The 56,916-nt window shown below is 65.3% G+C and carries 51 protein-coding genes (2 of these 51 running past the window's edge); 28 read left to right on the top strand and 23 right to left on the bottom strand.

Annotation, left to right across the window (positions count from 1 at the left end; genetic code table 11):
• Positions 1-262, bottom strand: partial view of an NAD(P)/FAD-dependent oxidoreductase gene (locus LX81_RS05690; RefSeq protein WP_111536318.1) — the beginning only. The gene continues 1,055 nt to the left of window position 1, outside the view; 262 of the gene's 1,317 nt are visible here — the first part of the coding sequence; its start codon is at positions 260-262; the stop codon falls past the left edge of the window.
• 243 nt (positions 263-505) lie between these two features.
• On the opposite strand from LX81_RS05690, the gene LX81_RS05685 reads away from it, so the two are divergent.
• The 3 genes from LX81_RS05685 (at position 506) to LX81_RS05675 (ending at position 2,318) form a co-directional block, all read left to right on the top strand.
• Entirely contained in the window at positions 506-910 is a 405-nt protein-coding gene (locus LX81_RS05685) for a DUF2852 domain-containing protein (RefSeq protein ID WP_111536317.1), read from the top strand.
• Between the two features lie 63 nt (positions 911-973).
• Positions 974-1,414, top strand: coding sequence for an RDD family protein (locus LX81_RS05680; protein ID WP_111536316.1), 441 nt, complete (start codon positions 974-976; stop codon positions 1,412-1,414).
• A gap of 73 nt (positions 1,415-1,487) precedes the next feature.
• Positions 1,488-2,318, top strand: a complete 831-nt coding sequence (locus LX81_RS05675; RefSeq protein ID WP_111536315.1) for an arginyltransferase — start codon at positions 1,488-1,490, stop codon at positions 2,316-2,318.
• 9 nt (positions 2,319-2,327) lie between these two features.
• Here the strand turns inward: LX81_RS05675 and LX81_RS05670 are convergent, their stop codons facing one another.
• The 3 genes from LX81_RS05670 to LX81_RS05660 all read right to left on the bottom strand — a co-directional run bounded on the left by LX81_RS05670 (position 2,328) and on the right by LX81_RS05660 (position 6,976).
• Positions 2,328-4,682, bottom strand: coding sequence for a TRAP transporter large permease subunit (locus LX81_RS05670; RefSeq protein ID WP_111536314.1), 2,355 nt, complete (start codon positions 4,680-4,682; stop codon positions 2,328-2,330).
• An 11-nt stretch (positions 4,683-4,693) separates the two neighbouring features.
• Positions 4,694-5,569 carry a TRAP transporter small permease subunit gene (locus LX81_RS05665; protein ID WP_111536313.1) on the bottom strand — a complete coding sequence of 292 codons (876 nt, stop codon included), beginning with the start codon at positions 5,567-5,569 and terminating at the stop codon, positions 4,694-4,696.
• A gap of 321 nt (positions 5,570-5,890) precedes the next feature.
• Positions 5,891-6,976 carry a TRAP transporter substrate-binding protein gene (locus tag LX81_RS05660; RefSeq protein WP_111536312.1) on the bottom strand — a complete coding sequence of 362 codons (1,086 nt, stop codon included), beginning with the start codon at positions 6,974-6,976 and terminating at the stop codon, positions 5,891-5,893.
• A 475-nt stretch (positions 6,977-7,451) separates the two neighbouring features.
• Between LX81_RS05660 and LX81_RS05655 the strand changes: the two genes are divergently transcribed.
• A complete protein-coding gene (locus LX81_RS05655) occupies positions 7,452-9,209 on the top strand; it encodes an acetolactate synthase 3 large subunit (protein ID WP_111536392.1) in 1,758 nt (585 codons plus the stop codon).
• A gap of 11 nt (positions 9,210-9,220) precedes the next feature.
• On the opposite strand, the gene LX81_RS05650 is transcribed toward LX81_RS05655, so the two are convergent.
• Positions 9,221-9,571, bottom strand: coding sequence for a dihydroneopterin aldolase (locus LX81_RS05650; RefSeq protein WP_111536311.1), 351 nt, complete (start codon positions 9,569-9,571; stop codon positions 9,221-9,223).
• Positions 9,572-9,793: 222 nt separating this feature from the next.
• Between LX81_RS05650 and ilvN the strand changes: the two genes are divergently transcribed.
• Positions 9,794-10,357, top strand: a complete 564-nt coding sequence (gene ilvN, locus LX81_RS05645; protein ID WP_111536310.1) for an acetolactate synthase small subunit — start codon at positions 9,794-9,796, stop codon at positions 10,355-10,357.
• Positions 10,358-11,111: 754 nt separating this feature from the next.
• Here ilvN and tsf read toward each other — a convergent pair.
• Together tsf and rpsB are read right to left on the bottom strand one after the other, a co-directional pair.
• A complete protein-coding gene (tsf, locus tag LX81_RS05640; RefSeq protein WP_111536309.1) occupies positions 11,112-11,987 on the bottom strand; it encodes a translation elongation factor Ts in 876 nt (291 codons plus the stop codon).
• A gap of 82 nt (positions 11,988-12,069) precedes the next feature.
• Positions 12,070-12,921, bottom strand: a complete 852-nt coding sequence (rpsB, locus tag LX81_RS05635; protein WP_111536308.1) for a 30S ribosomal protein S2 — start codon at positions 12,919-12,921, stop codon at positions 12,070-12,072.
• Positions 12,922-13,143: 222 nt separating this feature from the next.
• Here rpsB and LX81_RS05630 point away from each other — a divergent pair, with 222 nt between their 5' ends.
• The 3 genes from LX81_RS05630 (at position 13,144) to LX81_RS05620 (ending at position 15,734) form a co-directional block, all read left to right on the top strand.
• The gene (locus tag LX81_RS05630) at positions 13,144-14,043 is read left to right on the top strand and encodes a PfkB family carbohydrate kinase (protein ID WP_111536307.1); all 900 of its coding nucleotides are present in this window, start codon (positions 13,144-13,146) and stop codon (positions 14,041-14,043) included.
• Positions 14,043-14,963: a pseudouridine-5'-phosphate glycosidase gene (locus tag LX81_RS05625; protein WP_111536391.1), complete on the top strand. Its 921-nt coding sequence runs from the start codon at positions 14,043-14,045 to the stop codon at positions 14,961-14,963. Before LX81_RS05630 ends, LX81_RS05625 begins: the two co-directional genes overlap by 1 nt.
• Positions 14,964-15,032: 69 nt before the next feature.
• The gene (locus LX81_RS05620) at positions 15,033-15,734 is read left to right on the top strand and encodes a DUF502 domain-containing protein (RefSeq protein ID WP_111536306.1); all 702 of its coding nucleotides are present in this window, start codon (positions 15,033-15,035) and stop codon (positions 15,732-15,734) included.
• A gap of 1 nt (position 15,735) precedes the next feature.
• Here LX81_RS05620 and LX81_RS05615 read toward each other — a convergent pair whose 3' ends face one another.
• Both LX81_RS05615 and LX81_RS05610 read right to left on the bottom strand, forming a co-directional pair.
• A complete protein-coding gene (locus LX81_RS05615) occupies positions 15,736-16,767 on the bottom strand; it encodes a patatin-like phospholipase family protein (RefSeq protein ID WP_111536305.1) in 1,032 nt (343 codons plus the stop codon).
• A gap of 10 nt (positions 16,768-16,777) precedes the next feature.
• The gene (locus tag LX81_RS05610) at positions 16,778-17,551 is read right to left on the bottom strand and encodes a 3-hydroxybutyrate dehydrogenase (protein ID WP_111536304.1); all 774 of its coding nucleotides are present in this window, start codon (positions 17,549-17,551) and stop codon (positions 16,778-16,780) included.
• 340 nt (positions 17,552-17,891) lie between these two features.
• Here LX81_RS05610 and LX81_RS05605 point away from each other — a divergent pair, with 340 nt between their 5' ends.
• From LX81_RS05605 to LX81_RS05595, 3 genes are all read left to right on the top strand, one after another.
• A complete protein-coding gene (locus LX81_RS05605; protein ID WP_111536303.1) occupies positions 17,892-19,718 on the top strand; it encodes an extracellular solute-binding protein in 1,827 nt (608 codons plus the stop codon).
• Positions 19,719-19,790: 72 nt separating this feature from the next.
• Complete coding sequence (locus tag LX81_RS05600) at positions 19,791-20,138, top strand: CsbD family protein (RefSeq protein ID WP_111536302.1); 348 nt, start codon at positions 19,791-19,793, stop codon at positions 20,136-20,138.
• Between the two features lie 22 nt (positions 20,139-20,160).
• The gene (locus LX81_RS05595) at positions 20,161-20,799 is read left to right on the top strand and encodes a DsbA family oxidoreductase (RefSeq protein ID WP_111536301.1); all 639 of its coding nucleotides are present in this window, start codon (positions 20,161-20,163) and stop codon (positions 20,797-20,799) included.
• A gap of 6 nt (positions 20,800-20,805) precedes the next feature.
• On the opposite strand, the gene mfd is transcribed toward LX81_RS05595, so the two are convergent.
• Both mfd and LX81_RS05585 read right to left on the bottom strand, forming a co-directional pair.
• On the bottom strand, positions 20,806-24,282 hold the full coding sequence (gene mfd, locus LX81_RS05590; protein WP_111536300.1) for a transcription-repair coupling factor: 3,477 nt from the start codon (positions 24,280-24,282) through the stop codon (positions 20,806-20,808).
• Between the two features lie 53 nt (positions 24,283-24,335).
• Complete coding sequence (locus LX81_RS05585; RefSeq protein WP_111536299.1) at positions 24,336-24,860, bottom strand: component of SufBCD complex; 525 nt, start codon at positions 24,858-24,860, stop codon at positions 24,336-24,338.
• 104 nt (positions 24,861-24,964) lie between these two features.
• Between LX81_RS05585 and hemB the strand changes: the two genes are divergently transcribed.
• The 4 genes from hemB to trpE all read left to right on the top strand — a co-directional run bounded on the left by hemB (position 24,965) and on the right by trpE (position 30,066).
• On the top strand, positions 24,965-25,957 hold the full coding sequence (gene hemB / locus LX81_RS05580; protein WP_111536298.1) for a porphobilinogen synthase: 993 nt from the start codon (positions 24,965-24,967) through the stop codon (positions 25,955-25,957).
• A gap of 111 nt (positions 25,958-26,068) precedes the next feature.
• On the top strand, positions 26,069-26,626 hold the full coding sequence (locus LX81_RS05575) for a lipid-binding SYLF domain-containing protein (protein ID WP_111536297.1): 558 nt from the start codon (positions 26,069-26,071) through the stop codon (positions 26,624-26,626).
• A 66-nt stretch (positions 26,627-26,692) separates the two neighbouring features.
• Positions 26,693-28,555 (top strand): peptidylprolyl isomerase, encoded by a 1,863-nt coding sequence (locus LX81_RS05570; protein WP_111536296.1) that lies wholly within the window; start codon positions 26,693-26,695, stop codon positions 28,553-28,555.
• Positions 28,555-30,066, top strand: coding sequence for an anthranilate synthase component I (gene trpE / locus LX81_RS05565; RefSeq protein WP_111536295.1), 1,512 nt, complete (start codon positions 28,555-28,557; stop codon positions 30,064-30,066). Before LX81_RS05570 ends, trpE begins: the two co-directional genes overlap by 1 nt.
• A gap of 67 nt (positions 30,067-30,133) precedes the next feature.
• Here trpE and LX81_RS05560 read toward each other — a convergent pair whose 3' ends face one another.
• Positions 30,134-31,006 carry an NAD(P)-dependent oxidoreductase gene (locus LX81_RS05560; RefSeq protein ID WP_111536294.1) on the bottom strand — a complete coding sequence of 291 codons (873 nt, stop codon included), beginning with the start codon at positions 31,004-31,006 and terminating at the stop codon, positions 30,134-30,136.
• Between the two features lie 94 nt (positions 31,007-31,100).
• On the opposite strand from LX81_RS05560, the gene LX81_RS05555 reads away from it, so the two are divergent.
• Together LX81_RS05555 and LX81_RS05550 are read left to right on the top strand one after the other, a co-directional pair.
• Complete coding sequence (locus LX81_RS05555; RefSeq protein WP_111536293.1) at positions 31,101-33,566, top strand: penicillin acylase family protein; 2,466 nt, start codon at positions 31,101-31,103, stop codon at positions 33,564-33,566.
• A 455-nt stretch (positions 33,567-34,021) separates the two neighbouring features.
• The gene (locus LX81_RS05550) at positions 34,022-34,753 is read left to right on the top strand and encodes an invasion associated locus B family protein (protein WP_111536292.1); all 732 of its coding nucleotides are present in this window, start codon (positions 34,022-34,024) and stop codon (positions 34,751-34,753) included.
• 3 nt (positions 34,754-34,756) lie between these two features.
• Here LX81_RS05550 and LX81_RS05545 read toward each other — a convergent pair whose 3' ends face one another.
• The 4 genes from LX81_RS05545 to LX81_RS05530 are packed head-to-tail and all read right to left on the bottom strand — an operon-like array spanning position 34,757 to position 38,969.
• Positions 34,757-35,965 (bottom strand): beta-ketoacyl-[acyl-carrier-protein] synthase family protein, encoded by a 1,209-nt coding sequence (locus LX81_RS05545; protein WP_111536291.1) that lies wholly within the window; start codon positions 35,963-35,965, stop codon positions 34,757-34,759.
• Positions 35,962-36,228 (bottom strand): acyl carrier protein, encoded by a 267-nt coding sequence (locus LX81_RS05540; protein ID WP_111536290.1) that lies wholly within the window; start codon positions 36,226-36,228, stop codon positions 35,962-35,964. The genes LX81_RS05545 and LX81_RS05540 overlap by 4 nt, the downstream gene beginning before the upstream one ends.
• Positions 36,229-36,257: 29 nt before the next feature.
• Positions 36,258-37,349: a UDP-3-O-(3-hydroxymyristoyl)glucosamine N-acyltransferase gene (gene lpxD, locus LX81_RS05535; protein ID WP_111536289.1), complete on the bottom strand. Its 1,092-nt coding sequence runs from the start codon at positions 37,347-37,349 to the stop codon at positions 36,258-36,260.
• Positions 37,350-37,376: 27 nt separating this feature from the next.
• A complete protein-coding gene (locus tag LX81_RS05530; RefSeq protein WP_111536288.1) occupies positions 37,377-38,969 on the bottom strand; it encodes a L,D-transpeptidase family protein in 1,593 nt (530 codons plus the stop codon).
• A gap of 306 nt (positions 38,970-39,275) precedes the next feature.
• On the opposite strand from LX81_RS05530, the gene mepK reads away from it, so the two are divergent.
• Positions 39,276-39,845 (top strand): peptidoglycan L,D-endopeptidase MepK, encoded by a 570-nt coding sequence (gene mepK, locus LX81_RS05525; protein WP_111536287.1) that lies wholly within the window; start codon positions 39,276-39,278, stop codon positions 39,843-39,845.
• A gap of 66 nt (positions 39,846-39,911) precedes the next feature.
• Here the strand turns inward: mepK and LX81_RS05520 are convergent, their stop codons facing one another.
• Positions 39,912-40,571: a haloacid dehalogenase type II gene (locus LX81_RS05520; RefSeq protein ID WP_146259390.1), complete on the bottom strand. Its 660-nt coding sequence runs from the start codon at positions 40,569-40,571 to the stop codon at positions 39,912-39,914.
• Positions 40,572-40,579: 8 nt separating this feature from the next.
• Positions 40,580-41,533 (bottom strand): lipoyl synthase, encoded by a 954-nt coding sequence (lipA, locus tag LX81_RS05515; RefSeq protein ID WP_111536285.1) that lies wholly within the window; start codon positions 41,531-41,533, stop codon positions 40,580-40,582.
• Between the two features lie 243 nt (positions 41,534-41,776).
• On the opposite strand from lipA, the gene LX81_RS05510 reads away from it, so the two are divergent.
• Positions 41,777-43,279 (top strand): catalase, encoded by a 1,503-nt coding sequence (locus LX81_RS05510; protein WP_111536284.1) that lies wholly within the window; start codon positions 41,777-41,779, stop codon positions 43,277-43,279.
• Between the two features lie 72 nt (positions 43,280-43,351).
• On the opposite strand, the gene LX81_RS05505 is transcribed toward LX81_RS05510, so the two are convergent.
• Complete coding sequence (locus tag LX81_RS05505) at positions 43,352-44,413, bottom strand: DUF6456 domain-containing protein (protein ID WP_111536283.1); 1,062 nt, start codon at positions 44,411-44,413, stop codon at positions 43,352-43,354.
• Positions 44,414-44,654: 241 nt separating this feature from the next.
• Here LX81_RS05505 and LX81_RS05500 point away from each other — a divergent pair, with 241 nt between their 5' ends.
• Positions 44,655-45,026, top strand: a complete 372-nt coding sequence (locus tag LX81_RS05500; RefSeq protein ID WP_111536282.1) for a DUF6477 family protein — start codon at positions 44,655-44,657, stop codon at positions 45,024-45,026.
• On the opposite strand, the gene LX81_RS05495 is transcribed toward LX81_RS05500, so the two are convergent.
• Positions 44,981-46,528, bottom strand: a complete 1,548-nt coding sequence (locus LX81_RS05495; protein WP_111536281.1) for a trimethylamine methyltransferase family protein — start codon at positions 46,526-46,528, stop codon at positions 44,981-44,983. The genes LX81_RS05500 and LX81_RS05495 overlap by 46 nt on opposite strands.
• A gap of 144 nt (positions 46,529-46,672) precedes the next feature.
• Here LX81_RS05495 and guaA point away from each other — a divergent pair, with 144 nt between their 5' ends.
• The 8 genes from guaA to LX81_RS05455 all read left to right on the top strand — a co-directional run bounded on the left by guaA (position 46,673) and on the right by LX81_RS05455 (position 54,311).
• The gene (guaA, locus tag LX81_RS05490) at positions 46,673-48,262 is read left to right on the top strand and encodes a glutamine-hydrolyzing GMP synthase (RefSeq protein ID WP_111536280.1); all 1,590 of its coding nucleotides are present in this window, start codon (positions 46,673-46,675) and stop codon (positions 48,260-48,262) included.
• A gap of 40 nt (positions 48,263-48,302) precedes the next feature.
• The gene (locus tag LX81_RS05485; protein WP_111536279.1) at positions 48,303-48,575 is read left to right on the top strand and encodes a putative quinol monooxygenase; all 273 of its coding nucleotides are present in this window, start codon (positions 48,303-48,305) and stop codon (positions 48,573-48,575) included.
• Positions 48,572-49,456 (top strand): DMT family transporter, encoded by an 885-nt coding sequence (locus tag LX81_RS05480; protein WP_111536278.1) that lies wholly within the window; start codon positions 48,572-48,574, stop codon positions 49,454-49,456. Before LX81_RS05485 ends, LX81_RS05480 begins: the two co-directional genes overlap by 4 nt.
• A 115-nt stretch (positions 49,457-49,571) precedes the next feature.
• Entirely contained in the window at positions 49,572-50,738 is a 1,167-nt protein-coding gene (locus LX81_RS05475; protein ID WP_234822500.1) for an OmpP1/FadL family transporter, read from the top strand.
• A gap of 67 nt (positions 50,739-50,805) precedes the next feature.
• Positions 50,806-51,666: an ATPase gene (locus LX81_RS05470; protein ID WP_111536277.1), complete on the top strand. Its 861-nt coding sequence runs from the start codon at positions 50,806-50,808 to the stop codon at positions 51,664-51,666.
• Positions 51,667-51,768: 102 nt separating this feature from the next.
• Positions 51,769-52,686, top strand: a complete 918-nt coding sequence (locus tag LX81_RS05465; protein ID WP_111536276.1) for a homoserine O-succinyltransferase — start codon at positions 51,769-51,771, stop codon at positions 52,684-52,686.
• A complete protein-coding gene (locus tag LX81_RS05460; protein ID WP_111536275.1) occupies positions 52,661-53,641 on the top strand; it encodes an alpha/beta fold hydrolase in 981 nt (326 codons plus the stop codon). The genes LX81_RS05465 and LX81_RS05460 overlap by 26 nt, the downstream gene beginning before the upstream one ends.
• A gap of 52 nt (positions 53,642-53,693) precedes the next feature.
• Positions 53,694-54,311, top strand: coding sequence for a TetR/AcrR family transcriptional regulator (locus LX81_RS05455; protein WP_111536389.1), 618 nt, complete (start codon positions 53,694-53,696; stop codon positions 54,309-54,311).
• Between the two features lie 163 nt (positions 54,312-54,474).
• On the opposite strand, the gene LX81_RS05450 is transcribed toward LX81_RS05455, so the two are convergent.
• The 3 genes in view from LX81_RS05450 to LX81_RS05440 are tightly spaced (at most 3 nt apart) and all read right to left on the bottom strand, a layout consistent with a single transcriptional unit that may run on beyond the window.
• Complete coding sequence (locus tag LX81_RS05450; protein WP_111536274.1) at positions 54,475-55,545, bottom strand: ABC transporter ATP-binding protein; 1,071 nt, start codon at positions 55,543-55,545, stop codon at positions 54,475-54,477.
• Positions 55,542-56,339, bottom strand: a complete 798-nt coding sequence (locus LX81_RS05445) for an ABC transporter permease (protein ID WP_111536273.1) — start codon at positions 56,337-56,339, stop codon at positions 55,542-55,544. Before LX81_RS05445 ends, LX81_RS05450 begins: the two co-directional genes overlap by 4 nt.
• Positions 56,340-56,342: 3 nt before the next feature.
• On the bottom strand, positions 56,343-56,916 hold the 3' portion of the coding sequence (locus LX81_RS05440) for an ABC transporter permease (RefSeq protein WP_111536272.1). 299 nt of this gene lie beyond the right edge of the window; only the last 574 of its 873 coding nucleotides appear in the window; the start codon falls outside the window, past its right edge; its stop codon occupies positions 56,343-56,345.

Here is a 56,916-nt window from a genome sequence, read left to right as displayed (position 1 = left end):
CGATCCGTTCGAGCGAGCCGTTGAAGAAGCGGTAGTTCCAGCGCGCCGCGTGACCGCCATACCCGACCTCATCGGCATTCGCGTCGAGCGCACCGGCCGCGACCTCGTGGAGGAGCGGCTTCCAGACGTGGGTCCGGTTCTTTTCGATCAGGATGATGTCGTGGGTATCGCGCGAATAGCGCGCGCCGAGCTTGCGCACGAGACCGAGGCCCGCGGCCCCGCCCCCGACGACGACAATCTGGGTCTTGCGCCGCTTCGCCATGCCGTTCTCCGATCAGACCGCCCAGCGCCCTCAAGGATCGGCGCACCGTTCCATCCTCGCGCCTGATGCGTGCAAGACAAGACAAAAGGTGGCGGTCGAGGCGCGCGGAATGTCGCTGCAAACCGTCGACCGAATTAGGACCTGAAATGTGAAGGATATTCACATGGGGGTCTTGCAGGACGGGCCCTGCATTCGCATCTAGAAGATGTGAAAGGCATTCACATCATCATTGGAGAAACGCCCGTGACAAGCTTCGCCGATATTCCCGCTTCTCGACCCGGTCCCATCGCACGGACCGAGGCCTGGCTCGACGCTCGCGGCAAACCCGCCTGGCTCGCGCTGATGGTCGTGGGCTTTATCCTGTTCTGGCCGGTGGGGCTGGCCGTCCTCGGCTACATGCTCTGGACGCGCAAGCTCACGGGCGACGGTCCGGCCCTTGGCCGCGGAAGTTTCATGTCCCGCCGATCGACCGGCAATGCCGCGTTCGACGCCTATCGCGCCGACACGCTGCATCGGCTCGAGGAAGAGCAGCAGGCATTCGAAAGCTTCCTCAAGCGCCTGCGCGAAGCCAAGGACAAGGCGGAATTCGACCAATTCATGGCCGACCGTGACCGGTCCGGCGGTTCCGAAATGCGTTCGAATACCTAAGTAACAAAAATCCCGAGCTTGCCCCGTCGACGGGGCAGGCATGCTTTTCGATTCGGAGACGTCATGTACGCAACCGGCCTTCCCGATCCCGCGATCCACGGCACGCTTTACGACGACGTGCCGACCAAAAGGTTCCTGGCCTGGATCGTCGACGTGATCGTCATCGCGCTCATCTCGCTGGCGCTGACGCCGCTCACGGCTTTCACCGCCATCTTGTACTTCCCGCTCTTCTACGTCTGCGTGGGGTTCGCCTATCGAACCGCGACGCTGGCGCGCGGCTCGGCGACCTGGGGCATGCGCCTTTGCTCGATCGAGCTTCGCGATCTCGACGGCGAGCGATTCGATCTCTGGAGCGCGTTCCTGCACACTGCGGGCTATACCGCCTCCGTCGCGATGTTTCCGCTGCAGCTCGTCTCCGGCGTCCTGATGGTCGCCACGCCGCGTGGACAGGGGCTCACCGATCACGTCATGGGATCGGCGGCGATCAACCGCACCGCGTCGTAACCATCCGTGCAGGCGAGGGCTTGGCGCAAACGGGGCAGCGCGCTAGGCTTCGCCGCAAAACTGCCGGATTTCCATGAGACACACGCTCCCAATTGCGCCGCAATTCTATGTCACGGCCCCGCAGCCCTGTCCGTATCTCGACGGTCGGGTCGAGCGGAAGCTGTTCACGGCATTGCAAGGCGACGAGGCACAGATCCTCAACGACACGCTCTCGAAGCAGGGCTTCCGGCGGAGCCAGAACGTGCTCTACCGGCCGAGTTGCGCCGAATGTTCCGCCTGCCTCTCCGCACGGATTCGCGTTGCGGATTTCCAGCCGACGAAGACGCAGCGCCGGATCCAGAAGCGGAACGCCCATCTGATCCGCAGCGCCAACGCGCCGTGGGCGACGGAGGAGCAGTTCGCGCTCTTCCGCACGTATCTCGACAGCCGTCACGCCGATGGCGGCATGGCCGACATGGATATCTTCGAATTCGCGGCGATGATCGAGGAAACCCCGATCCGCAGTCGCGTCGTGGAATATGCCCGCCCGGATTCCGACGGCGGGCCGGCCGCGCTTGCTGCCGTCTGCCTCACCGATCTTCTCGATGACGGGCTCAGCATGGTTTATTCCTTCTACGAACCCACGCTTCGTGCCGACAGCCTCGGGACCTATGCGATCCTCGACCACGTGGAGATCGCTCGGGAGGCGGGACTGCCCTATGTCTATCTCGGCTACTGGGTGCCCGGTTCTGCCAAGATGGGATACAAGGCCAATTTCGATGCGCTCGAGATTTTCCGCGACCGCCGCTGGGAGCCCTTGGGGGACCCCTCGGCCTACGAAGAGGCGACGCGTCCGACCTCGACCGACCCGATCGCCGAGCAGGTGGCGCGGATCACCCTGCCCGACGGCCGCGCGCGGCGATAGGCCGCCGCCTCAGTTCGGGAACAGATCGGGCACGATCGTCACGACACCGGGGAACAGCCACAGCAGCCCCAGCCCCACCGCCTGGATCGCAACGAAGGGCACCACGCCGCGATAGATGTGCCGCGTGGTGATCTCGGCCGGGGCGACGCCACGCAGGTAGAAGAGCGCGAAGCCGAAGGGCGGGGTCAGGAACGAGGTCTGCAGGTTCACCGCGATCATGATCGTCACCCATTTCGGATCCAGCGTCCCGCCGTAGATGACCGGACCCACGATCGGGATGACGATGTAGATGATCTCCAGGAAATCGAGAACGAAGCCGAGCACGAAGAGGACGAGCATGACGATGAGAAAGACGGTCAGCTCGTCGTCGAAGGATTGCAGGAAGCTCTGGATGTAGTGCTCGCCGCCGAAGGAGATCACGACGAGGTTGAGGAGTTGCGAGCCGATGAGGATCGTGAAGACCATCGAGGTGACCTTCGCCGTCTCCCGCACGATGGGCGTGAGCACCCCGCCCGCGTAGAGAACCCAGCAGGCATAGAGCAGGCCGAAGATCGCGTAGAGATAGGCGAGCTGTGCCACGCCATAGGCGATCACCTGCTCCGCATTGGTCTCGCCCACGCCCACGCGGAGGTCGAAATTGATCCCGACGAGCAGCATCAGACCGATGGCGAGCGTCGTGCCGAGGATCACGCGCCCCGACCGCCCCTCGTCGCGAAGCCTGCGCCAGGCGGCGAGGAGTATCGCGCCACCCGCGCCGAGCGCCGCGGCGGGCGTCGGATTGGTGATCCCCCCGAGGATCGATCCCAGCACCGCGACGATGAGGACGAGGGGCGGGAAGACGACCCGCACGAGGTCGTTCCGTGCGAGCATCCCGGCCGCATCCCTGAGCCCGTAGCAGACCAGCAGGATCGACGGGAGAAGGATCAGGAAGGTCACGCCGGGGCTGGTCGTGGGCGAGACGAGGAGGATGTCCGCCACGAGCGCGAGCACGCAACCGAGCGCGCCCGCGGCAAGACCGCGATGCCGGTCGGTCGGAGCGACCCCGCGGGCAGCCGACAGGATCAAACCGGCGAGCAGGACGGCGACGCCGATCCCCAGCCCGATCGGCGCCCGGCTGGCGATGCGATCTGCCACCGCCTCCGCGCGGGCCGCGTCGTCGAGGCGTACGCTCTGCGCGCCGCCGCCCGTTCCCGTGATCGCGGCCTGCTCCGCCACGGCACGGTCCCAGGCGGCCTGGCCGTGCAGATCGATCATCGCCGCCTGGCACTGCTCGGAGACATTGGTGCGGAGCGATGCGCCGGAGGGTGCGTCGGTAAATCCGCTTACCGCGATCGATTGCGATCCGGCGACGCCTACGGCGTTGAGCGCGACGAGCCCCAAGACGAGCGCGAGCGGAACGCCGAGAAACCAGGTGAGTGCCTCGCCCCGCGTGACGGGCTCGGCCGCGATCTGTCCGCCGGCGACCGGCGGGGCCTTATGCGGCTTCAGCATCGCGTAGAAGAACGCATAGGCGGCATAGAGGAGCGCCAGAAGGATGCCCGGCAGGAGCGCCGCCTGAAAGAGCGTGCCGACCGACACGACGGCCGCCTGGCCGAGGAAGGTCAGTGCGTCGGGGCAACCTAGCCCCTGTGCCCTGGCCTCCTGCGCGGTGGAGTAGAGATCGCCCGCGAGCGTGCCCAGAAGCACGATGACGATGGAGGGCGGAATGATCTGCCCCAGCGTGCCCGACGCCGCGATGACGCCCGTGGCGAGCTCCGGAGAGTATTTCGCCCGCATCATCGTCGGCAGCGACAGGAGCCCCATCGTCACCACGGTTGCGCCGACGATCCCGGTCGAGGCGGCGAGGAAGGCGCCCACGACGACGACGGACACGGCAAGCCCCCCGGGCAGCGGGCCGAAGATCCGCGCCATCGTCGTAAGAAGGTCGTCGGCGATCCGCGACCGCTCCAACGTGATCCCCATCAGGACGAACATCAGGACGGCGAGGAGGGTCTCGATCGACTGCCCGGCGAGTACGCGCTCGTTGATGCGATTGACGATGAAGCTGACATTGCGGTCGAAGGCGAGTTCCCAGCCGCCGGGGAAGATCGGCTCCGCAAGGATCGGCAGGTCGGGATAGCGGAAGCGCGAGATCGTCTGAGCCGGGACTCCATCCGCGACGAGGGCCCGATAGGCGTCGCTGGCGGGATCGACCGCCTCGCGGACCAGCAGCCCACCCGCATCGAGCGTCGCGATGATCGCGAAGCTGAGGAGCGCCGCGCCGCCGATCGCGAAGGCCACGGGGAAACCCGACAGGATCGCGCCGAAAAGGCAGAGGAAAACGATGATGAGGCCGATCTCGACCCCGTCCAATCCGAAGAACATGTCTGTTACTCCTACCGGGCTTCCGCCGGAGCTGCCGCGTCCCGGTCGAGATATCGTCCCTCCGATCCCTCTCCCTCGAGCCATTCGAGGAGCGCGCGGTAGAAGACCGCGACCGCCTGCAGGAACAGCATCGCGGCCAGGACGAGGAGCAGAACCTTGAAGAGGAAGTAGGCGTTGAAGCCGTTGGGCGAGAACCCGACCGTCTCGACGTTCCAGCGCAGCACGCTGGCCTTGCGCTCGAGCATCTCGAGAGTGTCGGTGGCCGAGACCTTCGGCGTCACCAGATGGCGCCACATGAAGAACCAGCCGTAAAACCAGATCACGACCGCCACCGGCATCATGAAGAGAACCGCGCCCACCATGTCGACGATCCGCTTCGCGCGAAACGAGGCCGGGGCGTAGAGAAGGTCAACGCGCACATGCCCGCCCTGGACGAAAGTCCAGGCGCAGCAGAGCGCGACGATGGCGGCATTGTAGAGCTTCAGCTCTTCCGACCACCAGCTCACGTCGAAGCGGACGAGCGTGCCGAACCCGAATCCCAGCTCCGACGCCGCGAAGACACGCTGCGCGAAGACGATGACGATCTGCTGCAGGATCATCAGAAGACCGGCCCAGGCGATGACGCGTCCCACGGTATTGGCGAAGCCCTCGAGCCCGCGCACCGCGCCCCAGAGGATCGGGCGATGCCAGAAACCCACACCGGTGAGGAGGATCAGGGCCGTGAAGACGACGAAGAAGAAGTCCTGGGAGGCGCCGTAATGGATGAACCGCATGAGTGCGACGGGATCGGACCAATCGAGCCAGGAGGCAGGATGCCAGAGCGCGCGGGCCGCATCGACGAACGCGCCCGAAATCCCGGCCGCAATCCAGATGATCCCGTCGAGCATCGCCGATCCCCCATCGCCCGCCCCCCCGGCCCGGCCGTATCTCGGCTCCGGGACGTGGAAGACGGCGCGGTCATATCGCCGGAAGCCAGAGGCTTCCAGATCAATTCGCCCCTGATCGCGCCATCAGCCGAGAGAGGGCTCCCGGCGCACGGCGACGGCTCCGCAAGCCTCTCCCGCGGGCGGTGCCGGCTTCTCCCCAAGCCAACCGGAGCCTCCCACGGATCAAGTCCCGGTCAGAAGCCCTTCCCGCTCGCCACGCTGCGGAACCGTCATCGGCACCGACGTCGTCCGATCCTCCTGAACCGGACCGACGGTGTTCGCTTACATCTGCAGGATACGATCCCGCTGTCTTGAATAGGCCTGCTCCGACATCTCGATCCACTGCGCGGAGGACGCCATCGAGGTCTGGTAGCTGTCGAAGATCTTCTTGTAGAGCGGATCGCCCATGTACTCCTGGTACACTTCCTGCGAGGCCGCGCCGAGGGCATCCCAGACCGGATCGGGGAAGGTCAGCGTCCGAACGCCAGCCTGCTGCAGACGCCCGAGCGCCGCGGCGTTGTTCGCGACGAAAAGCGCGAGCGTCCAGCTGTTGGCGGCGGCGGAGACCTGCTCGATCACCTGCTGATGCGCGGGCGACAGCTCCTCGAATACCGTCCGGTTGGTGGCAAGGCTGATCCCCGGACCGGGCTCTCCCGCGCTCGCGGTGTAATAGAACTTCGTGATTTCCTGGAAGCCCGCGGCCTCGTCGGCCCAGGGCCCGATCCAGTCGACCGCGTCGAGCGCACCGGAGCTCAGCGCTTGGTAGACTTCGGCGCCGGGAATGTTCTGCACCGAGGCGCCGAGCTTGGCGAAGACCTCGCCGCTCTGTCCCGGGGCCCGCATCCGGAGACCCTGGAAATCCTCCGGACCGTTGATCTCCTTCTGGAACCAGCCGCCCGCCTGCGCGCCGGTATTGCCCGCGAGGAAGGACTTGAGCCCGAAGATCTGGCCGAGCTCGTCGTGGAGACCCTGCCCCCCGCGATGGTAATACCAGTTATGGAGTTCCTGAGACGTCATGCCGAACGGGAGCGAGGTGAAGAACTGGTAGGCCGGATGCTGCCCGGTGAAGTAGTAGTCCGCCGCATGGTACATGTCGGCCTGTCCGGCCGTCACCGCGTCGAACACCTCGAATGCGCCGACAAGCTCGCCCGCGGCCTTCAGATCGACCGTCAACGCGCCGTCGGTGAGGGCCGTGATCTTGTCCGCACAGTACTGCGCGCTGTCGTGGACACCCGCGAGGCCCCGCCCCCAGGTCGTCACGAGCGTGAGCGTCCGGTTCCCTTGCGCATAGGCCGGTGCGGCAAGCCCGGAAGCGGCCGCGGCCGACCCGCCCAGAGCGGAATTCCTTAGAAACGTCCTGCGATCCATCTATCGCTCCCTTCCCGCCTGTGTATTCGGCGGCATACATCGAATCAAGTTGTTCGCAAGGTGCCCGAAATTTGGGAATCAGACAAGAAATCGGTCTGCGAGGCGGTCATTCGGCGCAAACGCAGCCTGAGCCCAGGCCGTGAGGCATCGTCGATATAGGGTAGCAGCCGAGAAAGCGGACGCAGGCTACGTTCAAATTATTTCAAGATACCCGCAATCTAAGTAATTAAATTTCTTCTATGATCCCCTCCGTGACATCTTTTGTGCCTTTTGATGGTTGACCATGTGCGACACGCTGACTAATGGTCCTCGGGAAGGAGATCGACGATGCCCCATATTCTCGTAGGACCTATCTGAGGGCGCTGGGATCGTTCATACGATCCGGGATCGATTTTCCCACGCGCCCCCGCCTCAAAACGGGGGCTTTTTCATGCGCCATCGACGGACGACGGCGCGGATGACGGAGACGGATGAGATGACAAAGCCGATGACGGGCGCGAAGATGGTGGTTCAGGCGCTGAAGGATCAGGGCGTGGACGTCGTATTCGGCTATCCGGGCGGCGCGGTCCTCCCGATCTACGACGAAATCTTCCAGCAGGAAGACATCCGGCACATCCTGGTGCGCCACGAGCAGGCCGCCGTCCACGCCGCGGAAGGGTATGCACGGTCGTCCGGCAAGGTCGGCGTCGCGCTGGTCACGTCCGGCCCGGGTGCGACGAATGCGGTCACGGGGCTGACCGACGCTTTAATGGATTCGATCCCGATCGTCGTCCTTTCCGGGCAGGTTCCGACCTTCCTCATCGGCAACGACGCGTTCCAGGAAGCCGATACCGTCGGCATCACCCGGCCCTGCACCAAGCACAACTGGCTCGTGAAGGAGCCCGATCGGCTATCGGGTACGATTCACGAGGCGTTCCACGTCGCGCGGTCGGGTCGTCCCGGCCCCGTTCTCGTCGACATCCCGAAGGACGTCCAGTTCGCGACCGGAAAGTACATCGGTCGGGAGCCCGCGAAGCGCAACAGCCGCTACACCCCTCAGGTCAAGGGCGATCCCGAGATGATCGCGGAACTCGCCGGCGCGATCGCCACGGCGAAACGGCCGGTCATCTATTCGGGCGGCGGCGTGATCAATTCGGGGCCGGCCGCCTCGCAATTGCTGCGCGAGCTGGTGGCGGAGACGAACTTTCCGGTCACGTCCACGCTGATGGGTCTCGGCGCCTATCCGGCCTCCGGGGCGAACTGGCTCGGTATGCTGGGGATGCACGGCCTCTACGAGGCCAATCTCGCGATGCATGGCTGCGACCTGCTCATCAATATCGGTGCGCGGTTCGATGACCGCATCACCGGCAGGACGCAGGATTTCTCCCCCCATTCGCGGAAAGCGCATATCGATATCGATGCCTCCTCGATCAACAAGGTGATCCATGTCGACATCCCGATCCTCGGGGATGTCGCCCATGTGCTCGAGGATCTGTTGCGGGTCTGGAAATCGCAGGGCCGGCGGACAGATGCCGCGGCGCTTAAGAAATGGTGGGCGCAGATCGAGGAATGGCGTGCCGTCGACTGCCTTAAGTTCGACCCGTCGTCGAAGACGATCAAGCCGCAACACGCGCTGTCGCGGCTGGAGGCGCTGACGAAGGACCACGACCGCTACATCACGACCGAAGTGGGCCAGCACCAGATGTGGGCCGCACAATATCTCGGTTTCGAGGCCCCCAACCGATGGATGACCTCTGGCGGCCTCGGAACGATGGGCTATGGCCATCCCGCCTCGATCGGCGTGCAGATCGCGCATCCGGACGCGCTCGTCATCAATGTCGCGGGCGAGGCCTCGTGGCTCATGAACATGCAGGAGATGGGAACGGCGGTGCAGTACAGGCTGCCCGTCAAGCAGTTCATCCTCAACAACGAGCGTCTCGGCATGGTGCGCCAGTGGCAGGAGCTCCTGCACGGCGAGCGCTATTCGCATTCCTGGTCGGAGGCGCTGCCCGACTTCGTGAAGCTCGCGGAGGCGTTCGGGGCGAAGGGGATCCAATGCACCGATCCCGACGATCTCGATGACGCGATCCGCGAGATGATCGAGCATCCCGGCCCCGTCCTCTTCGATTGTCTGGTGGAGAAGCACGAGAATTGCTTCCCAATGATTCCGTCCGGAGAACCGCACAACAAGATGCTGCTCGCCAATGCGCGGACGCAGGGCCAGATCACCGCGCCGGGCGCGGTCCTGGTGTGACCGGCTCGGGTCTAGAGATCGTCGCGGGTCATCAGGATGGTGATCCCGACGGCTTCGGCGTCGTGGAAGATATCGGGCTTCGCGACGCTGACCTCGACGGAATCCACGCGCGTATCTTCGAGAACGCGCCGGCCGGCGATCTCGGCGAGCGTCTCGATGAGGTCTATATGCTCGCCGGACGATGCGATCTCTCGAAGATGTTCGACCGCGGGGGCGTAGGAATAGTACGCCCCGGAACGGCGGATCGCGGAGCTGACCCGTATGAGCAGGGAAACCTGCACCGGCTGACGCCATTCGCGTTCGAACGGTTCGACACCGATCGACATGGCCAAGCGCAGGTTCTTCACGAAGATCTCGTCCATCACCGTCCCCCCGTGTCGCGGCCTCCTAGCAGGCAGGCTGATCCGTCACAATGGCACAGGCCGCGCTGACCTCCGACCCCGGCGACGTACGTTCGCGCCTGGGTTTGATCGACCGCGATCGCCGCGATCCGGTTCGTCGTTCGGGATCTCGCCATCGTGCCCCGGGAATGGAAACGCACGTCACCCGCGACGACGGGATGAACGCTTGAAAGGAATACGGAAATGAATGCCTTGAAGATCAAGAGGGGAACGTCCCGCCATTCGGCCTATGACCTGCGCGACCCAAATTCGCAGGTGATCGAGCGTCATACGCTCGCCGTCATCGTCGACAACGAAGCCGGCGTCCTCGCGCGGGTGATCGGGCTCTTTTCCGGCCGCGGATACAACATTGAAAGTCTCACGGTGGCGGAGATCGATCATACCGGCCATACCAGCCGCATTACCATCGTCACGAGCGGCACGGCCGCGGTGATCGAGCAGATCAAAGCACAGCTTGGGCGCATCGTTCCGGTTCACGAGGTCCACGACCTCACCGTGGAAGGTGCATCGGTCGAGAGAGAACTCGCACTCTTCAAGGTGCGCGGAGAGGGAGAAAAGCGGGTGGAAGCTTTGCGCCTTGCCGACATCTTCCGAGCGAACGTGGTCGACTCGACGCTTGCGAGCTTCACTTTCGAGATCACCGGCACGCCGGAGAAGATCGATGCCTTTGCCGAACTCATGCGGCCGCTCGGCCTCGTCGAGGTAGCCCGCACCGGTGTCGCCGCCCTCGCCCGTGGATCGGAGTAAGAACGACGAGCCCTCCGTCCGGAGTGACCAATCGCGCGGCGCTCTTTGAGAGCTGCGCGGCGTTGTCCTAGAGGCAGTTCGTAGCTCCGGTTCCGAAACCAACTGCGCGGCGATCCTGGACGGCCAGAACCTTGATTTGCCAGGCGAGCGGCTCCGAAGTCTACGCTACCTACACACCCGACAAAATTGCGCCGAGCTAGGAACACTCGGATCGACAGGCAGGCGGCATTTGCAGATTGCGCACGTCAAAAGCGAATCGATCACATCGATTTGCGCACGAGATTACTCATGGAGATAGTACTACACGCCAAGGGATACGTCCGTGAGCGCTAGGACGATTTATTCACGCCGAACTCAAGATCCGACGGACGCTGTGCTTTTCGCTTTCAGACCGTGTGAAACCGGTCGGTGGATGCCGCGGGCTACAATCGAACGCTTCTCCGCGGCGGTGATGGCTGGCATAAGAAAGTTGTTCCGTGAGCAACGGCTTGGTCCGTTGGAACTCTCGGCCCGCTGCAACATTCTGCAGGCCGGAGTCGAGGCCCGGGTCACCGGAGGTCGTAGTGTCGGCGAATTACGCCGACCGGCGGCCACGTCATAGAGGGTACGCGCGTTCCACATCCCCATCTGGTCTAAGCGGCCCCAAAGAAAAGCGGTGCGATCGCAAGATCGCACCGCTTCTTCATTTCGACAACAGTAGTCCGAAGATGAGAAGGGCGTCGGTTTCCCGATGCCCTCGACCATCGTCCCGCTTTTAGCCGCGTGCGGCCTTCGCGACCTCGGCCGCGAAATCTTCCTTCTCGACCGTGATCCCCTCACCGACTTCCATCCGTACGAAGCCGGTGATCTCGATCCCCGCGCGGGCGGCGGCATCGGCGACGGTCACATCGGGATCGATGACATAGGCCTGGTTCACGAGCGTGATCTCGCTCAGGAACTTTCGCATCCGGCCTTCGATCATCTTCTCGATGACCTGCTCCGGCTTGCCGCTCTCCCGCGCAATGTCCATCTGGATCTGCTTTTCCTTCTCGACGATCGCGGGGTCGAGTTCCGCCTCGTTGAGCGCGGCGGGCTTGGCCGCGGCAATATGCATCGCGATCTGCCGCGCCGTCGCCGCATCGTCGCCCGTGAAGGCGACAAGCACGCCGATCTTACCCATTCCGTCGGTCACGGCGTTGTGGGTATAGGCGGTCACAGAGGCACCCTCGAGACGCTCCATACGGCGCAGGGTCATGTTCTCGCCGATCTTTGCGATCGCGTCGGTGATCCTCTCCTTGACGTGCTTGCCGCCCATGTCGGTCTCGTTAAGCTCGGCCACGTTCTGCGCCGAAAGCGCCACCGTCGCGACATCGCCCACAAGACCCTGGAATTCGGCGTTCTTGGCGACGAAGTCGGTCTCGGAATTGATCTCTACGGCAACACCGGTGCTACCGTCGACCTTGACGGCCACAAGGCCTTCGGCGGCGGTCCGGTCGGCCTTCTTCGCGGCCTTTGCCAGGCCCTTGGTGCGCAGCCAGTCGACCGCGGCCTCCATGTCGCCGTTCGATTCGGTCAGCGCCTTCTTGGCGTCCATCATCCCAGCGCCGGTGGATTCGCGCAATTGTTTCACTTCTGCAGCGGTGATCGCCATCTCGGGGCTCTCCTCATCTCGTCATGTCGCAGGGGCCGGCGGTGCGATGCACCACCGGCCGGGAACGGGCAACGCCGGGGCGTTACTCCTTGTTCTCGAGCTCGTAGGGCGCGTCCTTGGCGACGGCGTCGTTCGCGACCGCCTCGTCGGAGACTTCGACCGTCTCCTCCGCATTGGCGGGGGTCTCGACGATCTCTTCCTCGTGAAGCTCTTCCATCGCACCCATGTCGACACCCGCGGCGCCGAGCTGCGCGGACATCCCGTCGAGGGCCGCACGGCTCACCAGATCGCAGTAAAGCGCGATCGCACGGGCCGCGTCGTCGTTGCCGGGAATGATGTAGTCGACGCCGTCGGGCGAGCAATTGGTGTCGACGACGGCCACGACCGGGATCCCGAGCTTCTTCGCCTCGGCGATCGCCAGATCCTCCTTGTTCACGTCGATGACGAAGAGGAGGTCGGGCACGCCGCCCATGTCGCGGATGCCGCCGAGCGACGCGTTGAGCTTCGCCTGGTCCCGCTCCATCGACAGACGCTCGCGCTTGGTCAGGCCCTCGGCGCCTTCGGCCATGCGCTCGTCGATCTCCTTGAGGCGGTTGATCGACTGCGACACGGTCTTCCAGTTGGTCAGCGTGCCGCCGAGCCAGCGGTGGTTCATGTAGTATTGCGCGCAGCGCTCCGCGGCATCGGCGATGGGCTTTTGCGCCTGGCGCTTGGTGCCCACGAAGAGGATGCGGCCGTTCTTCGCCACGGTGTCGCGGATGACCTGCAGCGCCTGATCGAGAAGCGGCACCGTCTGCGTCAGGTCGACGATGTGGATGCCGTTGCGGTCGCCGTAGATGTACTCGCCCATGCGGGGATTCCACCGCTGGGTCTGGTGACCGAAGTGAACGCCCGCTTCGAGCAGCTGACGCAGAGAGAACTCGGGAAGAGCCATGATGCCGTCCTTGTTTCCGGTTTCAATCCTCGGCGAAGCGTCTCGATCCGGTATCTCTCCGGACCAACCGGCGGACCTGACGGGGATGTCTCCCCCGTAGGCCCTCGCCTCACCTGTGAAGTGCGGCTGCCGTTACAGGGAGTGCGGCCAAAAGGCAAGCCCTGCCGGGCGGAAGTGCCACATGCCCTTGTCTCGGTTCGACACGCCGGTCAGGAAGGCGGCATGAGATCCGATCCCATCCTTTGCATCGGCAGCGTCCTTTGGGACGTGATCGGCCGGTCCGCCTCCGCGATGCGGTTGGGCAATGACGTTCCGGGCCGGATCGCGCAGGTTCCGGGCGGCGTGGCGATGAACATCGCCATGGCTTTGGCGCGTCTCGGGCTTCAGCCGCGGCTCCTCACGTCCATCGGGCGGGACGCGGAAGGCGATCTGCTTGTCGCGGCAGCCGAGCGGCTCGGGATCGACACCTCGCTGGCCTACCGCTCGGACGATCTGCCGACCGACCGCTACATGGCGATCGAGGGGGCGAACGGCCTCATCGCCGCGATCGCCGACGCCCATTCGCTCGAAGTGGCCGGCGAGCGCATCCTCGAGCCGCTTTCGGATGGCCGCCTCTCCCGGCCCGATGCGCCCTATCGTGGAACGGTCGCGCTCGACGGCAACCTGTCCGAGCCGCTCCTCGCGCAGATCGCGACGGGGGCGCTCCTTGCAGAGGCCGATCTCCGCGTCGCGCCCGCCTCGCCCGGAAAGGCGCTTCGGCTCAAACCTTTCCTCGGTCATGCGAAGGCCGTGATCTACGTCAATCTGGAGGAGGCCACTCTGCTTCTCGGCCTGCCGCAGGATGACAGCATGACGGCGGCGGATGCCGCGCGGATGCTCGTCGCCCACGGCGCCGCGCGGGCCGTGGTCACGGATGGGGGCCGGGAAGCCGCGGTAGCGGATGCATCGGACGTTCTTACCGCTATGCCGCCGCGCGTGCTGATCGCCCGCGTGACCGGTGCCGGCGACACCTTCATGGCCGCCCATATCGCGGCCGAAACCCGCAACGACGCTCCGCGACAAGCGCTCGAATATGCCCTCGCGACAGCCGCAGCCTACGTATCCGGAGATGTTGGATCATGATCACAAACCTCGCCTTCTCGCCCGAGATCGACGCAGCCCGCGCTGAAAGCCGGTCCATCGTCGCGCTCGAATCGACGATCATCACGCACGGGATGCCCTGGCCGCGGAACCTCGAAGTGGCCCACGCCGTCCAGAACGAGGTTCGGGCGGGGGGTGCGGTGCCTGCAACGATCGCGGTGATCGAGGGCACCCTTCATATCGGCCTGTCGGACAAGGCGCTCGAGCACCTCGCCCGGTCGGAGGGGATCGCAAAGCTCTCCCGCGCGGATCTCGCCGCGGCAATGGCCACGGGTGGAAACGGCGCGACCACGGTTGCCGCCACGATGATCGCCGCGCGCGTCGCGGGAATCGAGGTTTTCGCGACAGGCGGGATCGGCGGCGTCCATCTCGGAGCGGAAGAGAGCTTCGACATCTCCGCCGATCTGCGCGAACTCGCGGAGACGTCCGTCACCGTCGTGGCCTCGGGCGCCAAGGCCATCCTCGACCTCGCCAAGACCTGGGAGACGCTCGAGACGCTCGGGGTTCCAGTCATCTGCATGGGACAGGACAGATTGCCCGCCTTCTGGTCGCGCGACTCACCCTACCCCGCGCCGCTGCGCATGGACGATCCCGGCGAGATCGCGCGCGCCCACGTGATGCGTGGCGCGCTCGGGTTGCCGGGGGGACAACTCGTGGCCAATCCGATCCCCGAAGCGAACCAGATCGCGATGAAGGATCTTTCGCAAGTCATCGAGACCGCTCGAGAGGAGGCCCGTCGCGACGGGATCGTTGGCAAGGCCGTGACACCCTACATGCTCGCGCGCATCTTCGATCTGACGAACGGCCGTTCGCTCGAAGCGAACATTGCCCTCGTGATGAACAATGCACGCCTCGGCGCCTCCATTGCCCAAGAGATCGACGCAATCCGCCTCGCGGGCTGATCGCCGCACGGCACGGCGTTGTCGCTGCGGCCACGGTGGCTTAAATGGAGGGAGTTTCGAGGACCCCTCATGAGTACGCGAAAGCCCGACCTTCCGACACCGCGCCGAACGCTCGCGGGAACATTGCAGGCGAGTTTCCTCACGGGTCTCGTCGTCATTGCGCCGATCGGCCTCACGGTCTGGCTGATCTGGGCAATCATCGGCTGGGTCGATGGCTTCGTGCTGCCCTTCGTGCCGAACCGCTTCAAGCCGGAGCAGTATATCGGCATCAACCTGCGCGGCGTCGGTGTCATCTTCTTCTTCTTCTTCACGATCCTCGTGGGCTGGTTCGCGAAGGGCTTCATCGGTCGCTCCTTCCTGCGGTGGGGAGAGAGCCTCGTCGACAGGACGCCGGTCGTCCGGTCAGTCTACAACGGCCTCAAGCAGATCGCGGAGACGGTCTTCGCGCAGAAGGAAAGCTCGTTCGACAAGGCCGTGCTCGTCGAATATCCGCGCAAGGGACTCTGGGCGATCGCGTTCATCGCCACGGATGCGCGCGGCGAGATCGCAGACGGTATTCCGCGCGATGGCGCGAAGGCGGCGGTCTTTTTGCCGACGACGCCGAACCCCACCTCGGGTTTCCTCCTCTTCGTGCCGCACGAAGACCTGATCACGCTCGAGATGAGCGTCGAGGACGCGGCGAAACTCGTGATCTCCGCCGGACTGGTCTATCCCAATCCGCGCGATCCGACGCGGCCCGCTCTCGACGCCTCTCCGCAGGCCGCGGAATAGTTCAGCCGAACATTTCCTCGACGTCGATGCTGCTGCGCGTGCCGATATCGTCGAGATGAGCCTCCAGGAAGCCCTCCGCCGCGGCGCGTCCCGCGAGCTTGAGGCGCGAGATGAGGAGGGCCGACGGCACGACCTTCGTGGCGACGGACAGGTCGTTCATCAGCTTGTCATCGGCGATCATGTGGATCCGCAGCTTCTTCATCGCCCCCTCCGCCACGGCCCCCTGTTCGATCAGGCGTTCGACGAAATTGATGGCGCGGAGTTCGCGCAAGAGCGTGGAATTGAAGCTTATCTCGTTGATCCTGTTCAGGATCTCCTGCGGAGTGTAGGGAAGCGTATCACGCGTCAGCGGATTGATGTTGATGACGACGATATCGTTCGGAAGCTCCGGGTCGAACAGCGGGAAGAGCGCCGGATTGCCGGAATAGCCGCCGTCCCAATAGGCTTCCAGCCGTCCGTCCGGCTCCAGGATCTCGACGGCCTTGAAGATCGTCGGCAGGCAGGCCGAAGCGAGGATCGCCTCTGGCGTGATCGCGTCGCCCGCGAAGACCCGGATCTTGCCCGTCCGCACGTTCGTGGCGCAGATGAAGAGTGCCGGGCCATCATCCGAGCGGATATGATGAAAGTGAAGATCGTTGACGATCGGCTCGAGCGGGTTGGCGTAGAACGGGCCGTAGGCATAGGGGCTCGTCCCGCGGGAGATGAGGTCGCCCACGAGATAAGGGAGAGAATACTCGATAGCCTGACTGATCTGCGGCGTGGTCGGCAGGAAGTAGCGCAGCCAGTCGGGCGCATCGAGGCTCGGCAGGCCCGTGATCCGCCCCCAGACCCAATCGAGGTTGGCCCGGGCATGGTCCGGCCCGCCCTGCACCAGGCCGGACTTGACGGCAGCCGCGTTCAGGGCGCCGGCGGACGTTCCGGATATTCCCGCGATCTCGATATCGGGCGATTCGAGCAGACGGTCGAGGACGCCCCAGGTGAAGGCACCATGCGCGCCCCCACCCTGCAGGGCCAGGTTGATCCTTTTCACCACTGGGTTGCCGTCACAGCGCCGTCCAGCCCCCGTCCACGCTGATCGTCGTGCCGGTGATCTGCGCGGCCGCATCCGAGCAGAGGAAGAGCGTCGTTCCACCCAGCTGCTCGACGGTCGCGAATTCCTTCGAGGGCTGCCGATCGAGGAGCACGTCGCGAATCACGGTTTCCCGGTCCATGCCGTATTCCTTCATTGTGTCGGGTATCTGCGCCTCCACGAGCGGCGTCAGGACATAGCCGGGACAGATGGCGTTGCAGGTGATCGGCTCTTCCGCCGTCTCGAGCGCCACGGTCTTCGTGAAACCGACGATGCCGTGTTTCGCGGAGACATAGGCCGACTTGAACGGCGACGCGGTCAGTCCGTGGGCGGACGCGATGTTGACGATCCGCCCCCATCCGGCCTTGCGCATCATCGGCAGCGCGGCGGCTGCGGTATGGAAGGCGGAGCTGAGGTTGATGGCGATGATCGCGTTCCACTTCTCCACCGGAAAGTCCGGCACCGCCGCCACGTGCTGGATGCCCGCGTTGTTGACGAGGATGTCGCAGGCCCCCGCGCGTTCCACGAGACCCCGCGCGGCATGTCCGTCGCTGAGGTCGGCCTGGATGTAGCGCACCGTCACGCTGAACTCCTCCGCCATCTTCCGCGCGAGCTCGTGGTCCTCCTCGGTATCGGTATAGGAATTGATCACGAGGTCCGCGCCGGACCGTGCCAGTTCCCGCGCGATGCCGAGGCCGATGCCCGAATTGGATCCGGTAACGATCGCCGTCTTGCCCGATAGTTGCATAATTCTCTCCTGCATTGTGGCACCACGTTTTCCGGCGGCACCCGCTTCGGCAACGCAGGCGTCGAAGCTGCGGATCCCGGTCGAATCGTCCTTACGGTGATTCTTGCGTGATGCGAACGCTTTGCGGGTCAGAACCGGGAAACAGATGCGGAAAACAAAAAAACGCCCGCCGAAGCGGGCGCTAAGTTGTTGAGGCAGGTTTCATACAGGCAAGAAACCTATCGAGCAGTACTGGATGTATAAGCAATTCTCTGCGGAAATCAAAGGCAAAAAGTTGTCCCCTTCCGGAGATCTCCGGTAGAACTGTGCCAAATTAACAAGACTTGAGCAGGTGATCGTTATGGGAAATGCCGCGCGAAGACGGCCGGTGACAATCGGCGCCCTCGTGCTCCTCGGGTTGAGCACGTTATCGGCGAACGCAGAGCCGCAACACGGCATCGCGATGTACGGGGATCCGGCCCTTCCTGCGGATTTCGAAGCGCTTCCCTACGTCAATCCAGAGGCTCCGACGGGCGGCCGCATCGTCATGGGCGAAGTCGGAACGTTCGACTCCCTCAATCCCCATATCCTCAAGGGAACGACGCCGTGGGCGCTACGGTTCCTTGCCTATGAGTCGCTTATGGGGCGGTCCTACGGTGAACCCTTCACCTTGTACGGCCTTCTCGCAGAGAGCGTGGAGACGGCGGAGGATCGCTCCTGGGTGGAGTTCACCCTGCGCCCCGAAGCCCGTTTCTCGGATGGCAGCCCCGTCACCGTCGAGGACGTGATCTGGTCTTTCGAAACGCTCGGCACCGAGGGTCATCCTCGCTACCTAGCCGCGTGGGACAAGGTCGCGTCACTCGAGGCGACCGGCGAACGGAGCATTCGCTTCACCTTCAACGCGCCGGACGCGGAATTGCCGCTCATCATGGGGATGCGCCCCATCCTGAAGAAGGCCCAGTGGGCGGGGCGGGACTTCGCGCAATCGGGTCTGACGGAGATCCCGATCACGACCGCGCCCTATGTCATCTCCGATTTCGAGCCGGGACGATACGTGACGCTCGAGAAGGATCCCGATTATTGGGGCAAAGACATACCGTTCATGCGCGGTCAGGCCAATCTGGATGAAATCCGGATGGAGTTCTACGGCGACGCGTCCGTGATGTTCGAGGCGTTCAAGTCCGGCGCACTCACCACCTTCCGGGAGACGAGTGCCGAGAAGTGGGCAACGCAATACGAGTTCCCGTCCATCCGGTCCGGGGAGATCGTCAAATCCGAGATCCCCCACGAACGCCCCACGGGCATCACCGGCTTCGTCATGAACACGCGCGAAGCGCCCTTCGACGATTGGCGGGTCCGCGAGGCGATGGTCCAGGCCTTCAACTACGAGTTCGTGAACCAGGTCCTGAACGGCGGGCGATTGCCACGGATCGCGTCATACTTCTCCAATTCCGACCTCGGCATGGACGAGGGTCCGGCGGAGGGCCGCGTGGCGGAATATCTCGCGCCCTACACCGAAACGCTGCTTCCCGGTGCGGTGGAAGGCTACGCGCTGCCGGTCTCCGACGGATCGGAGCGCAACCGCGCGGGCACGCGTCAGGCCAAGGCGCTCCTCGAGGAGGCGGGCTGGCATGTCGGCGATGACGGCGTGCTGCGCGATGCGGACGGCGCGCCCTTCGCCTTCGAGATACTGCTAAGCCAGGGCGGATTCGAGCCCCAGACGGCGCAGACGACGGCTGACCTCTTCGCCGCGTCGCTCAGCCGGCTCGGGATCGACGTGACGATCACGCTCGTCGATGCGGCGCAGTACAAGGAGCGGACCGACGCCTTCGCCTTCGACATGACGTGGTACATGCGAGCCCTCTCGCTCAGCCCTGGAAACGAACAATATCTCTATTGGGGGTCGGAGGCCGCGGACGAGCCGGGCTCGCTTAACTGGATGGGTGTGAAATCAGAGGCGATCGACGGATTGGTGGATGAAATGGTCTCGGCCGAGGGCCCCGAGGATTTTCAGGCCGCGACGCGGGCCCTCGACCGGGTCCTTACCTCCGGGCGTTACGTCATCCCGGTATGGTACAACCCCGTCTCCTATCTCGCCCACGCGGCCGATCTCCATTATCCCGAGACGCTGCCTATCTATGGCGACTGGCTGACGTTCCAGCCCGATGTCTGGTGGTACGAGGAGTGACACCCGGTTCCCAGACCGGAACCCGATGACGGGCCCCGCATTGGCCGGGGACAGATACAGAAGGAGACCGTCATGCAATGGAATGCCGTTAGGGAGAACTGGCCGGCTTTCGTCGAGCCGATCATGCAGCGCTGGCCGCAAACGGAAGAAGAGGATCTCCTCGCGCTCGAAGGCGACCGCGAGCGGCTTTCCAGCTATCTCGCGGAGCGTCACGAACTGACCCCGCAGGAAGCCGACGAGCAGATCACCGCCTGGCTGCAAGGTGCGGTGCCTGCCGATGTCGTGATGGACGAGACCCGCGACAACGAGCAGATCCATGCCTCCGCCGCGCATATCGGCGAAGGCGAGGACGTTTATTCCGACGACCGCGATTTCGGTGACGCGGATACGCCGGAGCGCCCGATCGGGCGCGAAAGCTGAACGCGGGCGGACACGCAGGCAGATGAGTATCAAGCTAGATATCCTCTCCGATCCGATCTGCCCCTGGTGCATGATCGGCAAGGCGCATCTCGATGCCGCCTTGCAGGATCGCCCGGGCCACCCCTTCGAGATCGAGTGGCACCCTTTCCAGCTCAATCCCGACATGCCGGTGGGCGGAATGGACCGACGCGCCTATCTCGAGACGAAGTTCGGCGGCCGAGAACAGGCGGCGAGTGCCTATGCCCCGGTCATGGAAGCGGCGAACGCTGCCGGCCTAGGGATCGTCTGGGAGCGGATTGCGACCACGCCCAACACGCTCGATGCCCATCGGTTGATCCACTGGGCCGGTCTCGAGGGGCGGCAGCCCGCGATCGTCTCCGCCCTGTTCGGCGCCTACTTCGTCGAGGGCCGTGACATCGGCGCGGCCGAAACGCTGCTCGAGATCGCCGTCAGCGCCGACATGGACGGGGAGGTCGTATCCCGCCTCCTCGCGTCCGACGCCGATCTCGACGACATCCGCACGCGCGACTCCCATGCCCGCACCCGTGGCGTGACCGGCGTGCCGACCTTTATCGTGGGCGAACGCCACGTGCTTCCGGGCGCGCAACCGCCCGAACTCTGGTTGCAGGCCATCGACGAAATTGCGGCACAGAACGCCTAATACGTTTCACGTCGACTGCTTCGCCGCCTCCACCTTCAGTGCCCGGCTCAGATCCTGTGCAATGGCGAAGGCGCCGCGGATCTTGTCGGCTTCCTTCGTCCAGTCGCGGCGCACGACGATCTTGTTGTCCTTCACCTTGGCGAGCCCGTCCTGATCGGTCACGAATTTCACGAGACCCGCGGGGTTGGCGAACTTGTCGTTGTGGAACTGGATCGTGACGCCCTTCGGCCCGGCATCGAGCTTCGCGATCCCGGCGCGCTTGCATTCAGCCTTGATGCGAACAACGAGCAACAAGGTATTGACCTCGCGAGGTAACTTACCGAACCGGTCGATCAGTTCCGCGGCGAAGCCCTCGAGCTCCACCTTGGTCGTAAGGTCGGAAAGCCGGCGGTAGAGCCCGAGGCGGACGTCGAGGTCGGGCACGTAGCTTTCGGGGATCAGGACGGCGACGCCGAGATTGATCTGCGGCGACCATTCGCCGGCATCGTCGAGCCCGTCGATCCCCTCGAGTTCGCCCGATTTCAGCTTCGCGATCGCCTCCTCCAACATCGACTGGTAAAGCTCGTAGCCAACCTCCCGGATCTGGCCGGATTGCTCCTCCCCCACGAGATTGCCTGCGCCGCGGATGTCGAGATCCTGGCTCGCGAGCGAGAAGCCCGCCCCGAGGCTGTCGAGCGATCCCAAGACCCGCAGCCGCTTCTCCGCCGTGGGGGTCAGGCGGACCCGGGGCTTCGTCGTAAGATAGGCATAGGCTCGGGTCTTGGCCCGCCCGACCCGGCCCCGGATCTGGTAGAGCTGCGCGAGCCCGAACATGTCGGCGCGATGGATGATCATCGTGTTGGCCGTCGGGATGTCGAGCCCGGATTCGACGATCGTCGTGGCCAGGAGCACGTCGTAGGCCCCGTCGTAGAACGCGTTCATCCGCTCGTCGAGTTCGCCCGCGGCCATCTGCCCCGTCGCGGTGATGAAGGTCACCTCGGGCACCTCGTCGCGGAGAAAGGCCTCCATCTCCGGCAGGTCCTTGATCCGCGGCACGACGAAGAAGCTCTGCCCGCCCCGGTAATGCTCCCGCAGCAGCGCTTCGCGAATCGTCAGCGCGTCGAATTCGCTCACGTAGGTCCGGATCGCAAGCCGGTCGACCGGGGGCGTGCCGATGATGGAAAGGTCGCGCACGCCGGTGAGGGAGAGCTGCAAGGTCCGGGGAATGGGCGTCGCGGTCAGCGTCAGGACATGGACGTCGCTGCGAAGCTGCTTCAGCCGTTCCTTGTGGGAAACGCCGAAATGCTGTTCCTCGTCGATGACGAGAAGACCCAGGTTCTTGAACTTCACGCCCTTGGCGAGAAGGGCATGCGTGCCGATGATGATGTCGCAGGTCCCCTCCGCCATCCGCGCCCGCGCCAGATCGGCGTCGCGCTTGGACACGAACCGGGAGAGTTGGCGCACCTCGACGGGAAAGCCCCGGAAGCGCTCGGAGAAGCTCTTGTAGTGCTGCCGCGCAAGGAGCGTCGTCGGCGCGATGACGGCCACCTGCACGCCGGAGAGAGCGGCGATGAAGGCCGCGCGCATCGCGACCTCCGTCTTGCCGAAGCCGACATCGCCGACGATGAGCCGGTCCATGGGCGTGCCAGAGGCGAGGTCTCCCATCACGTCCTCGATGGCCTTCGCCTGATCCTCGGTCTCCTCGTAGGGGAACCGTGCGGAGAAGTCCTCCCAGACGTGGTCGGGCGGCTCGAGGATCGGCGCACGGCGCATCAGCCGCTCCGCCGCGACGCGGATCAGGCGGTCCGCGATCTCCCGCAGACGCTGCTTCAGCCGCGCCTTCTTCGATTGCCACGCGCCGCCACCGAGCTTGTCGAGAAGGCCCTCTTCGTGGCCAAAGCGCGACAGAAGCTCGATGTTCTCCACCGGCAGGTAGAGCCGATCGCCGCCCGCGTATTCGAGCAGCAGACATTCATGGGCGGCGCCGAGGGCCGTGACGACCTCCAGCCCGTGGTAGCGTCCCACACCGTGATCCACGTGGACGATGAGATCGCCCGGCGAGAGCGACTGCGCCTCGGTGAGGAAGTTCTCCGCCCGGCGCTTCTTCGGGCCCTTGCGGACCAGCCGGTCGCCGAGCACGTCCTGCTCGGAGATCACCGTCAGGTGCTGGTTCCCGTGCGGCCCCTCGAAGCCGTGATCGAGTCCCCAGACCACGAGGTAGAGCCCGCCCGCCGCGTCCGGCACGTCGCGGAAGTCGCGGATCCCCGTGGCGCCCACGGTGCCCTCGTCCTCCAGTAGCCCGGCGAGCCGCTCCCGCGCGCCGTCGGAATAGGAGGCGACGATCACCGGTCCCGCTTGACGCTTTGCCTTCACATGATCGGCCAACGCACCGAAGAGACTCACGTTTTCCTGCTGACGCTCCGGCGAGAAATTGCGTCCGATCCGACCGCCTGCATCGGCAACCCCGGGTCCGGAGGCCTGCGCGAGCGGGTGGAACTGCACCACGCGGGTCGCCCCCACGGCCTGTTCCCACGCGGCATCGTCGAGGTAGAGAAGCTCCGGCGGGGCGGGCTTGTAGACGCTGTCGACCCGGCCCTTCTTCGTCATCGCCTCGCGGCGGTTGTCGTACTGGTCGGCGATCCCTTCCCATCGCGCGAGGCGCACGGGCGTCACCTGCTCGTCGAGGCAGACCGGCGTGTCCGGAAGGTAATCGAAGAGCGTCTCGAGCCGCTCGTAGAAGAACCCGAGCCAGTGCTCGATCCCCGCATGCTTCCGCCCGGCGCTCACCGCCTCGTAGAGCGGATCGTCGGAGCCGGCCGCACCGAACTCGATGCGGTAGCTTTGCCGGAACCGGGTGATCGCCGCCTCGTCGAGGATGACTTCCGATACGGGGGCGAGCTCGACATGCTTCAGCGTCTCCGTCGTGCGCTGGGAAAAGGCATCGAAGCGCCGCGCGCCGTCGAGCGTGTCGCCGAAGAGGTCGAGCCGGACCGGTCCCTCCGCCCCTGGTGGCCACACGTCGATGATGCCGCCGCGGATCGCGTAATCGCCGGGCTCCATCACCGTCGGTGCCTGGGTGAACCCCATGCGGACGAGAAAGCCCCGAAGCGCGTCCTCGTCGATGCGGCTGCCCACATCGGCGGTGAAGGCCGCGTCCGAGAGGAGCGCGCGGGGTGGAACCCTCTGGGTGGCCGCGTTCACGCTCGTCAGAAGCACGAAGCGTTTCGGCATCCCGTGGCAAAGCGCGGCAAGCGTGGCCATCCGCGCGGCGGAGATATCGGCGTTCGGTGAGACGCGGTCGTAGGGCAGGCAATCCCAAGCGGGAAAGGTGAAGACCGGCAGCCCGGGATCGTAGAAGGCCAGCGCTGCCCGCATCGCGGCCATCCGCTTGTCGTCGCGGGCCACGTGGATCGCGCGGCCCGCGCGCGCCACCTCGTCGAGGACGAGACGTGCGTCGAACCCTTCGGGCGCGCCGCCGAGTGTGATATGTCCTGCCTTTGCCATGACGCGGTGAGGTAACGAGACGCGAGCCCGTGTCAATGCAGGAGTACGGGAGCCTAGCCCAGTGGCCCGATGGAGAGGTTCTGATACATCCCCCAGAGCGAGGTGACGAAGATCGACACCACGCCCAGGACCTGTATCCAGAAGCGCAGTCGCCGCAGGCAGCGGCGAAGGTCCCTCCCCGCGAGCCCGGACCTTTCGATCCGACGCGCCGTCGTCACGCTCATCAGCCAGACGATGGACATCGGCATCGCGAGCAGGAAGACCGCCTGCGCGAATTCCACGCCGTACCAGAACCCCAGCGTCGCGAGCACGGCGAGACCGAGCGCGCCGAGACCGACCAGCCAGAGGCCGGAACTGCGGGCGATATGAAGCAGACGGCGCACTCGGATCGCGACCAGGGCTTCCAGATCGCCGCCGTCGCCCCGCCCCTTCCGGCTGGCCCGGACCACCATGTCGTAAGGCACGCCGAGCACGTAGTGGCTCGCCGTCGACCACATCACGGCGAGCGCGATCCAGTACCAGAGGTTCGAGAACGAACGCATGTCGATGAGCTCGAAGACGGTCTGGGTGAAGTTCAAGCGAGAGTCCTTCGCGGCTTTTCTCCGGTCCCCTACACTTGAGGCGCCGGAAGATCCATGCGACCTCGTTCCGGCCCGCGCGCCGTTGCAGATGGACACAGAAGATGAGTCTCGCCCCCTATCCCGCCGCCCGTTTCCGCCGCCTGCGCGCCACGCCCTCCCTGAGAGCGCTCCACCGCGAAACGCGGCTCGGTGTTGAGGACCTGATCTGGCCGCTCTTCGTGCGCGACGGTGACAACGAGCGCGATGCGGTGCCCTCCATGCCGGGCGTCGAGCGGCTCAGCATCGACCTGATCGTGGAGGCGGCCCGCGAAGCCGCCCTCCTGGGCATCCCCGCGATCTGCCTCTTTCCCTACACCGACGTATCGCTGAAGACGGAGGCCTGCGAGGAGGCGTGGAATCCCCACAATCTCTGCAACCGCGCGGTCCGTGCGATCCGCGAGGCCGGGATCGAGATTGCGGTCATGACAGACGTGGCGCTCGATCCCTACAACGCGAACGGTCACGACGGGATCGTGCGGGCCGGGATCATCCTCAACGACGAGAGCGTGGCGGCGCTCGTGCGCATGGCGCTCGCGCAGGCCGAGGCAGGCGCCGACATCCTCGGGCCATCGGACATGATGGACGGCCGGATCGGCGCCATACGCGCCGCGCTCGAGGCCGAAGGACACACGCATGTCACCATCATGTCCTATGCGGCGAAATACGCCTCGGCGTTCTACGGCCCATTCCGCGACGCCGTGGGCGCGTCCGGCGCGCTCACCGGCGACAAGAAGACCTACCAGATGGATCCGGGCAATTCTGACGAGGCGATGCGCCTGATCGCCCGCGACCTCTCCGAGGGGGCCGACATGGTGATGGTGAAGCCGGGAATGCCCTATCTCGATATTTGCCGGCGCACAAAGACGGAGTTCGGGGTGCCCACCTATGCCTACCAGGTCTCCGGCGAGTACGCGATGCTGCGTGGCGCGGCCGATCACGGCTGGGTCGATGGCACGGCGGTGATGATGGAGAGCCTCACCGCCTTCAAACGCGCGGGGTGCGACGGGATCCTGACCTACTTCGCCCCGGAGGCAGCGCGCCTCCTGAATGCGTGAAAGCCCGGTGCCGCAGGGGTGACAGGGTGCGGCGATCTGTCTATATTCCGAGCCGAACGGCCGGATAAGGCCGTCGTAGAGGCTTCCGGCAGTCAAAAGGGCGATCGTTCCATGAAAATTCATTCCCGTCGCGCGGTGCTGACCGGTGCGACCGCGTCGCTCGTCCTCGCAGCCTGCGACAATGGCGTGTCGAGCCGCGGTGCCTCGACGATCGACGCGCGGGTCGAGAGCACGTTGAGTTATCTCTATACGACCTATCCCGACACGATCGCACTCCGCGACAAGTCGACGGGCATCCTCGTGATGCCTCTCGTGACCGAAGCGGGCCTCGGCGTCGGCGGCTCCTACGGACGCGGCGCGCTTCTCGTGGACGGTCTGCCCATCGACTACTACTCCGCCACGCAGGCGAGCGTCGGGCTGCAGATCGGGGCGCAGCAATACGCCCACGTGCTCTTCTTCATGACCGACGACGCGCTCTACGATTTCCGAAACTCGCCCGGCTGGGTCGCGGGCGCGGATGTGCAATACGCGGTCAACGATCGCGGCGGGAATCTCAGCACGACCACCACAACCGCGCTGTCGCCGGTGATCGGCGTCGTGTTCGGCCAGGCCGGTCTCATCGCCGGAGCCTCGCTGCGGGGAACGAAGTACAACCGCATCATCCCCTGATCGCTTGCGGGGGCATCGCCGATCCCATAGATCCGCGCGAGAACCGCGACAGGGAAGGACACCGGCATGGCGGCGCGCGCCAAGACCTCCATTTCGAAGATCTTCGTCTGGATCGTCCTCCTACTGCTGATTGTCGGCTTGGCAGGGTTCGGAGCCACAAGTTTCGGCGGCTCCTCCCGGATGCTCGGCTCGGTCGGGGATACGGAGATCTCGAACGAGCGCTATTTCCGCGCCCTTCAGCAGCAGATCCGCAGCTTCGAGGCGGAGACCGGCCAGCGCCTGAGCTTTGCGGAGGCGCAGCAATACGGGCTCGATCGGATCGTGCTGCAACAGATCGTGGCGCTCGCCGCGCTCGAAGACGAAGCGCAGGACCTGAACCTGTCGGTCGGAGACGAAGAGGTGCGCGAGGAAATCCTCGCGATTCCCGCCTTCCAGGGGATCAACGGACAATTCGATCGCCAGGCCTACGAATTCGCCCTCGAGAACATCGGCCAGTCCGTTCAGGATTTCGAGGAGACGTTGCGCGAGGAGACGGCGCGCACGCTGCTTCAGGGCGCGGTGATCGCCGGCATCCAGCCGCCTGCGATCTTCGTCGACACGCTCTACGATTTCGCGCGACAGACGCGCGATCTGAGCGTCGCAAGGTTCACCGCCGCCGACCTCGAGACGCCGGTCCCTGCCCCGACGGACGAGCAGATCATGGCCTATTACGAGGCCAATCCCGACGCCTACACCCTGCCGGAGCGTAAGCGGATCACCTTCGCCTGGGCCAATCCCGAGATGGTGGTGGATGCGATGTCCGTCACGGAGGAAGAGTTGCGCAGGGTCTACGAGGAGCGCAGCGCGGAATTCGACCAGCCGGAACGGCGCCTCGTCGAACGTCTGGTCTTTCCCAACGAGGACGCCGCGCAGGCTGCCGCGGACCGGATCGCGGCGGGCGAGGCCGATTTCGACGACTTCGTGGCGGAGCGCGGCCTTACCCTCGACGACGTCGATCTGGGCGAGGTGGCGCAGGGCGATCTGGGCACGGCGGGCGAGACGGTGTTCGCACTCGACGGACCCGGCGTCGCCGGCCCGGCCGACAGCAATCTCGGCCCCGCGCTTTTCCGGGTGAATGCGGTCCTCGCCGCGCAGCAGGTCGCCTTCGAGGATGTTGCCGACAAGCTGCGCGCGGAGGTGGCGATCAACCGAGCCCGCCGTTCGCTCGAGGCCGAACGCGAGCCCATCGAGGATCTCCTCGCGGGCGGCGCGACGATCGAGGAGATCGCCGAGGAGAGCCCCCTCGAGACCGGGGAAATCCTATGGTCTCCCGATATCGCGAGCGTCGATGGCGCCACCATCGATGCCTACGAGGAGTTCCGCGCCCTCGCCGGTCAAACGATGGAGGGAGATTTCCCGGAACTCGCGACGCTCTCGGACGGCGGGCTCGTCGTACTCCGGGTCGACGAGATCGTGCCGCCGGAACTGCAGCCGCTAGATGACGTCGAGGCGAGGGTGATCCAGGATTGGGAAACCTCCGAGCGGCAATCGCGCCTTGCCGACGCGGCCGAGGCGGCACGAGAAGCCGTCGACGGGGGCGCACCGCTCGAGGATCAGGCCGCGGAGGTCACGCGCCAGACCGGCGTGCTGCGCGATGCGTTTCTGGAGGACCTGCCTCAGGATCTCGTCCTGCGGGCCTTCGCACTCGAAGAAGGCGGCCTCGAAACGATCGAAAGCCCGGACGGGGCAATCCTCGTTCGCGTCGATGCGATCCACGCCCCCGACCCCGCCAGCGAGCAGGCCGAGCAGATCCGCGCGGGGCTGACCCGGCAGACGGGCCAGGGCCTTGCCGAGGACATCACGTCGGCCTTCACGACCGCGTTGCAGCGTCAGAAGGGTATCGAGATCGACCAGTCGAGCGTCAGCGCGGTCAACGCGCAGTTCAACTGATGCGGATCGTTCCGGATTTCGAGACTTTCGCCCAGGGCTTCGAGCGTGGCGAGAATCAGGTCGTCTACGCCCGCCTGGCCGCCGATCTCGACACGCCCGTTTCGCTGATGCTGAAGCTCGGTGCCGCCGGGCGCGACACGTTCCTCCTCGAATCGGTCACCGGGGGCGAGGTGCGCGGGCGGTATTCGATCATCGGGATGAAGCCCGACCTGATCTGGGAATGCCGCGGGACGACATCCCGCGTGAACCGGCAGGCCCGGTTCGATCCCGATGCGTTCGAGCCCTTGGAGGCCGCGCCCCTCGACGCGCTCCGAAGCCTCATTGCCCAGTCGCGCATCGACCTGCCCGCGGAACTTCCCGCGGCCTCGGCCGGTCTCTTCGGGTATCTCGGCTACGACATGATCCGCCTCGTGGAGCGTCTGCCAGAAGCCAACCCGGATCCGTTGGGCCTTCCCGACGCCGTGATGCTGCGCCCCTCCATCGTCGCCGTGCTCGACGGGGTGAAGGGAGAGGTGACGGTCATCGCGCCCGCCTGGGCCGGGGCGGGTCTTTCGGCGCGCGCAGCCTATGCACAGGCGGCCGAGCGGGTGATGGATGCCCTACGCGACCTCGACCGCGCTCCGCCTGCCGAAGCCCGCGATCTCGGAGAGGCGGGAGAGCAGCAGGAGCCCGTCTCCAACATCACGCGCGAAGGGTATTTCGACATCGTGCGCCGCGCGAAAGAATACATTGCCGCGGGCGACATCTTCCAGGTCGTCCCCTCCCAGAGGTGGCGGCAGGAATTCCCTCTGCCGCCCTTCGCGCTCTACCGTTCGCTCCGGCGCACGAACCCGTCGCCATTCATGTTCTACTTCAATTTCGGCGGCTACCAGATCGTCGGCGCGAGCCCGGAGATTCTGGTGCGCGTGATGGAGGGAGAGGTGACGATCCGCCCCATCGCCGGAACGCGCCGCCGCGGCGCCACCGCGGAGGAGGACCGTGCCCTCGAGGCCGATCTCCTCGCCGACGAGAAGGAACTGGCCGAGCACCTGATGCTCCTCGATCTCGGGCGCAACGACGTTGGTCGCGTCTCCCGCATCGGCAGCGTCCATCCGACCGAGGAGTTCATCGTGGAGCGCTATTCCCACGTCATGCACATCGTCTCGAACGTCGTGGGCGAATTGTCGGAGGAGCACGATGCGCTTTCGGCCCTGCTCGCCGGTTTGCCCGCGGGGACCGTCTCGGGCGCGCCCAAGGTGCGGGCGATGGAGATCATCGACGAGCTCGAACCCGAAAAGCGGGGCGTCTACGGCGGGGGCGTGGGCTATTTCAGCGCGCGCGGCGACATGGACATGTGCATCGCGCTGCGTACCGCGGTGGTGAAGGACGGCGCGCTCTACATCCAGGCCGGCGGCGGAATCGTGCATGACAGCGATCCCGAGGCGGAATTCGAGGAAACGGAGAACAAGGCGGGCGCGCTGCGCGGCGCCGCCGCCGATGCCGCCCGGTTCGCGGGCCGAGGCAACGCGTAGGCCCGCGAGGGACGCCGGTCCGGGACGTCATCGGAATGGCGCGCGGGCCTAAGCCCGCTCCGCCGGATCAGGCGGGCTTCCTGAGCCGCTTGATGAGCGCCGAGGTATCCCAGCGGCCCCCGCCCATGCCCTGCACGTCCTTGTAGAACTGATCGACCAGCGCCGTGACCGGCAGCGCCGCGCCGATCTCGTCCCCGGTGGTCAGGCAGATACCCAGGTCCTTGCGCATCCAGTCGATCGCGAAGCCGTGGTCGAACTCGTCGTCGAGCATCGTCTCGTAGCGGTTCTCCATCTGCCAGCTTCCGGCGGCGCCCTGGCTGATCACCTCCACCACCGCCCGACCGTCGAGCCCCGCTGCCTCCGCGAAGGCCAACGCTTCGCTCAGCCCTTGGACGACTCCCGCGATCGCGATCTGGTTGCACATCTTCGTCATCTGCCCCGCGCCGGTCTCTCCCAACCTGCGGCAGATTTTCGCGTAGGTGGCCATGACGGGCTCGGCCCGGTCGAAAGCATCCGACGGGCCGCCGCACATGATCGAGAGCTGCCCCTTCTCCGCCCCGGCCTGTCCGCCGGAGATCGGCGCGTCGACATAGCCGATGCCGCTTTCCTCGCCGAGCGCGGCGAGCTCGCGGGTCACGGCGGCGGAGACGGTCGTATGGTCTACGAAGACGCTCCCTTTACCCATCCCCGAAAATGCGCCGTCCTCTCCCGTTACGACGGAGCGGAGGTCGTCATCGTTGCCGACGCAGGCCAGCACGATCTCCGCGCCCTCGGCGGCTTCGCGGGGCGTGGCGGCGCTGCGCCCACCGTGCTTCGACGTCCAATCCTCGGCCTTCGCGCGCGTACGATTGTAGACGCAGACGTCGTGACCCGCCGAAGCGAGGTGACCGGCCATCGGAAAGCCCATGACGCCCAATCCCAGAAACGCCAGTTTCGCCATGCCTTCACCTCCTCGATCAAATTGATTAGAGCCTGTCTAACCGAAGCAGGGGACCGGTCAACCGGCCCCCGTGCCCGACGAAAGATCACACGTCATGGCGATGATCCTGCGCTGGCTGATCCGTATCTTCACCGGCCTCGTCCTTCTTGCCGGTCTTTCCATCGTTGCGGTCTACTGGTTCGCCGCGCGCAGCCTGCCCGATTACGATGCCGACTTCGCCGTCGAGGGCATCGAGGCCCCGCTGGAGATCGTGCGGGACAATTCGGACGTGCCGCACATCTTCGGCGCCAGTGATGCGGACGTGTTCTTCGGCCTCGGCTTCGCCCACGCGCAGGACCGCCTGTGGCAGATGACGCTTCTGCGTCGCACGGCGCAGGGGCGGTTGAGCGAGATCTTCGGCGCCCGTACCGCACGGACCGACGAACTCATGCGCCGCCTCGACATCTACAACCTGTCGGTCGCGTCTGTCGATGCGCAGTCGGAACAGGCGCAGACCGCGCTCGAAGCCTATTCCGCCGGGGTGAACGCCTGGATCCGCTCCGTGAACGAAGACGCGCGGGGACGCGGCGCCCCGGAATTCTTTCTCTTCTCTCCCGAAATCGCACCGTGGCAGCCGGCAGACAGCATTGCGATCCAGAAGCTCTTCGCCTTCCAGCTGACCTCGCATCTTCGCGAAGAGGTCTTGCGCGCTCGCACCTCGCTCCTTCTCGACGAGGGTCGGGTGCGCGACCTGCTACCCGACATCCCGGGCCCGGGCATCGCCGCCCTGCCCGACTACGCGGCGCTTCTTCCCGGAACCGAAGTCGCTCCGGTCCGTCAGGCGGCGGTCGCGGAGGATCCGCTCTATCCCGGTCTTCCCGGCCCCCTCGCGGGCGCATCGAATGTCTGGGCCGCGGCGCCGGATCGTTCGGCCAGCGGCGGCACGCTGCTCGCCAACGACCCGCACATGATGCTGACGGCCCCCTCGATCTGGTATCTCGCACGGCTGGAGCTCGCCTCCGGCGGCGTCATCGGCGGCTCGATCCCCGGGATACCCGCCATCATCGTCGGGCGCTCCGAACGGCTCGGCTGGGGGCTGACGACGTCCTACCTCGATGACCAGGACGTGCATATCGAGCGGCTCAATCCCGACAATCCCGAGGAAGTGCTGACACCGGGCGGCTTCGAGCCCCTCCAGACCCGCAGCTCCATCCTGCGGATCAAGGATTCCGATCCGATCACGCTGACGCTACGCTGGTCGCAGAACGGGCCGATCCTGCCCGGCAGTCATTTCAACCTCGCCACGATCACGCCCCGCGGGCACGTGGCCTCCCTCTCCTGGACCGCGCTCGATCCCGCCGACACGTCTGTCACCGCCGCGATCGAGCTGATGGGCGCCACGGATATCGCGGAGGCGATCGAGATCGGGGAGGATTACGTCTCGCCGAGCCAGAACCTGGTGCTCGCCGATGGCGAGGAGATCGCGCTCAAGACCGTGGGCAAGTTCCCCCGTCGCCGCGATGGGCACCAGAGCCGCGGCCGCCTGCCCACGCCCGGCTGGATCGTCGAGAATCGCTGGGACGGCCGTCTGCCCTACGCGGAGAATCCCGAATTCTTGGAGCCCGCGGGCGGGATCGTGGGCAACACGAACAACAAGATCATCGACCGCCCGTTTCCGCGCCACGTCTCCTACCATTGGGGCGACACCCAGCGCGTCCAGCGCTGGCGGCGTCTCATGCAGGCCCGCGAGGTGCATACGCGCGAGAGCTTCATGGAGGCGCAGCTCGATACGGTGAGCTTCACCGCACGCATGCTCCTGCCGCTCGTCGGTGCCGATCTCTGGTATACCGGAGAAGCGGCGCCCGAAGGGACGCCGGAGCGGCAGCGGCAACAGGCCCTCTCCATGCTCGCCGCATGGAACGGAGAGATGAACGAGCACCTGCCGGAGCCGCTGATATACGCCGCCTGGATGCGGGCGCTTCAGAAGCGGCTGATCGCCGACGAACTCGGACCGCTTGCAGAGGAGTTCACGCATCTGGAACCGCTCTTCGTGGAACGCGCCTTCCGCGATGTCGATGGCGCCGGGATCTGGTGCGATGTCGTGCAATCGGCGCGGCGCGAGACCTGCTCCGAAATGGCCCGCCTCGCGCTCGACGATGCGCTGATCTGGATCGGGGAAACCTATGGCACCGCCCTCGAAAGCCTCAGATGGGGCGACGCGCACGAGGCGGTGCATGCGCATCCGGCTCTGGGCGAGATCCCGTTCCTGAGCTGGCTCGTGAATATCCGCCAATCCACATCGGGGGGCGACAACACGCTTCTCCGCGGGCTCACGAAGGGCACGGAACCCGATCCCTTCGTGAACGTGCATGGCGCGGGATATCGGGGGATCTACGACTTCGCCGATCCCGATTCCTCCCTCTTCATCACCTCGACGGGCCAATCCGGCCATCCGCTCAGCCGCCATTACGACGATCTCGGCGACCTCTGGCGGCGCGGCGAATACATCCCAATGACGCTCGATCCAGAACTCGCACGGGCGGCGGCCGTCGGGATCACGCGCCTTCGGCCCACCGAGTGAGCTCCACTTGCGCGCCGAACCTGCCAAGGCCCTACCAAGGATAATCGACACGCGATCCGGTAACACGATCTTAATCTTGAAGGCGGTATAACGGGATTGTTCTGCCGGACCCGCCTGTTTGTTGGAACTGTCTCTGATCGACTGGCCGCGCCTCGTGCGCGGCCTTTTTTTATCAGCGCGGCGAGACGCAGTTTCATTATGATATCCGGGCACAGGCTCGATCCGTCGCCGCGCTCCAAATGGCCTATTGACGGGTCCCTTCGGATTAAATAGCTTCCCGCGCAATCAACAGGTCGGCCAGTTCGACAGGGAAAACAGACGGATCGAAAAGGCCCCCATGCGGGGCCTTTTTTGCATTCTGCGGCACTTGTGCGGAGAGCTCTGAATCGGGCCTGACACGCCCCGGGCGAGGTGGTAGAGACCGTCCCGAACCGCTCGAACGACATGGAGGCCCGATGTCACAGCTGTTGAAATCCATCTCGCTGATGGCACTCGTTGCGCTGGCCGGTCCGGCTTTTGCGCAGGATGACGCGACTTCGGGAACCGACGCGCAGGACGAGACCACGACCACGACCCCATCGACCGAGACCGGCGGTGCGGATGCCGCCGCTCCGGAGGCCTCGGACGCCGAGACCGAAGGGGATGCAGAAGTGACAGGGTCGCAGGAGGCCACGGACGACACGACCGCGTCCGGCCTCTCGATGGGTGAGGAAGTGCAGGACGGCCCCCGCCCCGGCCAGACCTACACGGCGGAGACGTTCGGCGATTGGCAGCAGCGCTGCATCCGGACCGAGGATGGCGACGATCCCTGCCAGCTCTACCAACTCCTCGAGGACGGCAACGGCAATGCCGTGGCCGAGATCACGGTGGTCTCGCTTCCCGAAGGCCAGCAGGCGGCCGCCGGGGCCACGATCATCACGCCGCTCGAGACGCTGCTGACCGAGCAGCTGACGCTCGCCGTCGACAGCGCGCAGCCCCGTCGCTATCCGTTCAACTTCTGTGCGGAGGCCGGATGCTTCTCGCGGATCGGCCTGACCGCCTCCGAGGTGCAGGCGATGCAGCGCGGCGCGACCGCGACCCTCACCATCGTTCCGGCGGCCGCGCCCGACCAGACGATCGACCTTGCGATCTCGCTGTCGGGTTTCACCGCCGGATACGAAGCGGTGCGGGAAGCGAACGCGGAATAAGGCTCAGGCGCGGGCGAGCGCCAGAACGGCGTTGAGCCCGCCGAACGCGAAGGCGTTGGAGAGCGCGACATCGATCCGCGCCTCCCGCGCGACGTTCGGCACGATGTCGAGCGCGCAATCGGGGTCGGGCTCGCGGTAGCCGATCGTGGGCGCGACGATCCCGTCCCGCAGCGCCATGAGGCAGGCCAGAAGCTCGACCGCGCCGGTCCCGCCGATCAGATGCCCATGCATCGACTTCGTCGACGAGATCACCAGTCTTTCGGCATGCCCGCCAAACACGTCGCGAACGGCCGCGCATTCGGTGCGGTCGTTCGCCGTCGTCCCGGTTCCATGCGCGTTGATGTATCCGACCCTCTCGGGAGCGAGACCTGCATCGCGGAGCGCGCCCGCGATCGCGCGGACCGCTCCGTGCCGGGACGGCGTGACGATGTCGCCCGCATCCGAGGTCATGGCGAAGCCCGCGACCTCCGCCAATATCTCCGCCCCGCGTGCCAGGGCGCGGTCGCGCTCCTCGAAGACGAACACTCCCGCGCCTTCGCCCTGCACCATGCCCGTACGCGTGGCGCAGAACGGACGGCAGGCCTCCTTCGACATGACGCGCAGACCTTCCCACGCCTTCACGCCGCCGAAGCAGAGCATCGCCTCGCTTCCGCCCGTGAGCATCACGTCGGCGAGGCCCGTGCGGATCATCTGCGCAGCCTGTCCCATCGCATGGTTCGAGGACGCGCAAGCGCTCGCCACGGTGAAGGACGGCCCCTGTAGGTTGTAGGTCATCGAGATGTGGCTCGCGGCCGCGTTGTTCATCAGGCGCGGGACGATGAAGGGATGGACCCGGTTCTTTCCCTCTTCGTACACCGCGCGGTAATTGTCGTCCTGCGTGTTGAGCCCGCCCCCGGACGTGCCGAGCACGACGCCCGCCCGCTCCGCGAGCGCCCCGTTGAACGCGATTCCCGATTGCGCCACCGCCTCTGCCGCGGAGAGAAGGGCGAATTGCGTGAAGCGGTCGTAGAGCGACAATTGCTGACGGTCGAAATGCGCGGTCTCGTCATAACCGCCGACCTGTCCCGCAATTCGAACGGAAAGCCGGTCCACGTCGCGGATCTCGAGAGGTCCTATGCCGCAGCGTCCCTCCTGCATCGCATCGAGCGTGGCGGGGACCGAGGCACCGAGCGGATTGATCGTGCCCGCGCCGGTAATGACGACACGCCTCACGTGGTCTGGTCCGCGACCAAACTCTTCACGGCGGCGACGATCGAACGGACGGAGCTGATATCAAACGCACTCCCCTGAGGATCGTTGGCGTTGAACGGCACGGAGATATCGAACTCCTCCTCGATCGCGAAGATCGCTTCGACGAGGCCCATACTGTCGATGCCCAGATCGACGGGGGTATCGGTCATCTTCACATCGGACGGTTCGAGCAGCGCCTGCTCGGCGATGATCCGGACCACCCGTGTCTCGACATCCGATGTCATGCCTCAGCCCCTTCGTTCCCGGGGCTGATTTAGTCGCTCGGCCCCGGATTTGGAACCGCTTTCTGGGATCCGAACCGATCGCGCAGGAGCCGCGGCAACCGGCGGAGGGCCTTGTACATCTCCACGTGCTGATCCATCCGCACGGCGGGATAGCCCATCATCACCCGTCCCGACGGCACGTTCGAGAGCACCCGTGTGGCGCCCGAAATGATGACGTCGTCGCCGATCCGGAGATTGTCCGCCGCACCCGCGCCACCGCCGAAGACCACCCGGTCGCCGACGATCGTCGAGCCCGCCAGGCCGCTCTGCCCGGCCATCAGGCAGTCGCGTCCGAGCACGACGTTGTGGGCGATCTGGACGAGGTTGTCGATCTTGCAGCCATCGCCGATCCGGGTGGCGCGGATCGTCCCACGGTCAATGCAGGTGTTGACGCCGATCTCCACGTCGTCGCCGATCTCTACGCCCCCCAGCGAATGTATGCGGGTCCAGCTCTGCGCGCGGATTTCACCCTGCTCGCCCATCGTCTCCCGCGCAGCCTCCACACCCGATTTCTCCGGTGTGACGAAGCTGAACCCGTCGGCGCCGATCGTCGCGCCAGGATGGGCGGTAAAGCGATCACCGATGCGGACGGAATGCATGATCCGTACGGCAGGATGCAGGAGGACATCGCGCCCGATCGTCGTCTCGGGTCCGATCACCGTCTGTGCCCCGATCCGTGCGCCTGCGCCGATCCGCACGCCACGCCCGACGACGACGAAAGGGCCGATCGCGGCCCCTTCCCCGATCTCCGCACTCGCGTCGATCACGGCCGTCGGATGGATGCCTGGCGTGATCTCCGGTCCCGGATCGAGTGCCTGCGTGAGATGGGCCATCGCAAGCCGCGGCCGAGGCACGAAAAGCGCGGCGGAAAGCCCGAGCGCCCTCCAATCCCCGCCCTCCCAGAGGATCGCGGCCTTCGCGGAACCGTCGCCGAGGCGTTCGGCATAAGCGGGGCGCATGGCGAGGGCGAGGTCCTCCGGACCGGCATCGCCGGGCTCCGCGGCACCCGATATCGGCAGCGTTCCATCGCCTTCGAGCCGCGCGCCGAGCCGCTTGGCAATGTCGCCCAAGGTCATTCGCATGAGGCTTCTCCGCAATCCGCGCGGAGACTAGCTGCCGATCTCTCCGAGGACCACCCCGGCCCGCCCGAGTGCCGCGAGGAGCGCGGCATCGCGGCCGTATATATCGGCGCGATAGCTCATTCCGCCAGCGGGCTTCGCGATGGCGGTCCGGTAAACGAGATGGACGGGGACGGGAACGTCGAGCGACACGCGCGTCTCCCGTCCGCTGCGCAAACGCCTCTCGTAGAAGGTGCCGGGATCGTCGGTCTGCGCGGCGAGGAGTGCGCGGGCGAACCCGGTCGGATCGCTTAGGCGGATGCAGCCGTGCGAGTATGCGCGAACCGGCTGAGAAAAAAGACCTTTCGCCGGAGTATCATGGAGATAGATATTGTACTTGTTTGGAAACATGAACTTCACGCGACCGAGCGCATTCCTCTCTCCCGGCGGCTGCCGCATGGAAAAGGGGAAATTCGCGGCGCTGTACTGCGCGAAGCCGCGGGCGCGATTCACAGGCGTTCCGCGCCGGTCGACGATCTCGAGCTGGCCATGGGCCCAGGGGTTTTGCCGCAGGTCGGGAAGATATTCGTTCACGGTGATCGAGCGGGGAACGTACCACGTCGGATTGATCACCATGTGATCCATGCTGTCGGAGAATTCCGGCGTTTCCCGGTCTTCGGCATTCTTACCGATGACCGAACGGGTCGCGAAGGTCACCTTGCCTCCGTCGACGATCTTGGCCGTGAAATCGGTCAGGTTTACCCATATATGTCGCGCCCCGAGATCGCGCGGCAGCCAGCGCTCGCGCTCCATCGCGACGATGATCTGCCCCAATCGATCCGATGCGGCAATATTGAGTGCCGTGCGCGTCGCCGCGCCGACGATTCCGTCGGAAACCAGACCGTGATCTTTCTGAAACGTCTCGACCGCGCGCCGGACCGCGGCGTCGTAGCGAAGACGAACCGTGGGGGCCAGATATCCCATCGAGATCAGCCGGTCGCGCAGGACCGCGACGTCGGGTCCTTCCGATCCGGGTTCCAGATGTCCCGCCGGGACAGGCGCATTCCAGCCGCCCCGGGCGATGACGTCCTCGAGCTTGCGCTTCTCTCCGAGAAGGCGGCGATATTCCGGCGATTGCGGCGCCAATCGCGCAAGGGCCTGACGCGGTTGAGGGCCGGCGATCGCGCGCAGGAGGTGGGCGTCGTCGCGCCGGACGGGCCGCCGCTTGATCCCCGGCACGACCGTCGATGGGTCAAGGATACCGGTCGCGAGATCCGAGGCATAGGCGAGATACGCGCGGCTGAGCGCCACGTCCGCCCGCGCGCGTTCCGACGGGGTCCGCGCTGCGGCGAGGATGGTGCGAAGCGTCTCCGGATCGTAGTTCAGTGGCGGCAAACCGTGCAGTTCCGCCTGCGCGAACGCCTCGATCAGGGCCGCGCGGCGGGCGCGATCCGGGCGATCGTCCCCGGTCCAGAGGGGGGCGTAACGCGTTTCGCGGTAGAATTTCGACAGCGCGGGTTCATCTGCCGCCGCTTCCGCGAGCGACTGCATGAAGGGCGTGACGGTCTGCGCGCTCAAGGGCCCGGCGAGGACGAGCGTCATCGCCGCGACCCCGATCCACCGTTTGGCCAAATGTCCGATCATCGTCGATCCTCGTCAAAGCGTGCAGCGCCTCGTCAAAGGCGACAACACGATCACGGCAGCACCCGGTCCGAACCGTCCAGTCACGTTTCCTCAAGGAGGATCGATTGACGTGACGAGGAGCGCATGTGCCACGGCGCAGAGGCCATGAGCGGCTTTTTGCTCACACCGGGAACCTTTTTTCGACGGTGATAACGCGGACTTGGTTAACGAGATCCTTTCGTGCCATAGAAAAGGGGCGTCGATAAATCGGCGCACAATAATCGCGATCAACGCGAAATACAGGCAACGGAAACGGGACAGGATTCCATGACTTCAACAGTTTCGACTGGGTTCTCCAGGCGTGCCTTGTTGGGCGCATTCGCGGCGGCGAGCATTGCAGCCGCTCCAACGACTTCCTCGGCCTTCGGGTTCCTGCGCGGCGCCGGCGATATCCGCCGCATCAAGATGTACAACGGGCGGACGGGCGAGAGCATCGACACGATCTACTGGATCGAGGGCAAGTATGTCGGCCCCGCCCTGCAGGAGATCAACTATTTCATGCGCGACTGGCGCAACAATCAGGTCAGGGAGATCGACCCGCGCACCGTCGACATCATGAGCGCGGCGCATGGACTGCTCGACACGTCGGAGCCGTACATGCTGATCTCCGGCTACCGCTCGCCGCAGACCAACGAGATGCTCCGGCGCCGATCGAGCGGGGTCGCGAAGAATTCTCGGCATCTCAGAGGCGAGGCTGCCGACCTGCGGCTCAAGTCGCGGTCCGTGTCGCAGATGTACCGCGCCGCCGAAGCCTGCGCGGCCGGAGGCGTCGGGCGTTATTCCCGGTCGAACTTCGTCCACATGGATTGCGGACCGGTGCGCAGCTGGGGCAGCTGACCCCTTTGCCATGCGCGAGAACGGTCCATGCGAAGGCCCGCCGATCCACTGGCGGGCCTTCGCATGTCAGGCCGTTGCGTAGAACCCGTTTACGACATCCGGCAAGCTCGTCCCGCTGATCTCCGGCGCGTCCATCGCCGGGGATATGGCACCTTTGCGGGCGACATATCCCGCCCTGAGGCCCGCGCGCATCGCGCCGAGACAATCCCAGCCATGACAGGCGACGAGTGCCACGTCCTTCGGCTCGAGCCCCGCGGCATCTGCCGCGTGGAGGTAGACCTGCCGCGCGGGCTTCCAACGGCCGATCTCGTCGATAGAGATCACGCGGTCCACCTTCTCCCGCAGACCGGAGCGCTCCAGGAGCGTCTCCGTCACCGCGGCATTGCCGTTCGTCAGCGCGATGACCATCGCGCCTTCCGAGCGGACACGCTCCATTGCCGGGGCGACGTCGGGATGGGCCGGGAGTTCCGTGAAACCGTCGAGCACGTCATCCGCGGCGTTCCCGTCGAGGCCCATCGTCGCGAGGACACCCGCGGCCACCTCCCGGAAAGGGCGGTAGACCCCGCAGGCATCGAGCGCGAAGGCGTCGCGCAGGAGTTCGGCGAAGAACTGTTCCAGGTAGCGCCCGTCGGGTCCTGCCCGCTCCAGCCGCGGCCGGAGCGGCTCCAGCGAGAAGCAGGTCTCGACCATGTCGAAGGCGATGGCGCGGGGCGGCGATCCTGTCATGCTCAAGGTCACCCGCCCGCGGTACGCGCGAGCCGGGCGGCGCGAAGCCGGGCGAAATCGTCGCCCGCGTGATAGCTCGACCGGGTAAGCGGCGTGGCGGAGACCATGAGGAACCCCTTGCCCCACGCGGCCTTCTCGTAGCTCGCGAATTCCTCCGGCGTGACGAAGCGGTCGACCGCGTGATGCCGCGATGTCGGCTGGAGGTATTGTCCGACCGTCAGGAAATCGACATCCGCCGCGCGCATGTCGTCCATCACCTGATGGACCGCCTGCCGCGTCTCTCCGAGACCCACCATGATGCCCGACTTCGTGAACATCGTCGGATCGAGTTCCTTCACCCGCTGCAGGAGGCGCAGGGAATGGAAGTACCGCGCGCCCGGACGCACTTCGGGATAGAGGCCGGGAACGGTCTCGAGGTTGTGGTTGAAGACGTCCGGCTTCGCCGCGATGACCGTCTCCAGCGCCTCCGGCCCGCAGCGCAGGAAATCGGGCGTCAAAACCTCGATCGTCGTGCCGGGCGATTGGCGTCGCGTCGCGCGGATCGTCTGCGCGATGTGCTCCGCCCCACCATCCGAGACGTCGTCGCGATCGACGGAGGTGATGACGACGTGGTTGAGGCCGAGCTTCTTGACCGCATCGGCGACGCGACCCGGCTCGAAGACGTCGAGCGCATCGGGGCGGCCCGTCGCGACATTGCAGAACGTGCAGCCGCGGGTGCAGATCTCGCCCATGATCATCATCGTGGCGTGACCTTGCGACCAGCATTCGCCCACGTTCGGACAACCCGCCTCCTCGCAGACCGTGACGAGCTTGTGCTCCCGCATGATCTCCCGCGTGGCCTTGTAGCCCTCGCCAGTCGGCGCCTTGACACGGATCCAGTCGGGCTTCTTCAGGCGCACCGTCTCGGGTCGGGAGGCCTTCTCGGGGTGTCGCTGTGCGGGGATTTTCAGATCACGGGGCATGACGGACTCCTTCTCACCCTCAATTAGGTGATCGCCGCGCGGAAGTCCAAGATGCGTTGGTCTCTTCGTCACGCGATTCTCTGCGTTTCGTCGTCGCGGAGCGTCTTTCGGCCCGACGATCCTTATCAAGGCGGCGGCGGCATCCCCATCTGTCCCAGAGACAGGCCCAATGACGGCCCTTCGCATTCCCTCTGAAGTTTGTTAGAACGATTCCAAACTACAAAAAAAGAACAGGAGCCAGACATGGCCGACAAACCACGCCTCACGACGACCGCCGGGGCCCCCGTCCCGTCGAACCAGTTCAGCCAGACCGCCGGTCCCCGCGGCCCGATCCTCCTCCAGGATTATCAGCTGATCGAGAAGCTCGCCCATCAGAACCGCGAGCGCATTCCCGAGCGCGTCGTCCACGCCAAGGGCTGGGGGGCGCTCGGCACGTTCAAGGTGACCCACGACATCACGCAATACACCTGCGCCAAGGTCTTCAGGCCGGGTACGAAGACCGAAGTGCTGTCGCGCTGGTCCACCGTCGCGGGCGAAAGCGGCGCGGCCGATGTCGAACGCGACGTGCGCGGATTCAGCCTCAAGTTCTACACCGAGGACGGCAATTGGGACATGGTGGGCAACAACACGCCCATCTTCTTCGTGCGCGACGCCTACAAGTTCCCGGACTTCATCCGCACGCAGAAGCGTCACCCGAAGACCAATCTCCGCTCACCCGAAGCGATGTTCGATTTCTGGGCCGCGCAGCCCGAAAGCGTGCACCAGGTGACGATCCTGATGTCGGATCGCGGCATCCCGACGAACCCGATGCACATGAACGGGTATGGGTCGCACACGTTCAGCCTCTGGAACGAAAAGGGCGAGCGCTACTGGGTGAAGTTCCACTTCAAGACCCAGCAGGGCCACGCGCACTACACCAATGCAGAGGCCGAGAAGATCATCGGCTCGACGCGCGAGAGCTATCAGGAAGATCTCTACAACGCCATCGAGGCGGGCGATTTCCCGAAATGGACGCTCTACATCCAGGTGATGAACGAGGAGGATGCGGGCAAGCAGGATTTCAACCCGTTCGATCTCACCAAGGTCTGGCCGCACGGTGACTTCCCGCTGATCGAGGTGGGCGAGCTGGAGATGAACCGTAATCCGGAAAACTACTTCCAGATCGTGGAGAACGCGGCGTTCTCGCCGTCGAACGTGGTGCCGGGTATCGGCTACAGCCCCGACAAGATGCTGCAGGCCCGCGTCTTCTCCTATGCCGACGCGCACCGTTACCGGCTTGGCACGCATTACGAGATGCTGCCCGCCAACGCGCCTCGCGCCGCGGCCGTGAACCATTACCACAAGGATGGTTCGATGCGGTTCTTCTCCAACGATTTCGGCAACCCGAACGCCTATTACGAGCCGAACCAGTATGACGGCCCGGTCGCCGACGAGAGCGCGAAGGAGCCGCCGCTTCGCATCGATGGCGATGCCGACCGCTACGTCCAGGCGTCCGAGGACGCGGATTTCGTGCAGCCCCGCAAGCTTTTCGAGATGTTCTCCGACGAGCAGAAGCAGCGTCTCTTTGCGAACTACGCGGGCGCGATGGGTCCGTGCTCGCAGGAGGTGAAGGAGCGCTGGTATGCCGTGCTCGAGCGGGTGCATCCGGACTACGCCGCCGGTGTGCGCAAGGCGAACGAGACGATGGACAGCGACGTGAACGCGGTCCCGATCACGGACGATACGGAAACCGAAGCGGCGGAGTGATGCTTGCCGAATATTCAACGACGAAGGGCGCCCCATGGGGCGCCCTTTTTTCATGGCGGATCGCGTGCCGCGTCAGCCGATCATCGGGGCGAGATTGCCGTAGCGCTCGAGGTAATGGCGCTGCAATCGCTGCAAGCCGATCCGAAGCACGATCTTGCCGGATCGCGCCGCCCAGCCCATCCTTCGTTCGACGGTCTCCATTCCCTCGAGATGGCAGCAGACCCGTAGCACGACATCTCCGAGACCCGGTCCCAGATCGGTCAATGCATCGGCGAGGCGGCGGCCGGCAGCTTCGGGCGACGTGCCCAGCGGCTCTATGTCGGGCGCGGTATCTTTTGAACCGGCCGAGAGCAGAAATTCGTGCCAGTCCCGTTCGCCCCCTGCGGACATCCGCGCGAGTTCGAAATCCTCCCGCATCCGCTCGCCTGCGCGGACGAGCGCATCGCTGAGGAAGAGTTCACCGTCCTTGTCGCGGCGCCGCGCGAGGGTCAGGAGAGGGCTTTCGAAATGGTTGTACCGCGCTGTGGGCGGCGCCTTCGCGTGCGTCCCGGCATCGGCTTCGCCGGTCTCGCCCTCCTCGGCCAGGAGGTGCTTCAGCGCCGACCGACCGGCGGGTTTGATGCGGTACCGTGCGATCCGTCCGGTCCCGCTCGCGGCGATCCACTCCTTGAGCGCAAGCGCCTCGGCGACCTTCGAATCGCAGACGCCGGTGCGGATCGTCTGCCCGTCCTTCGTCTCTCGCACGACGACGGCCTTCTCCATGCCCTCGGCGACGGCGAGGCAGGCGCCCGGTTCGGAAAGACGGCGCAGGATTCGGCGTGCCTCGAGCGCGATCACCTCCTCGCTCGGCATCGACGTCGTCTCGGTATTCGTCGTCATCGTGTCGGCTCCACTCTTCTGGGCGGACGGACGCGATCCGGCCCGCTGCTGTCCGAGGCGCTTCAGCGCGAGATCGATGAGAGGGTCGTCACGACGTTGCTCGCAGCGGCGTACTTGCCGCAGCACGGTCGAGGCATGACATCCGCTCTGTCGCGCCAATGCACGAATCGGCTCTCCACCGACGACATGGGCGAGATAGACCCGGACGTGATCTGGCACCCAGCCGGGCAGCGGCTCCACCATACTCGTTGACATACGTGTTCATCCCCTTCTCAACACAGCCGACACAGGGCGTCCTGTTCGCTCCGGTCAGACACAGGTAAACAACTCTTGGTTGTTATGCGTAAGGACCGTCAGCAGCTCGGCGGCCCTTAAGGGAATGATGCGTAAAAATTAATGCAGATCCACCGAATAGTTCCCCCCAAACCGGCCTAAAGCAACACCCCTATAAGTTGTGCCACCGTCGGATCAGGCGTCATTCCGAGGAGTGGAACACATGCAAGATATCCACAGTCATCTTCGCACGATCAAGCGACCCCGCCTGCTGATCAGCGCAGCGCGATTCGGCCTGTCGGCCTACAACAGGGATCTCGAGATTCCGCGTCTCTTCGTAGGCGAATCGGTTCCCGGCCCGGCCGATCTGATACGGACCCTGGCGAACATGGAGATGGAGATCGACGTCGAACGCCGCGACAGGAAGGCGACCTATTCCGCGCAGCGCCATATCGCGATCCTGGTGGCACTCATGGCCGAAAGCCGGCGGCTGACGCTTGTCGCCGACGCGCCGGCGACGAGGACGACGCCGCCGGTGGATCGGATGCCTCAGCCGAACGCATCCGGCATCGAGGCCTTGCGGCGCGCGACGTAGTCGGCAAGTGCCTCGCTGGTCGCCGCATCGATCGGTGGGGCCTGATACTCCGCAAGAAGTTTGGCTACGCGCGCGGAGGCCAGCGTCTGGCTGTCGCGAGAACCTTCGTCGGACCATGTCTCATAGGGCTTGTAGTCGAAGATCTCGGTCCGCCAGAACGCGTCCTTGAAATTCGCATGGGTATGCGCGCAGCCGAGGAAATGTCCTCCCGGACCGACCTCGGCCAGCGCATCCATTGCCTGTCCGTTCTCGCTCAGATCGATTCCACGAGCGAGATTGTGCAGCACGCCCAGCTGATCGGCATCTAACACGAATTTCTCGTAGCTCGAGACGAGCCCGCCTTCGAGCCAGCCGCAGGAATGCAGCATGAAGTTCACCCCCGCGAGCAGCCCCATGTTGAGACTGTTCGCCGTCTCGTAGGCCGCCTGCGCATCAGGCAGTTTCGAGCCGCAGAAGCTCCCGGCGCTACGATAGGGCAGACCCAGGCGCCGCATCAGCTGGCCCGCGCCATAGGTGATGAGCGCGGCCTCGGGCGTTCCGAAAGTCGGCGCGCCCGAGTTCATGTCGATGGACGTGACGAAGGCCCCCGCGACGATCGGCGCACCGGGCCGGACGAGCTGCGAATAAGCGACGCCCGCCATCACCTCGGCCAGAACCTGCGTGAGCGTACCCGCCACGGTGACGGGCGCCATCGCGCCACCCACGATGAAGGGCGACAGGATGCAGGCCTGGTTCGCACGGGCATAGGTTTCGAGCGCACCCATCATGGTCACGTCGAACGTCAGGGGGGAGTTGATGTTGACGAGCGAGGTCATCACCGTGTTCTCGGCGACGAATTCCTTGCCGAAGAGAATTTCGCACATTTCCACGGAATCGGCGGCCCGCGACGGCTCCGTGACCGATCCCATGAACGGCTTGTCCGACAGCGTCATATGCGCGAGCAGCATGTCGAAATGCCGCTTGTTGACCGCGATGTCGGTGGGCTCGCAGACCGTTCCACCCGAATGGTGGAGCCATTTCGACATGTAGCCGAGCTTCACGAAATTCCGGAAATCCTCGATCGTGGCATAGCGGCGGCCGCCCATCGCATCGTGCACGAATGGCGGGCCGTAGACCGGCGCGCAGACCATGTTGCGTCCGCCGACGACGACGGAACGTTCGGGGTTGCGGGCATGTTGCGTGTATTGCGACGGTGCCGTCGCGCAGAGCTTGCGGGCGAGGCCGCGCGGCAGGCGAACCCGTTCGCCCTCGATCTCGGCACCTGCCTCCCGCCAGAGATCGAGCGCCGCGGGGTTCTCGGAGAAGACGACACCGATCTCTGCGAGGATGGTGTCGGCATTGGTCTCGATGATCTCGATCGCTTCGGCGGTCAGGACCTCGAAGTTCGGGATGTTGCGTTCGATATAGCGTGCCGCCTCGATCCGGACGGCCGTGCGCTCCGCCCTCCGGGCCGCCCCGCCGCCACCGCTCCGACCCCGCCTGCGCGTTTCGCTCGCTTCCATCGCTCGTCCCTTTCCGTTTCGCCCCGTCTAGGCCGAAGCACTCCCGCTGCATCGACGGATTGCGCCCTCTCATGCGCAGAAACGACATTCCCGGATGTTCGGCGGCGCTTGCGTCGCACAGGGGGCTGGACTACGAGCCCTCGCATGACGGAAACAGCCGACATCGCCCCTGCACACCAGGCCAATCACCAGAAGCTGCTGATCGTCGATTTCGGCAGCCAAGTGACGCAACTCATCGCCCGGCGCCTGCGCGAGCTCAGCGTCTATTGCGAGATTCATCCGTTCCAGACCGTCACGCCAGACTTTCTCGCGGAATTCGAGCCGCGCGCGGTGATTCTCTCCGGCGGTCCGGCGAGCGTTCCCGATCCGGGCTCGCCCCGCCCCCCGATGGAAATCTTCGAGCTCGGCGTGCCGATCCTCGGGATCTGCTACGGCCAACAGGTGATGGTGCAGATGCTGGGCGGCGAGGTCGTGCGCACGCCGGGGACGGCGGAGTTCGGACGCGCCTATGTCTCCCCCGGAGAGGAACGGCTGGAGCTTCTCAGGGGCTGGTTCCATGGCGAGCGGGAGCAGGTCTGGATGAGCCACGGCGATCATGTCGCCCGCCTTGCTCCCGGCTTCGAGGTCTACGCGACCTCGCCCGGCGCCCCCTTCGCCGTCATCGCCGATCCCGAACGGCGCTTCTTCGGCGTGCAGTTCCACCCGGAGGTGCACCATACCCCGCATGGAAAGGTCCTCTACGAGAACTTCGTCGCGCTTGCGGGCTTTACCGGCGACTGGACGATGGGCGCCTATCGCGAGCAGGCGGTGCAGGCGATCCGCGACCAGGTGGGCGACGCGCGCGTGATCTGCGCGCTCTCCGGCGGGGTCGACAGTTCTGTCGCGGCGCTCCTCATTCACGAGGCCATCGGCGAACAGCTCACCTGCGTCTTCGTCGACCACGGGCTTCTGCGGAAGAACGAGGCGGAGGAGGTCGTGGGCATGTTCCGCGACCACTACAACCTGCCGCTCGTCCATGCCGACGAAAGCGATCTGTTCCTCTCCCGACTGGAGGGCGTCAGCGACCCCGAACAGAAGCGCAAGATCATCGGCGGCCTCTTCATCGACGTCTTCGACAAGCACGCGGGCGAGATCGGCGGGGCCGAGTTCCTCGCACAAGGCACGCTTTATCCCGACGTGATCGAGAGCGTCAGCTTCGCGGGCGGGCCGTCTGTCACGATCAAGTCGCACCACAACGTGGGCGGCCTGCCCGAGAAGATGGGCATGAAGCTCGTCGAGCCGCTTCGCGAACTCTTCAAGGACGAGGTCCGCGCACTTGGGCGCGAGCTGGGCCTGCCCGACCGCTTCATCGGGCGCCATCCGTTCCCCGGCCCCGGCCTCGCCATCCGCTGCCCGGGCGAGATCACGCGGGCGAAGCTCGACATCCTGCGGGAGGCGGATGCCATCTTCATCGACCAGATCCGGCGCCATGGCCTTTACGACGAGATCTGGCAGGCTTTCGTGGCGATCCTGCCCGTCCGCACCGTGGGCGTCATGGGCGACGGGCGGACCTACGATTACGCCTGTGCGCTGCGGGCGGTGACGAGCGTCGACGGGATGACGGCCGATTACTACCCGTTCGATCACGATTTCCTCGGCGAGACGGCCACCCGCATCATCAACGCCGTGCCGGGCATCAACCGTGTCACCTACGACATCACCTCGAAGCCGCCGGGCACCATCGAGTGGGAATAAGCGGCGGGCGGGCGCAGTTCTTGCGCGGGCCGGAACCGGGATGATTTGGATCGAGGGACGGCTCGTCTGCGCGACGTCCGAAGAGGCGGAAACGGTTCGCGCGCATCTTGCCGAGCATATCCGGCTCAGTCGCGCCGAACCGGGCTGTCTGTCCTTCGAGGTCGCGCCGTCCGACGATCCGCTCATCTGGACCGTTCGCGAAAGCTTCGTGGACCGCGCCGCCTTCGATCGACACGTGAGCCGGACGCGTCAGAGCGAGTGGGGACAAGCGACTGCCGGCATTCGCCGGGACTTCGCGGAGAAGGACGCATGAGCGACCCCATTCGCGGCGCGGCGCTCTGGATGACAGGCGCGATCGTGTCGTTCTCCGCGATGGCCGTCGCCGGCCGGGAAGTGTCTTTCGCGCTCGATACGTTCGAACTCATGACCTATCGGTCGCTCGTGGGCCTCGCGATCGTCGTCACCGTATCTGCCCTTTCCGGAACGATCCGCCAGATCCCCACGCGGCGCATCGGGCTTCATGGCCTGCGCAACGTCGCCCATTTCACCGGGCAGAACCTGTGGTTCTATGCCATCACGATGATACCGCTCGCGCAGGTCTTCGCCATCGAATTCACCTCTCCGATCTGGGTGGCGCTCGCCGCCCCGTTTCTTCTCGGCGAGCGTTTGACGCGGACCCGGCTCGTGGTCGCTGCCCTGGGATTCGTCGGCGTCCTCCTCGTGGCACGCCCGACGCTCGACGGGGTCAGTTCGGGGCAGGCCGCAGCCGCGGGCGCGGCGATCTGCTTTGCGGGAACGGCGATCCTGACCAAGGTGCTGACGCGGACCGAGACGATCACCTGCATCCTCTTCTGGCTCACGATCCTGCAAGCTCTGATGGGGCTCGTCTGTGCAGGTATCGACGGGGACATCACGCTGCCCACCTCCGAAACGCTGCCCTGGCTCGTTCTCATCGGCTGTGCGGGGCTCGCTGCGCATTTCTGCCTCACGACCGCGCTGGGTATCGCGCCGGCCACGATCGTGATCCCGTTCGATTTTCTCAGACTGCCCGTGATCGCGGCGGTCGGCATGGCTCTCTACGGCGAGCCGCTCGATCCCTACGTGGTGCTCGGCGCGGCGATCATCTGTGGCGCGAACTATATGAACGTGATCGCCGAACAACGCCGCCGCCGAACCGCATCTGTTGCCCATTGAATACGATGTCTACTCGCAAAAGTTGTCCGAGCGGGAGAATGATTGACCGGTCTCGACGGCTGTCCCTATGTCGGGCTCTAGATCTTTGATCCGACATTTCGCGAGGATACGCAGGATGATGAAGTCACTCGGCCGTGCAACAGTGATCGTCCTCGTGCCGGCCGCGGCCGGAGCGGTTGGCCTCGACCGGTCAGGGCAATCCGTCGAAATCCTGTTCACCGAGGGCAACATGGTCGAGTTGACCCTGGGACGTGTCCTTCCGGATGCGTCGGGCACGGATACGGTGCTCTTCGGCGGTAGCTCGACGGGCAACGTCCTCGAAAACTTCAACCAGGCGACGCTGGCCGTTAAGTACGAGTTCGACGAGCGCTTTTCCGCGGCCCTGATCCTCGAACAGCCCTACGGCATCGACACCTCGTACCCGTCCGGTGCGGACGGATCGATCGCCCTTGGCGGAACCGAGGCGGTGGTCGACAGCGACTCCGTGACCGCGCTTCTGCGCTACCGGTTCGACGACGCCTGGAGCGTCCATGGCGGTGTCCGCTACCAGCGGATTTCGCCCTATGTCGCGCTCTCCGGCGCCGCCTACGGCCCTCTCGATGGCTACGAGGCGCGGTTCGATCGTGACGGAGATCTGGGTTTCGTGATCGGCGGCGCCTACGAGATGCCCGAGATCGCCCTGCGCGTCGCACTCACCTATTTCAGCGGAACGGAACACGAGCTTTCCACCCGGGAGACGCTGAACGGCGTCAGCGTCGCCCTGCTACCCGTGCCCTTCGGCCCTCTGTCGGAGACGAGCACCACCGATCTCGAAGCACCGGAATCGATCAACCTTGATTTCCAGACCGGCATCGCCCCCGAAACACTGCTTTTCGGATCGATCAGGTATGCGAAATACGGCGATGTGATCGTCGCCCCCACCTTCTTCGACGCGGTCTTTGAACCCACCACACCGGATTCGAGCCTTACCGACCTCGAGGATGGTTTTTCCTACACGATCGGTGTCGGCCGCCAGTTCACCGACAGGCTGAGTGCCTCCGTCGCCTTCGGGTACGACGACAAGCTCGAGGACGATCTTGTCTCCCCGCTCGCGCCCGTCAACGGCACCCAGTCGTTTTCCGTCGGCGCCGCCTATGCGGTGACCGATGCGCTGGAGGTTGCGGGCGGCGTCTCCTACATCAAGCTCGGCGATGCCCAGGCCGAAACCGGCGACGATGCGCGGGCGATCTTCGACGACAGCGACGCGTGGGGATTCGGTCTCAAGGTCGGCTACAGCTTCTAGGACCGAGCGTCTCGCCGGCCGCCATGCAAGCTCTGGGCCCGGGCCCTGTATCAGGCTAACAGGGCCCATGATCTACGAAACACCACATGATTGGATTCGCTCGCGGTCCCGGCGTGTCCTGCTCTTCGGCATGTCCGGGCTCGGCAAGACGTATCTCTCGAGCATGCTGCGAGAGAGGGGCGCGTTCTTCCACTACTCCGTCGATTATCGGATCGGCACGCGCTATATGGGCGAGTTCATCGCCGACAACTTCAAACGGGAGGCGATGAAGGTCCCGCTCCTGCGCGAGTTACTGATGAGCGACAGCATCCATGTCGCGTCGAACATCACGTTCCACAATCTCGCCCCCCTCTCGACCTACCTCGGCAAGCCGGGCGATCCGTCGCGCGGCGGACTGCCTTTCGGAGAATACGCCGACCGCCAGGCGCAGCATCGCGACGCGGAGATGCGGGCGATGACGGACACCGTACGCTTCATCGAACGCGCGGAGACGCTCTATGGGTACGAGAACTTCGTGTGCGACACGAGCGGCTCGATCTGCGAGATCCTCGATCCCGAAGACCCCGACGATCCGATCCTGTCGATCCTGTCGAACCATCTCCTGATGATCTGGATCGAAGGATCCGAGGCCCATACCGCGGAACTCGTCCGCCGCTTCGACCGCGCGCCGAAACCGATGTACTACCAGCCCGAGTTCCTGTCCGACGCCTGGGAAACCTACCGTGCGGAGACGGGTCTAGAAGAGGACGCCGTCGATCCGGACGCGTTCGTGCGCTGGACCTATGCCCGCGCCCTCGCCCATCGTCAGCCCCGCTACGCGGCAATGGCCCGTTGGGGCATCACGGTAAGCGCGGAGGAAGTCGCAGCGGTCCGCGACCCGGAGGATTTCGAGGCGCTCGTTGCGGAGGCCCTGGCCCGGCGCGGCTAGACCGTTCGGCCGGAACCCGACCGGCGACGCGTGGCCGCCCCGGCTATTGAGCTCCCTCCCCGCGGATTGTAGGCCCACTTTTCCACGACCGAAGGCACCGCCATGCCCATCAAGCTTCCCTCCGACCTACCGGCCTTCCGCGTCCTGCGCGAGGAAGGCGTGCAGGTGATGGGCGAGGCGGAAGCCATGCGCCAGGATATCCGTCCGTTGAGGATCGGATTGCTAAACCTCATGCCGAAGAAGATTCAGACGGAGAACCAGTTCGCCCGCCTGATCGGCGCCGGTCCGCTCCAGATCGAGCTGACGCTCATCCGCATGTCGGAGCACAAGGCCCGCAACACCGCCGCGGAGCATATGGAGGCGTTCTATCGCCCCTTCTCCGAGGTCCGCGGTGAGCGGTTCGACGGGCTCATCATCACCGGCGCGCCGATCGAGCATCTGGATTTCGCCGACGTCACGTATTGGGACGAGATCCGCGAGGTCTTCGACTGGACGCAGACCCACGTCCATTCCACCTTCGGCGTCTGCTGGGGCGGGATGGCGATGGTCAATCATTTCCACGGCGTGCCGAAGCACCTCCTGCCTTCAAAGCTTTTCGGCTGCTATCGCCATACGAACCTGCAGCCGTCTTCGGCCTATCTCCGGGGCTTCTCGGACGATTGCGTCGTCCCCGTCAGCCGTTGGACGGAGATGCGGCAGCCGGACATCGACGCCGCGAGCGGGCTTACCACGCTTCTAGGCAGCGGTATCGCGGGGCCCTGCCTCGTCGAGGACCCAAGCCATCGCGCGCTCTACATCTTCAACCATTTCGAATACGACGACGACACGTTGAAGCAGGAATACGAGCGCGACGTCGCCTCGGGAATGGCGGTGACGATCCCTACGGGCTACTTCCAGAATGACGATCCCGCGAGCCGCCCGCTCAACAGATGGCGGAGCCACGCGCATCTTCTATATGGCAACTGGATCAACGAAATTTATCAATCGACGCCGTATGACCCCGAAGAGATTGGCCGCTAACCTCGCCCTCGCGGCCATCGCTGTCGCAGGGGGCGTATTGCTCGTCGACGGGGTCGCCGGCCGTCGCGAGAATGCCGCGGAAGATCGCTCTCCCCCGGAAGGCCGGTTTCTCGAGGTGGACGGACGACAGGTCCATTACCTTCAAGTGGGCGAAGGGCCGGACCTCGTCCTGCTGCACGGGGCGAGCGGCAGCATGCGCGACTGGACCTTCTCGTTTCTCGACAAGGTCCGCGAGCGCTACCGCGTCACCCTCTTCGACCGGCCCGGCCTCGGCTACACGGAGATCGCGCCGCGCGCCGCCGGCCCCGCGAACACGCGCAGCGAGACCCCGATGGACCAGGCGAACCTGCTCGCCACGGCTGCCGAACGGCTCGGCGTGACGCGTCCCGTCGTCGTGGGTCATTCCTATGGCGGCGCGGTCGCGATGGCCTGGGCGATCGCCCATGATCCCGCCGCGATCGTCGTCATCTCGGGCGCGACGCAACCTTGGGAGGGCGGGCTCGGTTGGCAGCAGGAATTGTCGGCCTCCGCCCTGGGAGGCGCGCTCGTCGTCCCTCTCGTGACCGCGTTCATCGGCCGCGACTTCGTGAGTTCCGTCGTCTCGAACGTCTTCGCACCGCAGGAGCCTCCGGAAGGTTATCTGGAGCATTTCGATGTGGGCCTGATCCTCAGGCGAAAGTCGTTCCGCGAGAATGCCCAGCAAGTCTCCGGCCTGAAGCCCGCCCTCACCACGATGACGGCCCAATATCCGGAGATCGACGTGCCCGTCGAGATGCTGCACGGAACGGCCGATGGGGTCGTTTCGGCTGAGCTTCATTCCGAACCGACCGCCTCGGCCGTGCCGGGGGCCAATCTCGTGCTTCTCGAAGGGCTCGGGCACATGCCGCATCATTCCGATCCGGATGCGATCGTCGCGGCCATCGACCGCGCGGCCGAGCGGGCCGGATTGCGCTAGGGCCTTCCGAGGACTAGGCTCCGCCCTTCACATGCGACCGGAAGGCCAGATCATGCCGAAGCGCGGTTATCACCACGGCAATCTCGCGCAGGCCCTCGTCGCTTCGGCACTCGAACTCATCGAACAGAAGGGACCGTCCGGCTTCACCCTGAGCGAAGCCGCGAAGCTTGCGGGCGTGACTCCCGCCGCGGTCTATCGGCATTTCGACGGTCGCGAAGCGCTGATCGCGGAAGTCGCCCGGCAGGGCTACGCGATCTTCGCAGACGATATGGAGCGCGCCTTTGCCGGCGGACAGCCCTCCGCCCTCGCCGCCTTCGAGGCAACGGGGCGCGCGTATCTCGGTTTCGCACGCCGACATCCCGGCCATTACATCGCGATGTTCGAATCGGGAATCGTCGTCACCCGCGACCCGGCCCTCAATGCTGTCGCAACGCGCGCGCGCGGCGTTCTAGAGGAAGCGGCGACAGCCCTTTCAAGACACATCCCGGAAGAAAAGCGCCCCCCCGCCGCGATGTTCAGCGCCCATGTCTGGGCGCTGTCTCACGGGGTCGTCGAGCTCTTCGCGCGTAATTCGCCGGGAACCAATGTGCCTTTCCCGCCCGAGGACCTGCTCGAGACGGGGATAGGGATTTACCTACGCGGATTGGGGCTTCTTTCGCCCGACGCGTGACGCACGGGCTTCGGGACTGGCGTTGAACCAAGACGAGCCGCGGAGAGGACGAGACCGGCTAGGGCGACGGCGACGATCACGGTGAGTTCCATACGACAAGCTCCACTCGTTGCGGCATATTTAGGTAACAGCGGCCCGGGATGCGGGTTCCCGCGACACTCTGTCAGAAGATCATCAACGATCCCGGATCCCAGCTTACCGTCACCGCCTCGCCGCGCTCGGCCGTGACGCCGCCGGGAAGATTCTTCATCGAGACGGTGACCGTCCGGTCGGTCCCATCGAGCATCACCGCGTAGTAGCTCATGTCGCCGTAATAGGTCACTTCGCTCACGCGGCCGGATGCCGCGCGCTGCCCCTGGCTCGGCGGCTCCGACAGGAGCGACATCATTTCCGGCCGGATGCCGACCTCCGCGGGACCGTCCTTCAGCCCGCCGGGGGCCTGTCGCTCGGAGACATCCGTCCGCCCGAATCCGTCGACCTCGATCTCGCGACCGCGGAGCCGTGCGGGAAGAAAGCTCATCATGCCGATGAACTGCGCCACGCGGCGGCTTGCGGGACGGAGATAGAGCTCGCCCGGCGCGGCTACTTGCGCGATGCGCCCGTCGAACATCACGGCAATCCGGTCCGACATGATCAGCGCTTCTTCCTGATCGTGCGTCACGAGGATGAAAGTGATGCCGACCTGCCTTTGCAGCCGTCGCAGCTCGTCCTGCATCGTCTCGCGGAGCTTGCGGTCGAGCGCCGACATCGGCTCGTCGAGAAGCAGGACCCGCGGCTTCAGGATCAGCGCACGGGCAAGGGCCACCCGCTGTCGCTGACCGCCGGAGAGCGCATGGGCCGCGCGCTTGCCGAAGCCGCCGAGCCCAACCATCTGCAGAGCTTCCTCTACGGCGTTACTCTTTTCCGAAGCCGACAATCTGGAACGTCGCAGGCCGAAGCCCACGTTCCGCGCGACGTCGAGATGGGGAAAGATCGCGTAGGACTGGAATACCATGTTCGTCGGCCGACGGTTCGCCTGCACCCCCTCCATCGGCTTGCCGTCAAGCGTGAGCGTCCCGCGCTCCGGCTGCTCGAATCCGGCGATGGTTCGAAGAAGCGTGGTCTTGCCGCAGCCCGACGGGCCGAGAAGGGAGAAGAACTCTCCCTCCGCGATATCGAGACTGAGATCGTCGAGCGCCTGCTCGCCGTCGAAATTCTTGTGAATGTCGCGAAGCTCCACGATCGGTCTCTTCATGCGAAGAATCCTCCGGCATCGCGGCGCCCGGATCGGCGCATTCCCCGGCGGCGGACCCATTCGGCGCCGCAGAGCAGGATCACCGACAGCGCGACGAGCAGCGTGCCGAGCGCCATGACGATCGGCAGCCGCGCGGGAAAGCGCAGTTGCGCCCAAAGATAGACGGGCAGCGTCGGGTCAGAGCCGGTGAGGAAGAAGGCGATGATGAACTCGTCGAGGCTGATCGTGAAGCCGATAAGCAGCGAGGAGATTATGCCCGGCGCGATGAGCGGCAGCGTGACCATGCGAAAGGCCTGCCAACGGGAACAGCCGAGATCGATCGCCGCCTCCTCGATCGCGGGATCGAGGTTGCCGAAGGCGCCGTTCAGGATCGCGATGGCGAAGGGCATGCAGATGAGCGTATGGCCGAGCACCACCGTCAGCGCGTTGAGCTGCACGCCCAGGGTGAGAAGGACGACGAGCAGCGAGACAGCCACGAGGATCTCCGGCAGGATCAATGGCAGCATGACGAAGCCGAGCACCGCCGCGCGTCCGGGAAAGGCATAGCGCGCATTCACCCGCGCGGCACAGAGCCCCAGAAGCGTGGCGAGAATGGAGGCCGAAACGGCAATGGAGAGGCTCGTCCGAACGGATCGGACAAGCTCCGGCGTGGCCGGAAGCGCCTCGAACCAGCGGGTCGTGAACCCCGTGAGCGGAAAGGCGATGACCGTGCTGTCGTTGAACGCAAAGATTGGCAGCAACACGATCGGCGCATAGAGGAAGACCAGATAGGTCAGGACATAACCGCGGAGCATGGCTTACCGCCCAAGCCCCGCGACGCGCCGCAGTCCCAGCACCACGATCGCCGCGACGAAACCGACGCTGAGCATCGCGAGAACGGAAAGGGCCGCACCCATCGGCGCGTTGTTGAGGCGTAGGAACTGCGTTTGGATCATGTTGGCGATCATCAGTCCGTCCGGGCCGCCGACGAGGCGCGGGGTGATGTAATCGCCGACGGTCGGTATGAAGACGATAAGGATCGCCGCGACGATGCCGCCCATCGAAAGGGGCAACGTCACGCGCAGGAAGGTGGTCAGCCTCGATTCGCCCAGGTCCCGGCTCGCTTCGATCAGGGAACGGTCGATCCGCTCGAGCGCCACGAAGATCGGCAGGATCGCAAACGGCGCGAAGGCGTGGGCGAGCGTGATGACGACCGAGGTCGCGTTGTAGAGCACCCAGCTCAGCGGCGCATCGATGAGGCCCAGCGTCTCGAGCGTGGTATTCAGCACGCCGTTGAACCCGAGGATCACCTTCCAGAGGAAGACGCGGATGAGATAGCTCGTCCAGAACGGGATGGTGATGAGGAAGAGCCAGAGGCCCTTCGAGGCCGGC

The sequence above is a fragment of the Palleronia aestuarii genome (assembly GCF_003253995.1).
Classification (GTDB): Bacteria; Pseudomonadota; Alphaproteobacteria; order Rhodobacterales; family Rhodobacteraceae; genus Palleronia; species Palleronia aestuarii.
This window is presented reverse-complemented; position numbering and strand designations above follow the sequence as displayed.

Coding starts and splice junctions, on each gene's coding strand:
- LX81_RS05570 (WP_111536296.1), top strand. CDS start 26,693: ATGGCGGCGCGCGCCAAGACCTCCATTTCGAAGATCTTCGTCTGGATC.
- LX81_RS05460 (WP_111536275.1), top strand. CDS start 52,661: ATGACCCCGAAGAGATTGGCCGCTAACCTCGCCCTCGCGGCCATCGCT.
- LX81_RS05675 (WP_111536315.1), top strand. CDS start 1,488: ATGAGACACACGCTCCCAATTGCGCCGCAATTCTATGTCACGGCCCCG.
- guaA (WP_111536280.1), top strand. CDS start 46,673: ATGACGGAAACAGCCGACATCGCCCCTGCACACCAGGCCAATCACCAG.
- hemB (WP_111536298.1), top strand. CDS start 24,965: ATGAGTCTCGCCCCCTATCCCGCCGCCCGTTTCCGCCGCCTGCGCGCC.
- LX81_RS05665 (WP_111536313.1), bottom strand. CDS start 5,569: ATGCTCGACGGGATCATCTGGATTGCGGCCGGGATTTCGGGCGCGTTC.
- LX81_RS05530 (WP_111536288.1), bottom strand. CDS start 38,969: ATGATCGGACATTTGGCCAAACGGTGGATCGGGGTCGCGGCGATGACG.
- mepK (WP_111536287.1), top strand. CDS start 39,276: ATGACTTCAACAGTTTCGACTGGGTTCTCCAGGCGTGCCTTGTTGGGC.
- ilvN (WP_111536310.1), top strand. CDS start 9,794: ATGAATGCCTTGAAGATCAAGAGGGGAACGTCCCGCCATTCGGCCTAT.
- rpsB (WP_111536308.1), bottom strand. CDS start 12,921: ATGGCTCTTCCCGAGTTCTCTCTGCGTCAGCTGCTCGAAGCGGGCGTT.
- LX81_RS05680 (WP_111536316.1), top strand. CDS start 974: ATGTACGCAACCGGCCTTCCCGATCCCGCGATCCACGGCACGCTTTAC.
- LX81_RS05630 (WP_111536307.1), top strand. CDS start 13,144: ATGAGATCCGATCCCATCCTTTGCATCGGCAGCGTCCTTTGGGACGTG.
- LX81_RS05605 (WP_111536303.1), top strand. CDS start 17,892: ATGGGAAATGCCGCGCGAAGACGGCCGGTGACAATCGGCGCCCTCGTG.
- LX81_RS05655 (WP_111536392.1), top strand. CDS start 7,452: ATGACAAAGCCGATGACGGGCGCGAAGATGGTGGTTCAGGCGCTGAAG.
- LX81_RS05485 (WP_111536279.1), top strand. CDS start 48,303: ATGATTTGGATCGAGGGACGGCTCGTCTGCGCGACGTCCGAAGAGGCG.
- trpE (WP_111536295.1), top strand. CDS start 28,555: ATGCGGATCGTTCCGGATTTCGAGACTTTCGCCCAGGGCTTCGAGCGT.
- LX81_RS05620 (WP_111536306.1), top strand. CDS start 15,033: ATGAGTACGCGAAAGCCCGACCTTCCGACACCGCGCCGAACGCTCGCG.
- LX81_RS05495 (WP_111536281.1), bottom strand. CDS start 46,528: ATGGAAGCGAGCGAAACGCGCAGGCGGGGTCGGAGCGGTGGCGGCGGG.
- mfd (WP_111536300.1), bottom strand. CDS start 24,282: ATGGCAAAGGCAGGACATATCACACTCGGCGGCGCGCCCGAAGGGTTC.
- LX81_RS05450 (WP_111536274.1), bottom strand. CDS start 55,545: ATGAAGAGACCGATCGTGGAGCTTCGCGACATTCACAAGAATTTCGAC.
- lipA (WP_111536285.1), bottom strand. CDS start 41,533: ATGCCCCGTGATCTGAAAATCCCCGCACAGCGACACCCCGAGAAGGCC.
- LX81_RS05550 (WP_111536292.1), top strand. CDS start 34,022: ATGTCACAGCTGTTGAAATCCATCTCGCTGATGGCACTCGTTGCGCTG.
- LX81_RS05500 (WP_111536282.1), top strand. CDS start 44,655: ATGCAAGATATCCACAGTCATCTTCGCACGATCAAGCGACCCCGCCTG.
- LX81_RS05650 (WP_111536311.1), bottom strand. CDS start 9,571: ATGGACGAGATCTTCGTGAAGAACCTGCGCTTGGCCATGTCGATCGGT.
- LX81_RS05445 (WP_111536273.1), bottom strand. CDS start 56,339: ATGCTCCGCGGTTATGTCCTGACCTATCTGGTCTTCCTCTATGCGCCG.
- LX81_RS05455 (WP_111536389.1), top strand. CDS start 53,694: ATGCCGAAGCGCGGTTATCACCACGGCAATCTCGCGCAGGCCCTCGTC.
- LX81_RS05505 (WP_111536283.1), bottom strand. CDS start 44,413: ATGTCAACGAGTATGGTGGAGCCGCTGCCCGGCTGGGTGCCAGATCAC.
- LX81_RS05520 (WP_146259390.1), bottom strand. CDS start 40,571: ATGACAGGATCGCCGCCCCGCGCCATCGCCTTCGACATGGTCGAGACC.
- LX81_RS05465 (WP_111536276.1), top strand. CDS start 51,769: ATGCCCATCAAGCTTCCCTCCGACCTACCGGCCTTCCGCGTCCTGCGC.
- LX81_RS05470 (WP_111536277.1), top strand. CDS start 50,806: ATGATCTACGAAACACCACATGATTGGATTCGCTCGCGGTCCCGGCGT.
- LX81_RS05510 (WP_111536284.1), top strand. CDS start 41,777: ATGGCCGACAAACCACGCCTCACGACGACCGCCGGGGCCCCCGTCCCG.
- LX81_RS05555 (WP_111536293.1), top strand. CDS start 31,101: ATGGCGATGATCCTGCGCTGGCTGATCCGTATCTTCACCGGCCTCGTC.
- LX81_RS05475 (WP_234822500.1), top strand. CDS start 49,572: ATGATGAAGTCACTCGGCCGTGCAACAGTGATCGTCCTCGTGCCGGCC.
- LX81_RS05595 (WP_111536301.1), top strand. CDS start 20,161: ATGAGTATCAAGCTAGATATCCTCTCCGATCCGATCTGCCCCTGGTGC.
- lpxD (WP_111536289.1), bottom strand. CDS start 37,349: ATGCGAATGACCTTGGGCGACATTGCCAAGCGGCTCGGCGCGCGGCTC.
- LX81_RS05610 (WP_111536304.1), bottom strand. CDS start 17,551: ATGCAACTATCGGGCAAGACGGCGATCGTTACCGGATCCAATTCGGGC.
- LX81_RS05560 (WP_111536294.1), bottom strand. CDS start 31,006: ATGGCGAAACTGGCGTTTCTGGGATTGGGCGTCATGGGCTTTCCGATG.
- LX81_RS05660 (WP_111536312.1), bottom strand. CDS start 6,976: ATGGATCGCAGGACGTTTCTAAGGAATTCCGCTCTGGGCGGGTCGGCC.
- tsf (WP_111536309.1), bottom strand. CDS start 11,987: ATGGCGATCACCGCTGCAGAAGTGAAACAATTGCGCGAATCCACCGGC.
- LX81_RS05600 (WP_111536302.1), top strand. CDS start 19,791: ATGCAATGGAATGCCGTTAGGGAGAACTGGCCGGCTTTCGTCGAGCCG.
- LX81_RS05575 (WP_111536297.1), top strand. CDS start 26,069: ATGAAAATTCATTCCCGTCGCGCGGTGCTGACCGGTGCGACCGCGTCG.
- LX81_RS05480 (WP_111536278.1), top strand. CDS start 48,572: ATGAGCGACCCCATTCGCGGCGCGGCGCTCTGGATGACAGGCGCGATC.
- LX81_RS05670 (WP_111536314.1), bottom strand. CDS start 4,682: ATGTTCTTCGGATTGGACGGGGTCGAGATCGGCCTCATCATCGTTTTC.
- LX81_RS05540 (WP_111536290.1), bottom strand. CDS start 36,228: ATGACATCGGATGTCGAGACACGGGTGGTCCGGATCATCGCCGAGCAG.